General features: G+C 51.7%; 59 protein-coding genes (2 of these 59 only partly in view). 23 read left to right on the top strand and 36 right to left on the bottom strand.

The window, feature by feature from the left end:
• Both kbaY and M977_RS13490 read left to right on the top strand, forming a co-directional pair.
• A protein-coding gene (gene kbaY, locus M977_RS13495) for a tagatose-bisphosphate aldolase subunit KbaY (protein ID WP_064515885.1) crosses the window boundary here: on the top strand, positions 1-244 show its 3' portion. The gene continues 635 nt to the left of window position 1, outside the view; the window shows 244 of its 879 coding nt (coding positions 636-879); the start codon falls outside the window, past its left edge; the stop codon is at positions 242-244.
• Positions 245-320: 76 nt separating this feature from the next.
• On the top strand, positions 321-2,216 hold the full coding sequence (locus M977_RS13490; protein ID WP_064515883.1) for an alpha-galactosidase: 1,896 nt from the start codon (positions 321-323) through the stop codon (positions 2,214-2,216).
• 46 nt (positions 2,217-2,262) lie between these two features.
• Here the strand turns inward: M977_RS13490 and M977_RS13485 are convergent, their stop codons facing one another.
• Positions 2,263-2,910, bottom strand: coding sequence for an N-acetyltransferase (locus M977_RS13485; protein WP_064515881.1), 648 nt, complete (start codon positions 2,908-2,910; stop codon positions 2,263-2,265).
• A 112-nt stretch (positions 2,911-3,022) separates the two neighbouring features.
• The gene (gene rsmI, locus M977_RS13480; protein ID WP_064515879.1) at positions 3,023-3,889 is read right to left on the bottom strand and encodes a 16S rRNA (cytidine(1402)-2'-O)-methyltransferase; all 867 of its coding nucleotides are present in this window, start codon (positions 3,887-3,889) and stop codon (positions 3,023-3,025) included.
• 62 nt (positions 3,890-3,951) lie between these two features.
• On the opposite strand from rsmI, the gene M977_RS13475 reads away from it, so the two are divergent.
• From M977_RS13475 to dolP, 4 genes are read left to right on the top strand one after another with little or no spacing between them, the layout of a single operon-like run.
• Positions 3,952-6,027 carry a penicillin-binding protein activator gene (locus tag M977_RS13475; RefSeq protein WP_064515877.1) on the top strand — a complete coding sequence of 692 codons (2,076 nt, stop codon included), beginning with the start codon at positions 3,952-3,954 and terminating at the stop codon, positions 6,025-6,027.
• A complete protein-coding gene (locus tag M977_RS13470; protein WP_064515874.1) occupies positions 5,985-6,380 on the top strand; it encodes a YraN family protein in 396 nt (131 codons plus the stop codon). Before M977_RS13475 ends, M977_RS13470 begins: the two co-directional genes overlap by 43 nt.
• A gap of 19 nt (positions 6,381-6,399) precedes the next feature.
• Complete coding sequence (diaA, locus tag M977_RS13465) at positions 6,400-6,990, top strand: DnaA initiator-associating protein DiaA (protein WP_034461282.1); 591 nt, start codon at positions 6,400-6,402, stop codon at positions 6,988-6,990.
• Positions 6,991-6,999: 9 nt separating this feature from the next.
• Positions 7,000-7,575 carry a division/outer membrane stress-associated lipid-binding lipoprotein gene (gene dolP, locus M977_RS13460; protein ID WP_064515872.1) on the top strand — a complete coding sequence of 192 codons (576 nt, stop codon included), beginning with the start codon at positions 7,000-7,002 and terminating at the stop codon, positions 7,573-7,575.
• 36 nt (positions 7,576-7,611) lie between these two features.
• Here the strand turns inward: dolP and M977_RS13455 are convergent, their stop codons facing one another.
• The 10 genes from M977_RS13455 to M977_RS13410 form a co-directional block, all read right to left on the bottom strand.
• Entirely contained in the window at positions 7,612-9,522 is a 1,911-nt protein-coding gene (locus M977_RS13455) for a BglG family transcription antiterminator (RefSeq protein ID WP_064515871.1), read from the bottom strand.
• A 15-nt stretch (positions 9,523-9,537) separates the two neighbouring features.
• The gene (locus tag M977_RS13450; protein WP_064515869.1) at positions 9,538-10,644 is read right to left on the bottom strand and encodes a lactonase family protein; all 1,107 of its coding nucleotides are present in this window, start codon (positions 10,642-10,644) and stop codon (positions 9,538-9,540) included.
• A 25-nt stretch (positions 10,645-10,669) separates the two neighbouring features.
• Positions 10,670-11,410 carry a 2-dehydro-3-deoxy-phosphogluconate aldolase gene (dagF, locus tag M977_RS13445; RefSeq protein ID WP_064515868.1) on the bottom strand — a complete coding sequence of 247 codons (741 nt, stop codon included), beginning with the start codon at positions 11,408-11,410 and terminating at the stop codon, positions 10,670-10,672.
• Positions 11,407-12,525: a DgaE family pyridoxal phosphate-dependent ammonia lyase gene (locus tag M977_RS13440; RefSeq protein ID WP_064515867.1), complete on the bottom strand. Its 1,119-nt coding sequence runs from the start codon at positions 12,523-12,525 to the stop codon at positions 11,407-11,409. Before M977_RS13440 ends, dagF begins: the two co-directional genes overlap by 4 nt.
• Positions 12,509-13,642 carry an amidohydrolase/deacetylase family metallohydrolase gene (locus M977_RS13435; protein ID WP_064515865.1) on the bottom strand — a complete coding sequence of 378 codons (1,134 nt, stop codon included), beginning with the start codon at positions 13,640-13,642 and terminating at the stop codon, positions 12,509-12,511. Before M977_RS13435 ends, M977_RS13440 begins: the two co-directional genes overlap by 17 nt.
• A gap of 117 nt (positions 13,643-13,759) precedes the next feature.
• A complete protein-coding gene (locus tag M977_RS13430) occupies positions 13,760-14,401 on the bottom strand; it encodes a DUF4310 family protein (protein ID WP_064515863.1) in 642 nt (213 codons plus the stop codon).
• Positions 14,402-14,412: 11 nt separating this feature from the next.
• The gene (locus tag M977_RS13425; RefSeq protein WP_064515860.1) at positions 14,413-15,189 is read right to left on the bottom strand and encodes a DUF4311 domain-containing protein; all 777 of its coding nucleotides are present in this window, start codon (positions 15,187-15,189) and stop codon (positions 14,413-14,415) included.
• 23 nt (positions 15,190-15,212) lie between these two features.
• Entirely contained in the window at positions 15,213-15,509 is a 297-nt protein-coding gene (locus tag M977_RS13420) for a DUF4312 family protein (RefSeq protein ID WP_064515858.1), read from the bottom strand.
• Between the two features lie 2 nt (positions 15,510-15,511).
• On the bottom strand, positions 15,512-15,874 hold the full coding sequence (locus tag M977_RS13415; protein WP_064515856.1) for an SFCGS family glycine-rich protein: 363 nt from the start codon (positions 15,872-15,874) through the stop codon (positions 15,512-15,514).
• Between the two features lie 17 nt (positions 15,875-15,891).
• Entirely contained in the window at positions 15,892-16,227 is a 336-nt protein-coding gene (locus M977_RS13410) for a glycine dehydrogenase (RefSeq protein WP_064515854.1), read from the bottom strand.
• Between the two features lie 611 nt (positions 16,228-16,838).
• On the opposite strand from M977_RS13410, the gene M977_RS13405 reads away from it, so the two are divergent.
• From M977_RS13405 to nadS, 3 genes are read left to right on the top strand one after another with little or no spacing between them, the layout of a single operon-like run.
• Positions 16,839-17,333: a glutathione peroxidase gene (locus M977_RS13405; protein WP_064515852.1), complete on the top strand. Its 495-nt coding sequence runs from the start codon at positions 16,839-16,841 to the stop codon at positions 17,331-17,333.
• A 20-nt stretch (positions 17,334-17,353) separates the two neighbouring features.
• Positions 17,354-17,437 carry a helix-turn-helix domain-containing protein gene (locus M977_RS26130; RefSeq protein ID WP_074392031.1) on the top strand — a complete coding sequence of 28 codons (84 nt, stop codon included), beginning with the start codon at positions 17,354-17,356 and terminating at the stop codon, positions 17,435-17,437.
• Positions 17,438-17,464: 27 nt separating this feature from the next.
• Positions 17,465-17,749 (top strand): NadS family protein, encoded by a 285-nt coding sequence (gene nadS / locus M977_RS13400; protein ID WP_064515850.1) that lies wholly within the window; start codon positions 17,465-17,467, stop codon positions 17,747-17,749.
• A gap of 33 nt (positions 17,750-17,782) precedes the next feature.
• Here nadS and M977_RS13395 read toward each other — a convergent pair whose 3' ends face one another.
• From M977_RS13395 to M977_RS13385, 3 genes are read right to left on the bottom strand one after another with little or no spacing between them, the layout of a single operon-like run.
• Positions 17,783-19,090 carry a TRAP transporter large permease gene (locus M977_RS13395; protein ID WP_064515848.1) on the bottom strand — a complete coding sequence of 436 codons (1,308 nt, stop codon included), beginning with the start codon at positions 19,088-19,090 and terminating at the stop codon, positions 17,783-17,785.
• 12 nt (positions 19,091-19,102) lie between these two features.
• Positions 19,103-19,645: a TRAP transporter small permease gene (locus tag M977_RS13390; protein ID WP_064515845.1), complete on the bottom strand. Its 543-nt coding sequence runs from the start codon at positions 19,643-19,645 to the stop codon at positions 19,103-19,105.
• A 47-nt stretch (positions 19,646-19,692) separates the two neighbouring features.
• Complete coding sequence (locus tag M977_RS13385) at positions 19,693-20,706, bottom strand: TRAP transporter substrate-binding protein (RefSeq protein ID WP_064515842.1); 1,014 nt, start codon at positions 20,704-20,706, stop codon at positions 19,693-19,695.
• Between the two features lie 306 nt (positions 20,707-21,012).
• On the opposite strand from M977_RS13385, the gene M977_RS13380 reads away from it, so the two are divergent.
• On the top strand, positions 21,013-21,951 hold the full coding sequence (locus tag M977_RS13380; protein ID WP_064516006.1) for a LysR family transcriptional regulator: 939 nt from the start codon (positions 21,013-21,015) through the stop codon (positions 21,949-21,951).
• Here the strand turns inward: M977_RS13380 and mdcH are convergent.
• From mdcH to mdcA, 8 genes are all read right to left on the bottom strand, one after another.
• The gene (mdcH, locus tag M977_RS13375; protein WP_064515840.1) at positions 21,935-22,843 is read right to left on the bottom strand and encodes a malonate decarboxylase subunit epsilon; all 909 of its coding nucleotides are present in this window, start codon (positions 22,841-22,843) and stop codon (positions 21,935-21,937) included. The genes M977_RS13380 and mdcH overlap by 17 nt on opposite strands.
• Before the next feature lie 2 nt (positions 22,844-22,845).
• Positions 22,846-23,460 (bottom strand): malonate decarboxylase holo-ACP synthase, encoded by a 615-nt coding sequence (locus tag M977_RS13370; protein ID WP_064515837.1) that lies wholly within the window; start codon positions 23,458-23,460, stop codon positions 22,846-22,848.
• 3 nt (positions 23,461-23,463) lie between these two features.
• Entirely contained in the window at positions 23,464-24,423 is a 960-nt protein-coding gene (locus M977_RS13365; protein ID WP_064515834.1) for an AEC family transporter, read from the bottom strand.
• 138 nt (positions 24,424-24,561) lie between these two features.
• Complete coding sequence (gene mdcE, locus M977_RS13360; protein ID WP_064515831.1) at positions 24,562-25,362, bottom strand: biotin-independent malonate decarboxylase subunit gamma; 801 nt, start codon at positions 25,360-25,362, stop codon at positions 24,562-24,564.
• Positions 25,359-26,192: a biotin-independent malonate decarboxylase subunit beta gene (locus M977_RS13355; protein WP_064515827.1), complete on the bottom strand. Its 834-nt coding sequence runs from the start codon at positions 26,190-26,192 to the stop codon at positions 25,359-25,361. The genes mdcE and M977_RS13355 overlap by 4 nt, the downstream gene beginning before the upstream one ends.
• The gene (gene mdcC, locus M977_RS13350; protein ID WP_064515824.1) at positions 26,185-26,484 is read right to left on the bottom strand and encodes a malonate decarboxylase acyl carrier protein; all 300 of its coding nucleotides are present in this window, start codon (positions 26,482-26,484) and stop codon (positions 26,185-26,187) included. Before mdcC ends, M977_RS13355 begins: the two co-directional genes overlap by 8 nt.
• A gap of 9 nt (positions 26,485-26,493) precedes the next feature.
• Positions 26,494-27,378, bottom strand: a complete 885-nt coding sequence (locus M977_RS13345) for a triphosphoribosyl-dephospho-CoA synthase (protein WP_064515821.1) — start codon at positions 27,376-27,378, stop codon at positions 26,494-26,496.
• On the bottom strand, positions 27,378-29,033 hold the full coding sequence (gene mdcA, locus M977_RS13340) for a malonate decarboxylase subunit alpha (protein ID WP_064515818.1): 1,656 nt from the start codon (positions 29,031-29,033) through the stop codon (positions 27,378-27,380). The genes M977_RS13345 and mdcA overlap by 1 nt, the downstream gene beginning before the upstream one ends.
• A 356-nt stretch (positions 29,034-29,389) precedes the next feature.
• Between mdcA and M977_RS13335 the strand changes: the two genes are divergently transcribed.
• Together M977_RS13335 and M977_RS13330 are read left to right on the top strand one after the other, a co-directional pair.
• Positions 29,390-29,707, top strand: coding sequence for a type II toxin-antitoxin system RelB/DinJ family antitoxin (locus M977_RS13335; protein ID WP_064515814.1), 318 nt, complete (start codon positions 29,390-29,392; stop codon positions 29,705-29,707).
• Positions 29,625-29,954 carry a type II toxin-antitoxin system RelE/ParE family toxin gene (locus tag M977_RS13330; protein WP_342446875.1) on the top strand — a complete coding sequence of 110 codons (330 nt, stop codon included), beginning with the start codon at positions 29,625-29,627 and terminating at the stop codon, positions 29,952-29,954. Before M977_RS13335 ends, M977_RS13330 begins: the two co-directional genes overlap by 83 nt.
• Positions 29,955-30,018: 64 nt before the next feature.
• Here M977_RS13330 and M977_RS13325 read toward each other — a convergent pair whose 3' ends face one another.
• The 3 genes from M977_RS13325 to pmbA all read right to left on the bottom strand — a co-directional run bounded on the left by M977_RS13325 (position 30,019) and on the right by pmbA (position 32,464).
• Positions 30,019-30,603, bottom strand: coding sequence for a hypothetical protein (locus M977_RS13325; RefSeq protein ID WP_064515812.1), 585 nt, complete (start codon positions 30,601-30,603; stop codon positions 30,019-30,021).
• A gap of 68 nt (positions 30,604-30,671) precedes the next feature.
• A complete protein-coding gene (gene cybC, locus M977_RS13320) occupies positions 30,672-31,058 on the bottom strand; it encodes a cytochrome b562 (RefSeq protein WP_064515809.1) in 387 nt (128 codons plus the stop codon).
• A gap of 53 nt (positions 31,059-31,111) precedes the next feature.
• Positions 31,112-32,464, bottom strand: a complete 1,353-nt coding sequence (pmbA, locus tag M977_RS13315; RefSeq protein ID WP_064515806.1) for a metalloprotease PmbA — start codon at positions 32,462-32,464, stop codon at positions 31,112-31,114.
• Positions 32,465-32,562: 98 nt separating this feature from the next.
• Here pmbA and yjgA point away from each other — a divergent pair, with 98 nt between their 5' ends.
• Complete coding sequence (gene yjgA / locus M977_RS13310) at positions 32,563-33,114, top strand: ribosome biogenesis factor YjgA (protein WP_064515802.1); 552 nt, start codon at positions 32,563-32,565, stop codon at positions 33,112-33,114.
• Positions 33,115-33,160: 46 nt separating this feature from the next.
• Here the strand turns inward: yjgA and M977_RS13305 are convergent, their stop codons facing one another.
• Complete coding sequence (locus M977_RS13305; RefSeq protein WP_064516003.1) at positions 33,161-33,688, bottom strand: GNAT family N-acetyltransferase; 528 nt, start codon at positions 33,686-33,688, stop codon at positions 33,161-33,163.
• 58 nt (positions 33,689-33,746) lie between these two features.
• Positions 33,747-35,117 carry a UDP-N-acetylmuramate:L-alanyl-gamma-D-glutamyl-meso-diaminopimelate ligase gene (gene mpl, locus M977_RS13300; RefSeq protein WP_064515800.1) on the bottom strand — a complete coding sequence of 457 codons (1,371 nt, stop codon included), beginning with the start codon at positions 35,115-35,117 and terminating at the stop codon, positions 33,747-33,749.
• Positions 35,118-35,291: 174 nt separating this feature from the next.
• Between mpl and fbp the strand changes: the two genes are divergently transcribed.
• Positions 35,292-36,290, top strand: a complete 999-nt coding sequence (fbp, locus tag M977_RS13295) for a class 1 fructose-bisphosphatase (RefSeq protein WP_064515797.1) — start codon at positions 35,292-35,294, stop codon at positions 36,288-36,290.
• Between the two features lie 231 nt (positions 36,291-36,521).
• On the opposite strand, the gene M977_RS13290 is transcribed toward fbp, so the two are convergent.
• The 5 genes from M977_RS13290 to ytfQ form a co-directional block, all read right to left on the bottom strand.
• Positions 36,522-38,087 carry a methyl-accepting chemotaxis protein gene (locus M977_RS13290; RefSeq protein WP_064515794.1) on the bottom strand — a complete coding sequence of 522 codons (1,566 nt, stop codon included), beginning with the start codon at positions 38,085-38,087 and terminating at the stop codon, positions 36,522-36,524.
• A 231-nt stretch (positions 38,088-38,318) separates the two neighbouring features.
• Entirely contained in the window at positions 38,319-39,320 is a 1,002-nt protein-coding gene (gene yjfF, locus M977_RS13285) for a galactofuranose ABC transporter, permease protein YjfF (protein ID WP_064515791.1), read from the bottom strand.
• Positions 39,307-40,338, bottom strand: a complete 1,032-nt coding sequence (gene ytfT / locus M977_RS13280) for a galactofuranose ABC transporter, ATP-binding protein YtfT (RefSeq protein WP_134186290.1) — start codon at positions 40,336-40,338, stop codon at positions 39,307-39,309. Before ytfT ends, yjfF begins: the two co-directional genes overlap by 14 nt.
• 10 nt (positions 40,339-40,348) lie before the next feature.
• Positions 40,349-41,851 (bottom strand): galactofuranose ABC transporter, ATP-binding protein YtfR, encoded by a 1,503-nt coding sequence (gene ytfR, locus M977_RS13275; RefSeq protein ID WP_064515785.1) that lies wholly within the window; start codon positions 41,849-41,851, stop codon positions 40,349-40,351.
• Between the two features lie 141 nt (positions 41,852-41,992).
• Positions 41,993-42,949 carry a galactofuranose ABC transporter, galactofuranose-binding protein YtfQ gene (ytfQ, locus tag M977_RS13270; protein WP_064515782.1) on the bottom strand — a complete coding sequence of 319 codons (957 nt, stop codon included), beginning with the start codon at positions 42,947-42,949 and terminating at the stop codon, positions 41,993-41,995.
• A gap of 293 nt (positions 42,950-43,242) precedes the next feature.
• Between ytfQ and ppa the strand changes: the two genes are divergently transcribed.
• Entirely contained in the window at positions 43,243-43,770 is a 528-nt protein-coding gene (ppa, locus tag M977_RS13265) for an inorganic diphosphatase (RefSeq protein WP_064515779.1), read from the top strand.
• Between the two features lie 109 nt (positions 43,771-43,879).
• Here ppa and M977_RS13260 read toward each other — a convergent pair whose 3' ends face one another.
• From M977_RS13260 to tamA, 3 genes are read right to left on the bottom strand one after another with little or no spacing between them, the layout of a single operon-like run.
• Positions 43,880-44,224, bottom strand: a complete 345-nt coding sequence (locus M977_RS13260; protein ID WP_064515775.1) for a gamma-glutamylcyclotransferase family protein — start codon at positions 44,222-44,224, stop codon at positions 43,880-43,882.
• Between the two features lie 2 nt (positions 44,225-44,226).
• Positions 44,227-48,003, bottom strand: a complete 3,777-nt coding sequence (gene tamB, locus M977_RS13255) for an autotransporter assembly complex protein TamB (RefSeq protein ID WP_064515772.1) — start codon at positions 48,001-48,003, stop codon at positions 44,227-44,229.
• Complete coding sequence (tamA, locus tag M977_RS13250) at positions 48,000-49,733, bottom strand: autotransporter assembly complex protein TamA (RefSeq protein ID WP_064515769.1); 1,734 nt, start codon at positions 49,731-49,733, stop codon at positions 48,000-48,002. Before tamA ends, tamB begins: the two co-directional genes overlap by 4 nt.
• Before the next feature lie 213 nt (positions 49,734-49,946).
• On the opposite strand from tamA, the gene msrA reads away from it, so the two are divergent.
• The 8 genes from msrA to paeA all read left to right on the top strand — a co-directional run.
• Complete coding sequence (msrA, locus tag M977_RS13245; RefSeq protein ID WP_064515767.1) at positions 49,947-50,585, top strand: peptide-methionine (S)-S-oxide reductase MsrA; 639 nt, start codon at positions 49,947-49,949, stop codon at positions 50,583-50,585.
• 94 nt (positions 50,586-50,679) lie between these two features.
• The gene (gene hflK, locus M977_RS13240; protein ID WP_064515765.1) at positions 50,680-52,647 is read left to right on the top strand and encodes a protease modulator HflK; all 1,968 of its coding nucleotides are present in this window, start codon (positions 50,680-50,682) and stop codon (positions 52,645-52,647) included.
• Complete coding sequence (gene hflC, locus M977_RS13235) at positions 52,644-53,627, top strand: protease modulator HflC (RefSeq protein WP_064515762.1); 984 nt, start codon at positions 52,644-52,646, stop codon at positions 53,625-53,627. The genes hflK and hflC overlap by 4 nt, the downstream gene beginning before the upstream one ends.
• A complete protein-coding gene (locus M977_RS13230; protein ID WP_064515759.1) occupies positions 53,620-54,672 on the top strand; it encodes an SPFH domain-containing protein in 1,053 nt (350 codons plus the stop codon). The genes hflC and M977_RS13230 overlap by 8 nt, the downstream gene beginning before the upstream one ends.
• The gene (locus M977_RS13225) at positions 54,669-56,567 is read left to right on the top strand and encodes a heavy metal translocating P-type ATPase (RefSeq protein WP_064515757.1); all 1,899 of its coding nucleotides are present in this window, start codon (positions 54,669-54,671) and stop codon (positions 56,565-56,567) included. Before M977_RS13230 ends, M977_RS13225 begins: the two co-directional genes overlap by 4 nt.
• A gap of 64 nt (positions 56,568-56,631) precedes the next feature.
• Positions 56,632-56,898: a type II toxin-antitoxin system ParD family antitoxin gene (locus M977_RS13220; protein WP_064515754.1), complete on the top strand. Its 267-nt coding sequence runs from the start codon at positions 56,632-56,634 to the stop codon at positions 56,896-56,898.
• Entirely contained in the window at positions 56,885-57,181 is a 297-nt protein-coding gene (locus M977_RS13215) for a type II toxin-antitoxin system RelE/ParE family toxin (protein ID WP_064515751.1), read from the top strand. The genes M977_RS13220 and M977_RS13215 overlap by 14 nt, the downstream gene beginning before the upstream one ends.
• A 163-nt stretch (positions 57,182-57,344) precedes the next feature.
• A protein-coding gene (gene paeA, locus M977_RS13210; protein ID WP_064515749.1) for a polyamine export protein PaeA crosses the window boundary here: on the top strand, positions 57,345-57,433 show its start. Its footprint extends 1,249 nt past the window's final position; the window shows 89 of its 1,338 coding nt (coding positions 1-89); its start codon is at positions 57,345-57,347; its stop codon lies beyond the right edge, outside the window.

Here is a 57,433-nt window from a genome sequence, read left to right as displayed (position 1 = left end):
TGTGCCGGATGAATACGTCAGACGCGCCATCGAACTGGGCGTGTGCAAAGTGAATGTCGCGACCGAATTAAAAATCGCCTTTGCCGACGCCGTGAAAAAATGGTTTGCCGAGAATCCGGAAGGCAACGACCCGCGTTACTACATGCGCGTCGGAATGGACGCGATGAAAGAAGTGGTGAGAAGTAAAGTAACCGTTTGCGGCTCTGCCAATAAATTAATTCCTGAAACTGAAACAACGCTTTAAATCCTTTCCCTTCAGGGCATTGCCTGCAAATGCGGGTAATACCCTACGTTTGAAAACACCCTGACAGGAAACTCAGATGAATAGAATGATTAAAAGCTCGTTATTACTTTTACTGGTCAGCAATGGCGCATTTGCTTCCGAATATCTGCTCAATAATAACAATATCTCCATCTCATTTGACGACACCAATTCTGCGGTTTTAATTAAAGACAAACTTTCCCAGAGTAAACTCGCCCCCAAAGAGTTGTTCTTTCTAACACTACCGAATGAAGATGTTATTCACGCGGCGGATTTTAAAATTAAAAGCGTCAGCCAGAAAGATGACTCTATTCATATCGAATATGACCATAAAGCTTTCGCCGTCAGCGTGGCGTTGAATGTCCTTAAAGGAAAATACGCCAGTATCGACTACACGATCAAAGCGAAAGGCAAAGCGCAAGATGTCGCGAAAATAACCTTCTTCCCGACAAAAGGGCAATCACAAGCGCCTTATGTTGATGGCGCGATTAATAGCTCACCGATTATTGCTGACAGCTTCTTTATACTGCCGGAAAAACCTATCGTTAATACCTACGCGTATGAAACGACAACCAACCTGAATGTCGGCCTGAAAACGCCGATTAAAACCGATGCCCCCGTTACCTTTACTACCTATTTCGGAACCTTTGAGGCGACAAACCAACTACGTCGAAGCTTCAATGAATTTATCAATGCCATGCGCCCGCGCCCCTATAAGCCCTATCTGCATTACAACAGCTGGATGGATATTGGTTTCTTCACCACCTATACCGAAAAAGATGTGCTTAACAGGATGGATGCCTACGCTGACGAGTTGATTAAAAAGCGTGGCGTAAAACTCGATGGCTTCCTGCTGGATGACGGCTGGGACGATCGTACCGGCAAATGGCTATTTGGCCCGGCGTTCAGCAATGGTTTTGGTGTCGTAAAAGATAAGGCCGATAGCCTGCATACTTCCGTAGGTCTTTGGTTATCACCGTGGGGTGGCTATAACAAACCGCGCGACATTCGCGTTTCTCACGCCAAAGAAAATGGCTTTGAAACCGTCGGCGGGAAATTTGCGCTCTCTGGACCGAATTATTTCCGTAACTTTAACGAGCAGATTATTAAGTTAATCAAAAATGAACATATTACCTCGTTCAAACTTGATGGCATGGGCAACGCCAATAACTGGATTAAAGGCAGCCAGTTTGCCTCAGATTTTGATGCGTCGATTGAACTCATCAAAAATATGCGAGCGGCGAATAAAGACCTGTTTATTAACCTGACCACCGGCACCGATGCCAGTCCATCCTGGCTGTTCTACGCCGATTCAATCTGGCGCCAGGGCGATGATATTAACCTGTACGGCAAAGGCTCACCGGTTCAACAATGGATGACCTACCGCGATGCTGAAACCTACCGTTCCATTGTGCGTAAAGGTCCATTATTCCCGATAAACTCACTGATGTATCACGGGATTGTCAGCGCGGAGAATGCCTATTTCGGCCTGGAAAAAGTGCAAACCGACAGTGATTTCGCCGATCAGGTCTGGAGTTACTTTGCTACCGGAACCCAGTTACAAGAGCTGTATATCACGCCATCAATGTTGAACAGCGCCAAATGGGACACGCTCGCTAATGCGGCTAAATGGTCGCGGGAAAATAGCACAGTACTGGTCGATACCCACTGGATTGGTGGCGACCCAACGGCACTTGAAACTTATGGTTGGGCATCGTGGAGCAAAGAGAAAGCTATCCTCGGCTTACGCAACCCGTCAGACAAAGAGCAAAGCTATTATCTGGATTTGACGAAGAGCTTTGAAATCCCGGATGGCGAAGCGACAAGTTTCACGCTCAAACCGGTCTATGGTGCGAATGCCACACTTCCAAGTGATTACACCAAGCCTGTTATTGTGACGCTGAAACCGCTGGAAACACTGGTCATTGAAGCCACACCGGTTGCCGCGAAGTAGGGTTTGTTATTGTGCATAAAACAAAAAACCCGCGAAAGCGGGTTTATTAATTTGAGAATGTTAGGGTCTCGATTTTGCGCTTATCTTCAGCAATCAGCACGATACCAAAATGCTCAACATCTGGATGAACACTCCAGATTTTTTCTTCTGGGATGCTGATCCCATCATAAATAGCTTTCGTCCCGTCATAAGGGAAAAAGAGGCCTGCATCGGAGTCAAGAATGAATACGGACAGAGCATTCGAACTTTTCGCAACCTTCTGCCACAAAGCTTTCCCGCCTTCATACTGTGTATTATCACTCATTATAATGACACCGCATTTGAGAACCAAAGCTTCATATAATTGCGTAGCGAAGCCAAGTTCCTGATAGCGCCTATCAACACAAACGCCTTCCACTTGAAGTACGCTTGAATCTTCCCAAAACCGCTCTACTGAAATGACATTATCACCAATAGCTTTTTGGTTGTTCAATACCAACATAGCAACGGCAACATGCCGGGGCTCGCCACTCACATCTTCTAATTCAGCTTTCACAATAGAAGCGCGAGGTGTTTTTTTATCGAAGATAATAAGGTAACGCTTTTCAGCGATGGTTATTTCTTCAATCACTTCAAACGAACGCGCAATCGCTGAGGCACTATAAGAAAGAGGCATCACTATCATGTTTGAATCCCCACGAATCAACACCAGCATAATTTGCTCATCCTGAACAGACTAAAGTATGAGCAAACTACCATCGCTTATTTAAACCACACGAACAATAGTGATACCTGTAATGAAAGAGTGCGAGCCTGCTCGGAAAACGTTATTTCTCGCTGTTTTCTAAGGCATATTTATACAGCGCATTTTTCTTCACACCGTGAATTTCAGCCGCCAGAGCTGCAGCCTTTTTCAGAGGCAGTTCTGTTTGCAGCAGAGCCAGAGTGCGCAGTGCATCGGCTGGCAGTGCGTCATCGACAGGGGCTTTGAAGCCTTCGACAATCAAAACCATCTCACCTTTGCGGCGGTTTTCATCTTCTTTAACCCAGGCAGCCAGCTCACCAATTGGTGCGCCGTGAATCGATTCCCAGGTTTTCGTCAGCTCGCGCGCCAGCACCACATAGCGTGATTCACCGAGCACAGCGCATATATCGTCTAAACTATCGAGCAGGCGATGCGTAGACTCATAGAAGATGAGCGTACGTGGTTCTTGCTCAATCGCTTTGAGTGCATCGCGACGGCCTTTGGATTTTGCAGGAAGAAAACCTTCGTAGCAGAAGCGGTCAGAAGGTAAACCAGCTGCACTTAATGCAGCAATCGCGGCACATGGACCTGGCAGCGGCACCACGCGAATACCAGCTTCGCGACACGCACGCACCAGATGGTAACCAGGATCGTTAATTAATGGCGTTCCTGCATCAGACACGAGCGCGATGCTTTGCCCTTCTTGCAGCTTTGCCAGCAGGGTTTCTGCTTTTTGTTGCTCGTTATGATCGTGCAATGCGAACATTCGCGCATTAATCGCAAAATGTTGCAGCAGCAAACCGGTATGGCGAGTATCTTCGGCGGCAATCAGGTCAACGCTTTGCAACACGGCTAATGCCCGCTGTGTGATATCGCCGAGGTTACCGATGGGTGTCGGAACGATGTAGAGCGTGCTGGCAGAAATAGCCGCCGTTTCGAGTTGTTTCATTGTTTCATCCGTATTGCCGATTTAATATTGAACACTGAGATAAAAATTACACTGGATACAGAATGGTACCGTCTAAATTTATTCGTTCTAAAGCCGGGCGTTGTCTGCCTGTTATGTTGGCCGCGCTAATATTCGCCGGCTGTACAACTAAAGCACCAGACCAGTCTGCTGCCCATATTCAGGGCGAGGCGACTGCTGATTCAGCGTATTACCTGCAACAAATGCAGCAAAGTAGCGATGATAGCAAGACCACCTGGCAATTACTCGCCATTCATGCGCTGTTAAAAGAAGGCAAAACTCAGCAAGCCGTTGATCTCTACAATCAACTGCCAAAAGAGATGAATGAAGAGCAGGTGCGTGAGCAGAAGTTACTGGCAGTCGAGGTGAAAGTTGCCCAGAAGGATTTTGCTGACGCCAACGCGCGCCTGAGCAAAATCGAGCTTTCTACACTCAATAAAAACCAGCAAACTCGCTACTACCAGGCAGTTATCGACGCAAGCCAGAACCGCCCATCGCTTGACCTGCTGCGCGCGTATATTGCACAAGAGCCAATGCTGACTGGCCCTGCGCATCAGAAGAATATCGACGGTACATGGCAGGCACTGTCTCAGATGACCCCGGAGCAGATGAATTCGCTGGTCATTAATGCCGACGAAAACACGCTGCAAGGCTGGCTGGATCTGCAACGCGTCTGGAACGATAACCGTAACGATCCCGAAATGCTGAAAGCCGGTATTAAAGACTGGCAAACGCGTTACCCGCAAAACCCAGGTGCGAAAACGCTGCCAGCTCAGCTCAGTAATATGCAGAATTACAAACCTGCCTCTACTGAAAAAATCGCCCTGTTGCTGCCATTAAGTGGCCAGGCCGCTGTATTTGGTCGCACTATCCAGCAAGGTTTTGAAGCGGCGAAAAATATGGGCTCCGCACCAGTCGCACAGACTACGGCTCCGGCGCAGGTTGCTGATACCAACGGGCAACCGGTTGACACCACTCAGGCCGCATTGCCGAAACCTGCGGATCCAAATATGGTTGCAAGCCCGGCTGCGGCATCGGTTGATGATTTAACTCAACAGCCTGACGCAACGCCAACAGCTCCGGCCCCGCAAGCGGCTGCGCAAACACAGCCAGCTGCCGCTGCCGCAGCTCCAGCCAATCCGGCTGCGGAAATTAAAGTCTACGACACCACCACACAACCGCTGGCTCAGATACTCGCTCAGGCCCAGCAAGATGGCGCAACGATTGTTGTCGGTCCATTGCTTAAAAACAACGTCGATCAGTTAGCAACAACAACTTCCCCGTTGAATATCCTGGCGCTTAACCAACCAGAAAACGTGCAGAACCGTGCAAATATCTGCTATTTCGCCCTGTCGCCAGAAGATGAAGCGCGTGATGCAGCCGACCATATCTGGCAGCAAGGCCACCGTGCTCCGCTATTGTTGGTTCCGCGTAGCGCCCTCGGCGATCGCGTCACTAAAGCTTTTGCCGATGAATGGCTGAAACTCGGTGGTGGCACGGTACTACAGCAGAAGTTCGGTTCAACTGCTGAGCTAAAACAAGGGATTAACAGCGGTTCAGGTATCGCGCTGAGCGGCACTCCGGTTAACGCCGCAGCCGCTCAACCGGAAGCTGTGACCATTGGTGGGCTGACAATTCCGGCTCCACCAACAGATGCACAAATTACGGGTGGTACTTCCGGCGGCGTAGATGCAGCCTACATCGTTGCAACGTCAGATGAAGTCGCATTGATCAAACCAATGATCGCCATGCGTACCGGCAGCCGCAGCCCAGCGCAACTGTATGCCAGCTCGCGCAGCTCTCAGGGTGTAAGTGGCCCGGATTTCCGTCTGGAAATGGAAGGCTTGCAGTTCAGTGAAATCCCGATGCTTGCCGGCAACAACCCATCGCTGATGCAGCAAGCGCTGGGTAGCGTAAATAACGATTACTCACTGGCACGTCTTTACGCCATGGGCGTGGACGCGTGGTCACTGGCAAATCACTTCTCTCAAATCCGCCAGGTCCCTGGCTATCAGGTGAATGGCAATACCGGCACGCTTTCTGCAACCCAGGATTGTGTCATTAACAGGAAGTTAAATTGGCTGCAATTCAGTCAAGGTCAAATCGTTCCGGCATCCTGACCCGACAACAAGCTGGCGCGCGCTACGAATTAGAAGCGCGCCGCTTTCTTGAACGCAATGGACTGCGTTTCATCGCCGCAAACGTCCATTCTCGCGGCGGCGAAATCGACCTCATCATGAAACACGGCAGCGTTATCGTCTTCGTAGAAGTGCGATACCGCCGCTCAAACCACTTCGGTGATGCCGCCGCAAGCATCACTCGCCGTAAGCAACAAAAATTATTACACACTGCTTCGTATTGGTTAGCCCGCACATCAGGAAGTTTTGATACTGTGGATTGCCGTTTCGATGTGTTAGCCTTCACCGGCAATGAAATAGAGTGGTTAACCAACGCGTTCACCGCAGATGTTTAAAGTAACCAGGTAAACTAACGTGCTCGAAAGAATCAAAGTCTGCTTCACGGAAAGTATTCAAACCCAGATTGCCGCAGCGGAAGCTCTGCCAGATGCTATCTCCCGTGCAGCAATGACACTGGTTCAGTCTCTGCTTAACGGCAATAAAATCCTTTGCTGTGGCAACGGCACGTCTGCGGCCAACGCCCAACATTTTGCCGCCAGTATGATCAACCGCTTTGAAACTGAGCGACCGAGTTTACCTGCTATTGCACTTAATGCTGATAATGTGGTCTTAACCGCGATCGCAAATGATCGTTTACACGAAGAAGTGTATGCAAAACAAGTACGTGCCCTCGGTCAAACCGGTGATGTTTTACTCGCCATTTCGACCCGCGGAAACAGTCGTGATATCGTCAAAGCGGTAGAAGCCGCCGTCACGCGCGATATGACTATTGTTGCACTAACTGGTTACGATGGCGGGGAATTGGCCGGGCTATTAGGGCCACAGGATGTGGAAATTCGCATCCCTTCTCACCGCAGCGCGCGCATTCAGGAAATGCATATGCTGACGGTAAACTGCTTATGCGATCTGATTGATAATACGTTATTCCCTCACCAGGACGATTAAGGAGTACAGATGAAGGCATATAAGCCACTTGCAGTCCTTATTACCGCACTACTTCTACAAGGATGTGTTGCTGCCGCAGTCGTGGGTACCGCAGCAGTCGCCACTAAAACGGCGACAGATCCGCGCACAGTCGGTACTCAGGTTGATGATGGTACGCTGGAATTGCGCGTAAATAGCGCGCTCGGCAAAGACGAGCAAATCAAGAAAGAAACGCGTATCAACGTGAGTGCGTACCAAGGCAAAGTGCTGTTGGTTGGGCAGTCGCCTAACTCCGAACTCTCATCGCGTGCCAAACAGATTGCGTTAGGCGTTGATGGCACCACAGAAGTGTATAACGAAATCCGTAACATGGCGCCAATTGGCCTGGGAACGGCGTCTAACGATACCTGGATAACGACCAAAGTGCGCTCGCAACTGCTGGCAAGCGACCAGGTAAAATCGACGAATGTGAAAGTCACTACCGAGAACAGCGAAGTGTTCCTGTTAGGTTTAGTCACTGACAGAGAAGCCAAAGCTGCGGCAGATATTGCCAGCCGCGTCAGCGGTGTGAAGCATGTGACGACCGCGTTTACGATGCTGAAGTAATACTCACCCTCTCCCATACGGGAGAGGGTATTAGCCTTAAAATCTGCTCAAACAATCCATTGCTACTGCTTTAAACTCCTCAAAATTCTTACTATCGCGTAAACGCGGCATCGCCCTTTCGCGCAGGAAAGTCACGAATAAATCGTAAATCGCCATCGCCTCTTCATACTCACTTTTGCTGATTGCTAGCAGGAAGATGACGTGCGCCGTCTCATCTCCCCAGCGAATACCTTGTGGTGCAAGCACGGTGTACACCACGGTTTTGTTCGCCATCAGCCCCAATGAGTGAGGCAGTGCAATCCCCTCACCCAGCACGGTGCTGACAATAGCCTCGCGCTCGACCACAGACGGATAAAAATCAGCAGCAACATTGCCTTCTCGTTCAAGCTGCTGGCAAAGCGTGCTGAACAACTCCTGCTGAGTCATCGGCTCATCAACAACGCGGAAATGGCTGGCATCAAAGAATTTTTCCAGCATGTATGGGCGCGTGCGGTCCACCAGCACCAGTTTGCCCAACTGCTCAAGTTGGTACTCGGTCGGGAATGGCGCCACCACCACAGTGGGCTTTTGTTTATCGCTAATGCGCGCCGTGGAAATAACAAAATCCTCTTCCACGCCGTCGAGTTGTTCATAATCTCGCAGGGAAATGATCCGCGTGACCTCAATTTGGGGATATTTACGCAGCAGCATCGCCTGAATCATGCGTACCGTTGAGTTCCCGGTATCACAAACCAACAGCACGCGTGGATGGCGCTGATAACCAATGTTGTAGTGCCGCTCAAGCCCCACACCAATATGCAGCACCAGGAAACCAATTTCGTTTTCGCTAATCACATAAGGCGTGTATTTCCCCCAGCTCGACACCGCCGCAAGCGTCATGTCATAAGCCATCGGGTAGTGCTGTTTAATATTGCCTAGCAGGGGATTAGGAATATTTATCTGATAGCGCACACGGGTAATCATAGTTTTGATATGCGTGAGCAAATCAGCATGAAGCTGCTTATCGGTTAGTAGGTTGTAGTTATAGTTGTTGTTGATAAAGCTCAGAATGTAATTCACCAGCGCTTCATCGTCGTCAGCACTGATAGCGCTCGCAGCCACTGCTTGCACCTGGCGCGAGGCAATATGAACTTGCAGCCATTGTTCTTCCGCCTCGGAAAGCGCTTTACCGGCAAGCTTCTGTAACAGTACGGTGATTTGTTTTGCGGCTTCACGCACAGCTTCGTCTACATTGTCGGCGCTAAATTCCGGCAGCGGATAACCTTCACTGATACGGCGAACCGCAACGGCGCAATATAAACGGATAAACTGTTCACCTTCGTCAGTCAGGCGGATACGGCAGCGCGTAAAACAATTGTGCAGTTCTGCCGCCAGTTGTTCTGGCACGCCTGCATTGAGCACTTCTTCAGTCAGCAGTGGATTTTCGCAATCTTCCTGCGTGAGTTTCCAAAGCAGATCGGTCAGACAAGCACGCACCGACATTTCACTGCCAAACAGCTTCATTCCGTGGCGCGGGCGGGTTTCAATCGTCAGGTTGTAGCGCGCCAGCCAATCACGAACCTCAGCCATATCGCTTTGCAATGTCGCACGGCTAACAAACCACTCCTCGGCCAGATCCTCGAGTTTTAATGAGAAGGCAGACGTCAGAAAACGAACTACCAGATAGTGCACACGCTCCGGTGAGTTGCGCGGAATACGCAGCTGGCGTGAAGGCTGCTGCTGGAGTTCTTCATACAGCGCCGGATCTGCAATATTGAGCTGATACCCCGCTCCGCGATTGAGGACAAACTGCGCGCCATGCCCGACCATCAGCGCATTTAAAGCAGTGATATCCGCGCGCACGGTGCGGGTAGAAACTGATAATCGCCGCGCCAGTTCATCCTGGAGCAGCGTCTCGTTTTGCAGCATTTCAAACAGTTGGGCCAGACGTTGGTTTGGGAATCTCACTGCCGTTTCCTTTCGTTAATCGGGCGCAGCACCTGTCAAAACCATCTGTGACGGGCTGCCAACCGCAATGTAATCCTCAACAAAATTCAGTTTTCCAGTCGGCTGCGCCACGCAAAAACGCGCGATGTTATCGCTGCGCTGATTCATCACGTACAGATAATTTTCATTATGGCCGAGCGTTAGCGTGCGCGGGTAATCACCCCGCGTCCAGACGTGCTCCACAAGCTCCAGCCTGCCATTCGCGGCAACGCTGAAATGGCCGATGCTGTTGTGCAAACGGTTCGCCACATATAGCTGTTTCCCGTCTTTACTTAGCACCAGACCCGCAGCAAAGTTGGTTCCTTTGAACCCCTTAGGTAGTGAGGAAATGCTCTCGCCCTCGGTTAGGATTCCTTTGACTACATCAAGTTGGTAGTGGGTAAGCGTAGAAGCCTCTTCGTTAATCAGCCACAGGCCATCCCCTTGTGGGGTGAACACAAAGTGGCGCGGACCGGATCCTTTCGATGAAGACTCAATGAAGGGAGGATCGTTTGGCGTGAGTTTGCCGTGGGTTTCATCGAAACGATATTGATAGATCCGATCGAGTCCAAGATCGGTAGTAAAGACGAATTTACCACTGGGATCGGCGGCGATCATATGTGCATGCGGGCCACTGTGGCCGCTGGCCGCAAAACTGCCTTCCACGGCGGCTTCTGGTTTTTTGGCGCCAGTAGGCCCCGTATCCTGTTGAATATCCGTGGCCTGGCCCAAGTTGCCATCGCCCTTCACGGGCAATACGGCAACGGAACCGCTGCCGTAATTCGCCACCAGCAAATGCCGCTCGTTCGGCGTGAGCGTGAGATAGACCGCCCCCGCTCCGCCCGATGAAACCTGATTAAGTTCAGTAAGATTGCCATCATCCCCAACACGCAATGCTGCAATCACACCGTTTTCAGTTTCGCATGCCACATACAGCGTTTTACCCTCTTTCGAGGCGGTGAGCTGCGCGGCATTTGGCAGTTCACTGACCAGCGTTTTGCGGGTCAGCGCACCGGTTTCGGCATCGACATGAAAACGGTAAATTCCTTCACCATTTGGGTTGTAGGTACCTACCCAGGCGAATTGCGTTTGTGTTGCGGGCATTGATGATCCTCATTGTTATCAGGTTTTAGCCAACTAACTTCTTCGTCATGTCCAGCAAAGTACGCACATCTTCCGGACGCGTATTACCGCTCGCTTTATCAATAATTGAGCTGTAAATATGCGGAATGATCTTACTCACTCCCGCATCCAGCGCGATCTTCAGGATTTCTTCGTAGTTCTCAAGATCGATCCCACCAGTCGGCTCCAGCCAGAAATCGTGTTTTGCACAAGCCAGCGCTACCGCGCGGAACTCATCACGGTATTTCAGGCCATCCATCGGGAAATATTTGATTGAGCTGCCGCCCATATCTTTAAGCAACGCGATAGCGGTATCTACCGGCACAATCCCGTCAGAGGAGACTGAGCTTAGCGGACCGGTGGATATTTTCACCATCCCTACCATTCCCGTTGGAGAAACCAGGCCATTGACCACGCTTTCATTTTGCCCAAGCAACGCGCGGCTTGCACCCACCCCGGTAAACACCTGGTTTACATGCTGCGGCTGCACATGGCGGGAGATTTCACTCACCATTGCCGACTGGTTTGGGTCACCCGCGCCGAGGCCAACGGACAACGCATTGTCGATAAGCGCCGCATACTCGCGCATATCCGCCACGGCAGTTGCCACATCCGGGTAATTTTTAGAAAGCACGCCGACCAACACATGGCCTTCTGCGGCGTCATAAATCTCTTTCGCGTTCTCTTTCGAGCCCGCCAGCACGTTCAGGCATGCACGGTCGCGGTAAAAATTCGGGGTCAGTTTCATACCTGCTTCTCCTTGCTTACCAGTGCGTTAATGCAGTGATAAATGATCTCTAACTGCTGCGGGCTGACGCTACGCACATCGGCTTCGATAATCCCTTCGTTGGCTTTGTAGCCACGGAAGAAAATCGCATAATCGCCCTGTTTCAACGCGCTCACCAGCTCGCTGGTGCTGATGCCGATAACTGCTTCATCGAACTTAATCTCGGTACGTGCAATATCACGCCCTGCAGCATCCCACACTACACGTGCACTCACGCCATCAAGGGTGTTGAGGCTCTCGATAAACGGCGTCATTTTTTCGACCATCTGTGCGCCGCTTGCTTTGGCTGCCGTTAAATAGTGTTCGATGGCGCAGGTCAGGCCGAGAATGCCCTCTTTGCCGACTTTCATGGCACGGCCAATACCGCCGGTTTGGAGTTTTACCCATTCAACGTACTGCGTTTTGCCAATCACCAGACCGCTGGTTGGCCCTTCAATCGCTTTCGCGCCGCTGTAAATCACCAGATCCGCACCCGCACGGTAGTAGCACTGCAAATCTTCTTCTGCGGCAGCATCAACAATCAGCGGCAGGTTATGTTTGCGCGCCACGACCACGGCCTGCTCAACGCTAAGCATGCTTTTCTGTACCGAGTGGTGCGATTTGATATACAGAATCGCGGCGGTGCGCGGGGAAATTGCCGCTGCCAGTTGGTCGGCTGAACATTCGTTGGCGTAACCCGCTTCAACCACTTTGCCGCCACCGAGATTCACCATGGTGCCAACCGGTGCGCCGAAGTTCACGTTGTGGCCTTTCGGCAGCACGATCTCGTTGTTTTGAAGGGGTGCGGCGTGCAAGTTTTCAATCAGCCAGGCGTTGTCTTTTACCAGTACAGCCGCCACGGATTGCGCGATCCCCGCTGATGCACAAGAGACAACTGTCGCGCCTTCTACATCGAGCAATTTAGCAATGTATTCCCCGGTTTTGTTCACCAGGTCTTTCATTTCAAAGTAATGATTCATGCCAGTGGTCACAGCTTCGACCACTTCCGGGCGCGGGGTAGAAACACCGAGCGCCGTCATGCGGCCGGAGGCATTAATGACTTGTTTTAAATTGTATTTCTCATAAATCGAAGACATGTTCTTCCTTCCCTTGTTCGGTAACAAACCACTTCCCGGCGCGAACGGCGGCAAGTGCCACCAGCAGTTGTTCACCCTGGAGAGTCTGGCTTTCTGAGTCGGTAAAGACCGTCGGCTGGCGGCGTTGAGTAAAAATGGTCAGGTCGCCATCAAGGCCAACGGACAAGCGCCCTTTACTGCCCAGGCGTAAACCATCGGCGGCATGAGCGGTAACACAATCAATTACTTGTGGAAGTGACATACCAATGGAGAGGAATTTAGACATCACCACGCCAAGGCTATGCACCGGGCCGTTAATGCGGTTGCGGCAGTAAATATCGGAGCTAATGGTGTGTGGCAGAATCCCTTTGCTGATGGCGATTTTCGCCACTTCAAAGCTGAAACTGGCGGAGCCGTGTCCCACATCGAGACGTACGCCACGTTGTATAGCGTTGGAAATGGACGCTCGCAATTCACCGGCAGGCGTCAGAATGCGGTTCGGTTTGCCGTTGTAGCAGTGGGTAATGATGTCGCCAGTTGTCAGCAAATCGGCAATTTCGTCGAGGTCTGGCGGGTTATTACCAATGTGTACCATCAGCGGCAAATCACCGTTTTCGCGCTGGATTTCTTTCGCTCGCTCCAGTGGTTTAATGCCGTTGGCACCGACGACGCTGCTGCTCATGCGCGCTTTGATGCCGACGATAAAACCAGGATGGCGCTTTACCGCGTCACGCACGGCGACTTTGTCGATATTCGCCATATCCGACAGTTCGTTCTGCGCAATCAGCCCAACGCGGGAAATGTTCAGTAACGCGTAAACATCCGTCGTCGCTTTGCGAGTCAGCTCGTAAAACTCATCAATATCATCAGCACCAGTGCTCCCGGCATCAACAACCGTAGTGACGCCAGTATTTATACCGATGCTGTCAGGGTCGTCGTGATAAATCGGGGATTTTTGGTAGCAGTGGACGTGAGAATCAATCCAGCCTGCACTGACATAATATTCGCCATTGAGCTGGCGCACTTCTTTCGCCTCACCCGTAATTTCGCCAAGTGCGGCAATTTTTCCGTCCTTCAACGCGATGTCGATAACGGTGTCATCCACCAGACACGCGTTGCGCAGGATTAAGTCGAACATGGTTTTCTCCTTCAGAAAGATCCCGTAGCCGATTATTAGGGGAAGTTCAGGGAATTGGTTCCCGGAGGGATGCCAAGCCCTGAAATCGCCCCGGGTATCTCCAGCCCCCGCTTCGGCCTACAAAGCAATCGGGAAGAATGCCCCAAACAGCATTGCGCCAAGAATCGCACCGCCGGTAATCGGCTTGTTCCACAGATAAAACAGCAGAGAACCAATCAAGGATCCGATACCAATCGGAATAGAAGCGGTCATTGCGCTGAGGATAATCAACGGGCCAAGGAAGCGGCCGGATGCGTTACCCGCGCCCATCATGACGTCTGCCCCGTAGGTTGAGTTGCTCTGGTTGACGGTGAATTTACGCGCCAGAATAATCACATAACCAATCGCCAGGCCAATCACCAGCCCCGTCACCAGCGATGCCGCAAAGTTTGCGACCGGGAAGATAATGCCCGCGCCAAGTAACAGCGCCGGAACGCCAAGACCTACGCCGGTTTGAATCGCCCCGCCGATATCCAGAATCCCGACCAACGAACCTTCAATGATGCGGGCAAACAGGAAGCTGGCACCAAACGCGGCGACTGCGCCATACACACCGGTATCAATCCCGGCACGCAGCATGGAAACAAACGCCACTTCGTTGAATGCGCCAATGCCGTAGAGGTAATACATGTGTGTCCCGGCGAACACGCCGGAAGAAAGCAGGCCAACGAAAATCGGGAATGACCAGTCGGCGTACCAAAAACCTTTATTCGTTTCCATCACAGGCTCCCTTATTTTCCGCTCATCGAGTTATGGATCAGACTGAGCCAGTCCGGCACGGTCAGATGGAAGGATTCGATCATCTTCATATCGAAGCCACGGAAGAAGCCACTCAGCACAAACAGCGCGATAATCGCCACCATCATCACTTTGGTGACGTGGTTCCAGCCGCTCTCTTCCACGCCTTTACCAATCAGGATGCCCAGCACCAAGCCTGGTACGGCGTTGCCCATAATCAGTTGCGCACAGCCACCGAAAATAGTCGCCCAGAAGCCTGATTTTTTACCGGCATCAATCGCTGCCAGCCAGAAAATCACTGGCATGATGATGGTCACCAGCAAGTTCGCCGCAGGGACCAGCACTTTGACTGCGGTGACCTGTAATGCTGCGGGAACAGCAGACGCGGTAGTGTTAAGGAAGGCCACTACAATCATGCCGATGATGCCGCACGCGACAGCCATCTTGCGCGGATCGTGCAGGGTCTCAGCCACGTTGCGATTTTTCATCATCAGCGCAGCTGCACCCCAGTGTGGGATAATGCGGTGGTCAACGTCCTGAGTGAAAGCACCCGCCGCAACGGACGATGCCCAGGCGTTGAAGAAGAAGCCTAAACCAAATGAGAAGTGTGAAGCCGGGTCGCCTTCGCAGGAGTTCAGCTCGCCGAGGGTACGAAAAGCGCCCATACCTTGCGTGGTCGGCGCATGAAACATACGTGCAGCCCCGGCGCCCACTCCAACGCCAACCAGACCGCCGATGATTAGCGATTTTATTAATATAATTAAGAACATCTGTCTGTCCTTTCTGTGTGATTTTATTGGGGGATGAAGTCTACTTTGTCCATATTGATGGCCGTCACATTGACTGAAACATCCAACTCCACGCTGAACATCTGTTTTTCACGTTTCAGAAAGAAGAACAAAAAGGCCTCTTTCTTGACCTGTACTCGCGCCTGAACAACCTGCACATCCTGTGGCTCAATACGCAGTAAAATGTGGGGAGATGACTTCATAACCGAGCCCTGAACATGATTCAGGGCATCAGCAAAGGCCTTGGCTTTAGTGTCGCCACGACCTTTCACTCTCACCGTTTCGGAGAAGTGTTCTTTCATACTTAGTTACCGTACTTCTTAGCCCAGGCCAGAACTAAGCGCTCGCCCAGCTCTTCTTTATCCATAAAGCCGAAGCCCAGCACGTTGTTGCCTTCGTTGATGGCGGTGACGCCCTCTTCAACTGAACGCATGCCGTATTTGGCTTTGTAACCATGTTTGGTTTGCGCGGTAATGGCACCTGCGCCGCCGCTGCCACAAAAAGAGATGCCGAATGTGGCGTTCTCGGCTTTCATCACGTCGCCAAGTTTCATATCAGCGGCAACACCAGGAATAACCACGGCACGGCCGCCTGCTTTCTCAATCCCTGCTGCCACTTTCTGGCCTTTACCCAGGCGGTCGCCGATCACTACGGTAATTTGTTCCATTTGAATCTCCTGATTATTCAAAGATTGTCTTTCGCGACTTCGAAATGCACTGACAGCAACCACGCCTCTTCAACCGGCAAATTGCCAAACTGTTCCACGACTGCTTTTGCCATTTCCAGAGAGTCATCAGAAATTTCCTCGAATAGGCTTTCTTCAACTTCTGGCAACGGTTCGCCGGTCAGTGACCGGTGCGCCATGGCGCGAACGTGAGATGTCAGCATCTGTTCCTGAACTGCGTTTGGCGTGATGTTTCGGCCTTCCAGCAGCGTTCTGATAAACGCCAACACTTGCTCCGTAAGTTGTGTGGCGTCGGTACTTCCGGCGTCATTAACCTTTACCGCTCCGTTATTCACACTGCATACCTCGTTTACTGATATGGCTCTAAGGTATCGGCGAGGGTTAAAGGTTTGTAGCGAGTTGTTTTCCACTTTGAAGTGGAAATCCCGGAGGCAAGAGTGATATGCGCCACAAAAAGCGGCCGATTCATGATAATTCGCTGGCTTAATGTGATTACAGTCACGCATTAACGAGGGCGAATCTATTGGTGACAGTGATAGTTTTTGAGCGAAATTGTGATGCGAGGGACGTTTTGCAAGAAATATTGGAAAGACTTATGAGTGTGGGATTGGGAGTTGGTTTGGATAGTTTAGGACTGAGATATCCGGGGCGACCTCCGGGGTTGGCGTCCCTCCGGGAACCAAATCCCGGTGTTTCCTCTAATTCATTGACTTTAGTGAATAGCGTTATCTAGGGAATTGTAGGAGAAGGATTTATAGTTCTTTCGATGGATTTGGTAGTACGGGCATAATCAGGGAGTGACAGTCGCTTAAGTTCTTTGAGTTCAACGGGTCGATGCAACGCTATCCTTAAACAAGGGGCGTTGCCATGAAACGCAGAACGCGTATTTACTACACGCTACGTGGCAATGCTAACGTCAAACTGATTCTGCTCTGAGGATTCCGACATGACCACCTTTCATCAACTTACTGCCACCAGTCTGCGTGGCCAGCTCATCTCTATGGCTGACTACGCTGGCAAGCTGGTTCTGGTGGTTAATACCGCCAGCCATTGTGGCTTCACGCCACAATACGCAGGCCTTGAAGCGCTCTACAAGAAGTACGCCGCCCAGGGTCTGGTGGTGCTTGGTTTCCCCTGCAACCAGTTCGGTAAGCAGGAACCCGGCGGTGCCGACGAAATCGCGCAGACCTGTCATATCAACTACGGCGTGAGCTTCCCGATGTTCGAGAAAGTGGAGGTCAACGGCGCAGCAACGCACCCGTTGTTTCGTTACCTGAAGGATGAATTACCCGGTGTGCTGGGTGGGCGAATAAAGTGGAATTTCACTAAGTTTCTGATCGGACGCGACGGCAAACCGCTCAAGCGTTTTGCTCCTATCTCCACCCCGGAGAAAATGGAAGCCGCAATCCTTGCTGCACTTGAAATCAAAGTGTCACTGTAATTCGAACCATTCACTTTTAAATATCTTCCCACTGGCATAAAGCCGAAATTATTGCCTCGCTGAATAAGAAAGGCTTTTCGCTGGCTACTCTCTCAAGAAATTGACGAAAATACTGAAAAACGAGGTGTCATATGAGCTTTTTTGACGACCTGAAAGCGTCCCTTGAAGAAGCGGTCGATATTAAAAATGGCGTTCAATCTCCCGCCCATGTCACCCGTTATGAGATCGCTGATGTTAAGGCAATCAGGGAACAGCTGAATGTGTCGCAGAGTGAGATGGCCAAGGCACTTGGTACTAGCGTTGATACAATCAAAAGCTGGGAGTCCGGAAGGCGTAACCCAACCGGGCTTGCTGCAAAAGTGCTGGCAACTATCCAGGCTAACCCTGCATTCTTCCAGGAATTAGCTGCGCATTAGTGATTGGCGGGGAAAATCCCCGCCAACTTTAATCTATTTAACCAGACCCATGCTCTGTGGCAGTGCCATGGTGATAGCCGGTAAATAGGTTACCATCATCAGAACAATCGCAATCACCGCAAAGAATGGCAGCAACGGTTTAATCACGCGCTCAATCTTAATATCCCCCACCTTACAGCCGGTAAATAATATTGGCCCTACCGGCGGCGTAATTGTGCCAAGCGATAAGTTGAACACCATCATGATACCGAAATGTACCGGGTCCATTCCAAACTGCATGCAGATTGGCAGGAAAATTGGGGTGAAGATTAATACCGCAGGTGTTGGGTCCATAAAGGTGCCCACCAGCAGTAATACCAGGTTCATAATCAGCAGAATAACGATGAAGCTATCTGTTGCAGAAAGTAAACCGGAGGCAATCAGCGCAGGGATTTTGGTAAACGCCATGACCCACGACATAATCGACGATGCCGCCAGCATGAAAATAACAATCGCCGTCATTTTCGCGGTCGCGAGGAATATCTTCGGCAAATCATCCATTTTGATATTGCGGTAAATAACGCCGAGCACCAGCGAATAAACCACCGCAATTGCCGAGGCTTCTGTTGCGGTAAATACGCCCCCCAGAATGCCGCCGATAACCACAACAATCATCATCAGGCTTGGAATTGCATCAAACAGAATGCGTAACGTTTTGCCTTTATCCGCAGAACGGTCGGCTACATAACCCCGGCGTTTTGCAATAACCCCGGCGACAATCATCACCCCCAGGCCCCACAGAATGCCAGGCACATAACCCGCCATAAACAGAGCGGAAATAGACACGCTGCCTGCAACCGTTGCATAAACAATCAAAGAGTTACTAGGTGGGATCAGCATACCCGTTGGTGCAGAAGCGATATTCACAGCGGCACTAAACGCCGGGTCATACTGCTCTTTTTTCTGAATTGGCGACATGATGCCACCGACCGCTGCCGCAGATGCCACGCCTGAACCACTGATGGAGCCAAACAGCATGTTGGCGACGACGTTGGTTTGCGCCAGAGGCCCCGGCAGGAAATTACTGATCAATTTTGCACAGTTAATTAAACGAATGGCTATCCCGCCATTGTTCATTAAATTCCCGGCCAGAATAAAGAAGGGAATGGCTAATAAGGCAAAGGAGTCGAGGCCGACAAAGACGCGCTGGGCAGAGGTTAATATCGCGCCATCGAACGGTAAAATAAGACACATCGCGGCGAAGGATGAGATCCCAATACTAATACTAATTGGCGTTCCCGCTAGCAGCAGAATAAATACGCCGCTAAACATCACCAGAGCAACAATAATTGCAATATCCATATCGACACCCAATCAATCTTGTTTCGAAGAGAACTTTCTGAACAACCCATATTGGTTATACAGACAATAGAACAGCGTCAATGCACCGCTCAGCGGAATCGCAATGTAGATAATGCCGATAGGGATTTGTAATGCGGAGTCGAGCTGCGCCATCTGGCGGCTCATACCGATATAACCACCGATAGTCAGCACCAGTAATGCAAATACTGAAGTGGCTAACTCGCCAACAATTTCCAGAGAAAGGCGCAATTTACGCGGCATTTTATCGCGCATAAACGTAATAGCCATGTGCTCGCGCAGGCCAAAAACATATGCCCCGCCAATCAGCACCAGCCAGATAAACAAATAACGCGCCAGCACTTCACTGACCGCACTCGGGCTATTAAACAAATAGCGCGACGCAACCTGCCAGGTCACCAACAAAGTCATTAAACCAACAATCAGAATACACAGATAAGACGCAGCTTTATCCACGGCCTGTTTTACTCGTGTGACAAGCGAATAAAAATCAGATTTGGATACAGCGGTAGAGGGGGCGGATTGAGCAACTTTCATTTTTATCTCCACGGGGGACCCGAAGATCCCCCAAACTTCAAACCTTATTACTCGGCCATCTCACGAATTTTTTCGTACAGCGCTTTTTGTTCCGGGGTGGTCAACATGGCTGATTGCAGCGGTTTGCAACGTTCCTGGAATGGTTTGATGTCCACTTCGGTAAAGACTGCGCCGTTGTCTTTCGCGGTTTGGCGTGCGCCATCAAGGGCTTTGTCCCACAGCTCAAACTGAGTCTGGGTACTCTCTTTAGCCAGTTTGCGGAACAGCTCGCGGTCGCTTTCATCCATCTTGGCGATGAAGTTTTCATTAGCGACTAGCAAATCAGCCACCATGACATGACGCGTTGCTGAGAAATACGGAGCAACTTCGTACTGCTTCAGGTCGGCATAAGTGATCTCGTTGTTTTCAGCACCATCCAGCACGCCTTGCTGAATCGCTGAATAGACTTCACCTTGCCCCATCGGCACACCGGTTCCGCCCATGCAAGACAACATTTTGATCATGGTGTCAGACTGCATTACACGGATCTTTTTACCCTGCATATCGGCCGGGCTGGTGACTGCGGCGCCTTTGGTGTAAATACTTCGCGCGCCTGCTGTGTACGCGGTAATAACTTCAAAACCGGTGCCTTTGGTGGAAGCAAACAGGTTATCGAGCACGCCAGAGGTAAACACTTTGCGCTGATGTTCCGGGTTGTCGTAAACGTACGGCATCGCCAGAACAGAGAAGTTTTTATTGAAGTTTTCGACCAGTGGGTTGGCGACGACCGCCATCTGAATCGCGCCAGACTGAACCAGTTCCAGCGAAGCACGCTGGTCACCTAACAGTTCGTTAGGGTGAATTTCAAGTTTGTAGCGGCCATTAGTCGCCGCTTCCAGTTTATCGCTGAAAGAGACTAATGCTTTGTATTGTGGGTTGTTTTCAGACTGGTTAAACGCTGTTTTCAGGACTACAGGGCCTGTTGGCGCTGCGTCATCTCCACATCCGCTCAGTAAAATTGTCGCCGCAACGGCGGTAGCAACCAGCGAAATTTTTGGCAAAACATGTTTGAAATGCTGCATCCTTCAGACTCCCTTATCCATGATTTCGGTTCGGTATTATTCCGTTTGGAAATCATTTACACACCAAACCCACGAAGAATGAAACGTTATTTTATTTAAAAAGAACTTTTGATTCATTTTGCTGATGAGATCTCAAAATTGCAGAATTTTACGCTCAAAAATCGTACGATTAATGAACTATTTTCGGAAGGATAAATGGCGGCTGCCAGAAACAAGGCGAGCACAGACAAGATCTGAGTCAGTGAAGCAGCAACGGTTTTAGGGTACTTTATGGCAATCTCGCTGGGTGAAACATTCGGAAACTTAATGAAAATAGATGCAGAAATCACCTTCCGTAAACTCGAGATTTTTATGGCGTTTATGGAAAAGGGGAATATCGCCCGTACCGCTGAAACACTCGGTATTAGTGGTGTAAGCGTCCATCGCGCGTTGCATACGCTTGAAGAAGGCGTGCGCTGCCCGCTGTTTATCCATAAAGGCCGCAACCTTGTGCCACTGCCGTCGGCTTACACTCTGCTAGAACACAGCCAGGAAGCGGTGGCATTGATGGCACGGGGTATTGCAGAAACGCGCCAGGCAGCGGGGGTTGGGCAAGGACGATTGCGCATCGGTACGCTCTATTCGTTGACGCTCGAAACCGTTCCGCGCCTGATTATGGGGATGAAACTGCGTCGCCCTGAGCTGGAGATGGACCTGACCATGGGCTCCAACCAAATGCTACTCAACATGCTCGAAGACGGCGTACTCGACGCAATTCTGATTTCTATTTCGGAAAGCGAAATAGACCGTAACCGCCTTGAAGTACTCCCACTTTTTCATGACGATATTTTCCTCGCGGCGACCTCTTCTTTCCCGCTCGATACCAGCAAGCTGGCAGATTTACGTGATTATCGTGATGAGAAGTTTGTTTCGCTCGCAGAAGGTTTTGCCACCTACAACGGTTTCCAGGAAGCGTTTCACATTGCCGGTTTTGAGCCAGAAATTGTTACGCGAGTGAACGATATTTTCTCGATGATAAGCCTGGTGCAGGCGGGTGTGGGGCTGGCGTTAATGCCGGGACGTATGAAGAAAGTGTATGAAAATTCGGTGCAGTTGCTCAAACTTGCCGAGCCGTATCAAATGCAGCAGTCCATCGCGATTGTCTTTGCCCGAAACCGCGAACTCGATCCAAACTTGCTGGCGCTCGCCGCCGAAGGGCGCATGTACGCCCGTTCGTTTATAGATACGCCTAACGCGCCGCTTTAACGCGCTCGGCAAGACGTTGAATCAAGGCTACATTGCTTTGCTCACGGCACAACATATCCCCTTCGCGGAATGCCTGGCGGGTCAAACCTGTCAGCACACTTCCCGGCGGCATTTCGATTGCCAGACGAACATCGCGTTCGTTAGCGGCGATCATCGCATCGCGCCAGCGCACGGTGCGCGACATATTTAGCGCCAGATCATCTGCGATCTGTTCCGGTTGCCATAGCACGCGCGCGGTGCTGCCGCTAAGGTAAGTACAACGGGCGCGCGAAAGTGTCACATCGGCAAAAGCCTGTTGCAGTTTGAGTGCCGGCTCACGCAGTAATTCGCAGTGCGACGGTACGCTAACCGCCAGCTGTTTCGCTTTTTGCGCACCCGATGCCAGCGCTTTATGCGCCACGGCAGCCATTTCGTCATCGCGCCCGGCAATCACGATTTGCTGCTCGGCGTTAATATTAGCGATAAACGTTCCGCTACCTTCCACCAGCCGCTCGACCTGGCTCAATTGCAGGCCGGTGATTGCAGTCAGGCCATAACCTTGCGGGTACGCCTGCTCCATTAAATCACCACGCAATGCCACTAAACGCAGCGCATCTTCAAAACCTAACGCCCCTGCGACAACCGCCGCCGGAAAAGCACCAATGGATAGCCCGCAGACCATATCTGGCGGCACGCCGTTATTCTCAAGTTCTTGTGCCCACGCAACGCCTGCAATCAGCAAGCAGAGTTGGACTGCACGGGTATGCTTCAGGGATTCAGGGGTATCAAGCGAGTCGGTTTCATCGCCTAAAACTGTGCGAACTCGCGCTAAAATGTCGCCATCTTGCGGTAATGCCTGCAACATGCCAGCACGTTGTGTTCCCTGCCCGGGAAAGGTGAAGAGAATTTTCATGCTTATCCCTTTTGCATCCATGGGTCACTAACTAACTGCGGCCCGCTGCTTGCTTTCAACAACACACGTCCGTCACGCAGCCATTCTGCCAGCGCAAACGCACCCTGCGGCGTTTCGATTTGCGTATCGGCGCGGCACAATAATTGGCCGATAACCTGCTGCCATTCGAGCAGCAATTTGTGCTCGACAGGCTCAGGGCAACGAATGATTAAATCGAGATCGCTATCCGCATGCAGCACCGGAACTTCCGTTGCCAGCGCATAACCAACACTGCCGGTAATGCCCCAAACCCAAGGCCACTCTCGCAGTGCCAATTGAATAGCCCCCTGAACAGGCGGCATTGAAACAAACGGGGATTTGACTAAGAGTTCGCGTGCAGCCAGTGATTCTGGGGAAACGACGCGTTTAATCTTTGCGGCATTCACCCAACCGGCTGCACGCTGGTCGCGGCGCATTCCACGAACACCTACCGGAATGCGCCCTTCATGATTCACATCACGCCGCACCACCACTGGCAGAGCTGGCCGCCACTGGCTTGCAACCCACTCTTCACTCACGCCTTCAAGCGCGTTGCTTTCGCTAAGCCAGAGCAAGTCGTGTGGGCGTGGTGTGTTCATGTTTTACATTCCTGAAGTCAGAGAGATAAACAGCGGTAAAGACAGGATAGAGAGCACGGAGCTAAGCAGCAATACTGCCTCTGCATCCGGGGACTGCACACCGAAACGGTTGCCGAACACCACGCCGAAGAAACCCGCAGACAGTGCAATCATCAGGATCGCGGTGATAGCAATCGGGCCGCTCAGACCCAACGCCATCACGATACCCCAGGCGATGAATGGCTGAATCAGCAGTTTGGTGATAGTCGCGGTGCAAACCACGGTGTTGATTTTCAGCTTACGGGCAGAAAGGATCACACCGGTCAGGAACAGTGCCGCAGCCGTTGCTGACATGCCTAATGGTTTGATAGACGACAGCAGCAAGTCAGGCATACGAATGCCGATTGCTGACAGAATCACACCCAGCAGCGGGCCCCAGACGATTGGCTTTTTCAGTGAACGCCACATCAGAACAGGCAGCATCGCCAGTGTTGAACCAGCAGCTTCGCCAGCAGCACGCGCTTTTTCACGCTCCAGAATCATCAGGCAGAACGGTGTCATCAGTACGGAACCGCAGGCGATAGAGACCGCAACAGACAGCGACGTTGATGGGCCTTCACCCAGCACGCTACCCAGAATTGGCAGGCCAAGTGCAGCATAGTTTGGCAGTGCTACGGTCAGCGTCAGTACCGCCGCATCTTGTGGCGATTTTTTGAATACTTTGGTCGCCATGAAATAGATGGCAGCGTAGGTGATCCACATCGCCAGAACCAGCACCACACTCATTGGTGACTGTTTAACGATACCTTCCCAAGGGGTCTGAACCGTTGCGCTAAACAGCGCAGCAGGCAGGGCGAAATCCATGACAAAGATATTGAGCAGGGAAACATTTTTGTTATCGACCATCTTTGCTTTGCCGGCGAAAAAGCCGAGCAGCATGATGACAAAAATAGGAGCAAGAGCATGAACGATCACGTAAGTCATAACTTCACCTGTAGTTAAAAAAGAATTCAAGCACGTTCGCGATAGTTATTATTTTTCAGACGGTTATTTTTTAGTTGGGCACATCAAGTGTGCCCATTATTGACTGTCTGGCAGGTCTGTCTGTAATACATTGGTGATTTACCAGGCCGCGCGCATACGCTCACGAACCAGTGCCGAACTGTGGCGATTTTTCGCATTCAGTCGGTTTTTCAGCGTGTTATCCGTGCGAGCTTCGCGGACTGCGGTAGCCAGCGCTTCATTCACTTTGCCCATATCGCCTGCTTCTGGCGCTTCAGGGTTCGCGATATCAAGTAACGCGGATAACAACCCGAGGGTTTCGTAGTTGCTGATGTCGTACGCCATCGGAGGGATGGTCGCCGCCAGTTTTTCCAGCGCCTCAACGGTACGCAAGGTGATGCGTGCCGCAGACTCTTTGCCCATTGCGTGGATCATCACGCCGGAATCGTTGAACGCAATCAGGCGGTTAGCCTGGTAGCCGTGTGCCAGGAATGCACCGGACATCGCTTTGCCAACAATCAGGCCAACAACCGGGTGACCTGCCAGACGTGCATTGGCGTAGGCCGCTGCGGCCCCCGCTAATGCCTGGTGGATACCAAACGCTTCTTCGCGACGGCCATAAGCCTGGCTCGGTACGTCGATAACCGCCACAATGGCGCGTTTCTCTGACTTTTCAGCATCTTCAGCGATGGTTTCGCTTACGACTTTCGCCAGCGTCCAGCCTTCGAGCAGACCGACTTCACCGCCTTTCGCGCGCGGGTAGTGGTTGCTTTCATCTGGCACGACTGCGATAAAACGTGCAGCCTGGCCATCAACAGCGCCATCAACCACTTGCACAGACGGGCAAAGGCCAGCCATACGCGGTGCGTTTGAAGTCAATTTGTCCAACCAAATGGCGGCGCGATTCAGTTTCTGGCTCATGCGCGTTTCTCCCCAAAAAGCTGCTTAATCTGTTCGGAATCAGCCTGTTTAGTGGTGTCGAAATTGTTCAGGCGATCGAGATACCAGTCATAGTTATCGGTACGATGCTTAGCCGGAACACCTTTGGCGAGAGCTTCGTTCACCGCTTGTTTAACCGCGTTAACGCCATCACCTACCAGCGCTTCCACCAGACCGCTCTCAAAGCGAACTTCACCACCGGTCATGCTCCAGATAAACGGACGGTTACGTGAATCGTATTCGTCGATACCCGCTTCTTGTTCGATAACCTGTGGGCCGTTCAGGCCAAGGCGCGCTTCACGCGTCACAATCAGGTAGCTGCAAAGTGCGGCAGCGATAGACATCCCGCCGAAGCAACCTACGGTTCCTGCCACCACGCCGATAACTGGCGTATAACGGCGCAGGTCTACAATGGCTGCGTGAATATCGGCAATCGCTGCGAGGCCAAGGTTTGCTTCCTGTAAGCGCACACCACCGGTTTCGAGGCACAAAACGGCCTGAGTCGGAATGCCGTTACGGTTATCTTCCGCTGCCAGTTCAAGGGCCGCGGCCATTTTCGCACCGGATACTTCGCCCATGCTGCCGCCCTGGAAAGCGCCTTCGATAGCAATCACTACCGCCGGGCCGCCATTAATGGTGCCTTTGGCAACAACCATGCCGTCGTCTGACTGCACAACGATGCCCTGAGCTTCTAACCACGGGGACACAATGCCTTCGAACGGATCGAGCAATTCGCGGAAACTGCCGTCATCAAGCAGCAAACGCGCACGTTCACGCGCTTTGAGTTCGATAAAGCTGCTGTCGTTACGCATGAGTCACCTCTTCAAAAACTTGTTCTATGCGGATACGAGCCACACCTGGCGTCGCGCCAAAGTCGTGGATCTGCATCTGACCGGCAGGCAGGCTGGACAATGCGCCAAGGCGTTCGAACAGCGCCTGCCAGCGTTGCTCGCTGTTATCAATAGACGTGGTGATGTCGATAGTCAGCGTCTCGCTTTGAGCCGCAGTAAACAGGACTTCCATATCACCGGAGCCAACTACACCCGCCAGCGCTTTGCCGCTAACGGTACGAGTTGCCGGAAATGACAATGTAATGTGTTCCATAACACCCTCTTAAAAGTGTGAATGTTGCGGTAATGGGGTAAGCGTCGCGTCGTCGCAGGCGATACGGTCAATCAGCAGCGTGGCGGCCAGCAAATCTGCGGCTCCACCTGGTGAGGCATTGAGTGCCAGCATCTGCTCATCAAGCCAGGCAAGTGCTGCACGGCCTTCAACCTGAGCTGTGCCACCTGCTACCAGCACGCTACGCGCACCGCTTTGCATGGTTTCCAGCCCTTCAAGCCCGGCACGTGAAAGCACGCAGGTATCGCTAAGAGTCGTCATGATGGCCATCAGCGCATCAAGGCGAGCCTGCTGTTCCGTGGCACCCTGCAAACGGCTGCGGCGCAGTTGCGGCAACGCCAGTTGCATGATGTGCGGGAAGCCAAGTTGCGCTTCTTCGCGAGCACCGGGAACGCTATAACGCCGTGTCGCGAGCAACCCCTTACTGAAAACTTTTGGTGCTGAACTGTCTGGTAGACTGGCGAGTTTTGCGGCAGTTGCCGCAATCTCTTCACTGCGGCCTTCAAGACCGTGCATCGCAGCAGCGCTGACCAACAAACCGAGTGCCCAGATGGCGCCCCGGTGAGTATTCACTCCGCCTGTAGCTGCCATCATCTGCGCCTCACCTTCACGACCTAAACGGCCGACGAGTTGGCGCAGAGCGATGTCTGCCGGGCGCTGCCAGCTTTGCAATGCCAGAGCATGAAACGTCGGGGAAAGGCTGTGCGCAGAGCGCTCCATCAATTCCAGCGTCAGGTCATGATGTGCACCACTTCCCCGACTGTCCACAAGACCAGGTTTCGGGCTTAAGCGTGCTTCTGTGATCAAGCTTTGGGTGGCAACCCTTGCAAGCCATGCAGCGCTGCCTTCACTCCCAATCTGTGGCTGTAGTTTCATTACCAGCTCCGGAATTTCGCAGGTGGGTTATATAGACCGTCAGACCATTCCACTAAGTCCGCCACGCTGCCGGCAGCCAACAGAGAACGGGTTGCGTCGGTGCGACGAATGCCCATGTCTTCCGGGAAGACCACTTTGCCGCTTTGGCGCAATGCAGCAACGCGTTTAGCATCCACGCCCAGACCGATATCAGTGATACCTGCAACGGATGCCACCATAGCGCGGCGCTCTTCCATGCTTTCAGCACGATACAGATACGCGATACCTTCTTCGGTCAGCACGTGAGTCACGTCGTCGCCGTAAATCATCACCGGAGCCAGCGGCATACCGGAGGATTTAGCCACTTCAACTGCGTCGAGTTTTTCCACGAACGTTGGTTTAACACCAGCCTGGAAGGTTTCGACCATCTGAACAACGAGCTTACGGCCGCGCTGCATCAGATCTGGTTGGGCCTGCATCGCAAGCCATGCAGCCGTTGCATGGCGACGACCGTGTGGGTCATGGCCCATGTTTGGCGCACCGCCGAAACCGGAAAGACGACCGCGCGTCACGGTTGAGGAGTTGGCATAGCCATCAACCTGCAATGTGGAGCCGATGAACATGTCCACTGCGTATTGGCCTGCTAACTGGCAGAACGCACGGTTGGAGCGCATCGAGCCATCAGCACCGGTAAAGAACACATCCGGGCGAGCGCGCACGTACTCTTCCATACCCAGCTCGCCACCGAAGCAGTGCACGGTTTCAACCCAGCCACTTTCGATAGCAGGGATAAGCGTTGGGTGCGGGTTCAGCGTCCAGTGTTTACAGATTTTGCCTTTCAGACCGAGCTGTTCGCCGTAGGTTGGCAGCAGCAGTTCGATGGCGGCGGTGTTAAAGCCGATACCGTGGTTGAGCGATTGCACCTGGTGTTCAGCGTAGATGCCTTTAATCGCCATCATCGCCATCAGGATGTGTTCTTGCTTGATAAGACGCGGGTCGCGGGTAAACAGCGGTTCGATAAAGAACGGCTTGTCAGCCACCACCACGTAATCAATCCACGAGCCTGGAATATCGACACGCGGTAAATCACATTCGTCATCAACCAGTTCGTTAACCTGAGCGATAACAATACCGTCGTGGAATGCCGCCGCTTCAACCAGTGCTGGCGTGTCTTCGGTGCTGGCGCCGGTATACAAGTTACCTTTGCGGTCAGCTTTAAAACCGGCAATCAGTGCCACGTTTGGCGCGAGATCCACATACAAACGGGAATAGAGTTCGATGTAGGTATGAATGGCACCAATCTCTAACTGACCGTCTTCAAGCAGCTGCGAAATACGCAGGCTCTGGGTACCAGAGAAGGAGAAATCTAGCTTGCGGGCGATACCTTTTTCAAAAATATCAAGGTGTTCGCTACGCCCGACGCTCGGCATAATCATATGCAGGTCGTGAACTTTGGATGGGCTAACTTCAGCCAACATGCGGGAAAGGAAATCCGCCTGTTTTTGGTTATTGCCTTCAAGCACCACGCGATCGCCGGGAGCGATCAGTTTTTCCAGCATATCGACAAGATCTTCGGTTGGAAGCACCTTGCCCTGCACGTTGATGGAAGCCATACGACGCAGTTTCTCAGTGCGGCGTGTGTTCCACTGGCGTGCTGGCTTTTGGAAAGCCGTCATTTTAACCTCCTGATTCAGCCAATCATTCTGATTTGCTTTAGCTTGGTTAAATTGTGCGCCTCACTGGTTAGACCATCAATTAAGCTCGGGGAACAATCATTAGCCTTAGAGTAATAATGAACTTTTGGTTTTGTGATCGGGGTGGAAGGCGAGACCAGGAATTCTGCACTACTGGCAATATAAAAACTTTTCCTGCGAGGAGTGCCGCATGCTGGTGATCAGGCGGTTGGTGGCAAGCTGGGAATTTATAGAATATGACTGCCTGCTTGAATTAGCAGCCAGAGATACCTGTTTTGTGGCAATTGAATATATTCATTTTGTAGCTACAATGAAACCACAAAGCAAAGGAGGAAATAATGGATTCTGTAATTCGCACTCGCATTGATAGCCAGACCAAACAAAAGGCCACAGAAATTCTTGAAAACTGTGGGCTAACAATGAGCACAGCCTTGCGCCTCTTCGTTGAACAAGTGGTAATAAACGAAGGCTTACCATTTGATATTAATCGCAATCCCAGCCCTCGCTTGCTTCAGGCCATGCGTGAAACGCAAGAAATTCTTCATAACGGCAAAAACGGATTTTCAGATGTAAATGAGCAGATGGATGCACTCAATGATGGTCAACAACAAACGAGCGAAGCAGCCGTATCAGACAAAACACACAAAATCCTTTAGCAAGGCATGGGAACGTTACAACAAATCTGGTCGCTATGACATGAACGCTGTTTCTGCAGCTATGTGGCTAGTTGCCTCCCGTAATCCTTTGCCAGCTTATTACCTCGACCACAGTCTGAGTGGTGAATATGACAAGTATCGGGAACTTCATATCGGTGGCGATTATTTGCTGGTGTATTACGTTGACGAAGCCAGCCGGACCATTGTCTTTTCAGATTTAGGTACACATGCCGAGCTGTTTGAATGAACGGTTATTTGGCAGTATTGAATCCCTCTCCCCACAAACGGAAAGAGGGTTTATGCATCAGCTATTATGATTTAACCGGGTGGGCAGTGATTTTGATTGAGTCGGTGTAAGTCACACGCACGCTTTGGTTCACTTTCAAGTCTTTCAATTTCGCCTGAACTTTAGGGTCTTCAACGGTTACCGTTTTTTCCTGACCTTTTGGCCCTACGAAGGTGATTTCATTCTTTTTCAGATCGATGTGTTTAATTTTGAGCTGAACGTTAACCTGGCGGAAGGCTTCATGCTCAGGTGAACCACTGGTCGCTTTTTCCATCCCTTTGGTGGTTGAAGCCGTAGGTGCGGCTTTATCAACGTTGGTATCAAAAGCAATGGCAACGGAACGCGTAACAGTAGTATCAACGGTATCGCCCGCTTTGATATTCGCCAGCGTACCGGCTTCTTCTGGAACGTTGAGAGAGACTTTATTTCCTGCTTCCCCTTCCAACACCACGACATGATTTTTTTGATCAACTGAAACCACTTTCGCGGAAAAATGATCGGCCTGGAAATCACCTGCTACAGGCAAGACGGTGGCATTGGCGGACATAATGCTGAATGCCAGTAGGGAAACAGTAGCAGCACCTTTGATGAAGGTTTGAATCGGTTTCATAAATCAGATGTCCTTATAAGATAAACAGATATGTTCCGGCCCCTTAGGGGTTAGGGGCCAGTATGAGCTTAGCGGTATTTTTTATGGTAGGCATTGCGAGTGGTTTTAAATTCTTCTGCTGCTGCCTGCGCTTCTTTCACTTTGCCTTCGTTGGCAAGCTTCAACGCACCGTCAATCTGTCCAACCAGTAAATCCAAACCGTGGCGATAATCTTTCATCTCGGCACTATCTGCCGCTTTGTTCTCGAGCTTTGGTGGTGTGCCCTTTTGCGCATCCAGCGCTGCGATACGCATATTATTGAGCGAGGTTTTTAACTCTGCCGCATTATCGGTCTTCAACACGGTTTTGTAATTTTCAGCGATGGTATCCATATCATCGCCAACATCTTTCGCCATTACAGCGCCAGTAAATAACACGGACGATACTGCCAACATTGCAATCAGTTGCTTACGCATTAACTCACCTTTTTTATTAGAAAGGCGCGGCAGGACGCGCCTGTTACGGTTAACTACTGCCCAGCAATTTTCATTTCTGGGAGTAACACTGAACCACATTGAATATTACTGCGCTTCTCAATATCACTACCAATTGTGACCATTTCACGCCACATATCTTTCAAGTTTCCAGCGATAGTGATTTCGCTCACCGGATATTGAATTTCGCCGTTCTCAACCCAGAAACCGGACGCGCCGCGAGAGTAATCGCCAGTGATGCCGCTTACGCCCTGCCCCATCAACTCGGTCACCACCAGGCCGGTGCCCATCTCTTTAAGCATACCCGCGAAATCCAGGCCTCGCCCTTCGATACGCCAGTTGTGGATACCACCCGCATGACCGGTGCTTTTCAGACCCAGTTTGCGCGCGGAATAGTTAGTCAGCAGCCACTGCTGCAAGACACCGTCTTTGATAATGTCGCGGCGTTCTGTACGTACACCTTCGCTATCGAACGGCGTTGAAGCCAGGCCTTTGAGCAGATGCGGGTGCTCTTCAATGGTCAGCCATTCCGGCAGAATTTGTTTGCCAAGAGAATCGAGCAGGAACGTGGATTTACGGTAAACCGAACCACCCGCAATCGCGCCAACCAGGTGACCGAACAGGCCGGTCGCCGCTTCAGCGGCAAAAATAACCGGCGCTTTCATGGTAGACAGCTTGCGTGGCGACAGGCGCGCAAGGGTGCGGCGAGCACATTCGATGCCCACTGATTCAGGGCTGTCGAGATCTTCCATCGCGCGGCCAATGGTATAGGCGTAATCACGCTCCATTTCACCGTTAACTTCGGCGATAACGCAGCTGGAAAGCGAATGGCGCGTTGAACAGTAGCTTTGCAGCATACCGTTGCTGTTACCGAAAACTTTAATGCCGTAGTGGCTGTTAAAACTGCCGCCTTCGGTATTGTTGATGCGCTTATCGACGTTCAATGATGCATTTTCAGCGCGTGCTGCCAGTTCAATCGCGCGGTCAGCGTCCATTTCCGTTGGGTGGAAAAGGTCCAGGTCCGGCGCGTCATAAGCCAGCAATTCTTTATCTGCCACACCCGCAAACGGGTCTGGTGAGGTGTAACGGGCGATATCCAGCGCCGCCTGCACGGTACGCGCTACGGCATCCGGGCTAAGGTCTGTTGTGGATGCGCTGCCTTTACGGTTTTGATGATAAACGGTGATGCCTAACGCACCATCGCTGTTAAATTCGACGTTTTCCACCTCACCGTATCGGGTACTTACGCTGATACCAGTGGTTTTACTGACGGCAACTTCTGCGCCATCGGACTGAGCGGAAGCCAGTTCCAGCGCCTGAGATACCGCTTGTTCCAGAACCTGACGTTGTTGTGCTACTTGCGTGTTTACTTTCATCGCTACTGCCATAATGTAAGGTGAGTGAATTAAGTCTAACAGGAACAGAACAATTTCGCAGTGAACAGGCTTTACTGGTAGAATTAGCCACTTTTTTTAAGGAGCCTAATATGACTAAGCAGCCCGATGACTGGCTCGACGACGTACCAGATAACGAAAATGAAGACGAAGATGATGAGATTATCTGGGTCAGTAAAAGCGAAATTAAGCGTGATGCCGAGGAGTTAAAACGCCTGGGTATGGAACTGATGGAGTTGGGCAAAAATGCGCTCGACAAAATCCCTCTTGATGAAGATTTGCGTGCCGCTATTGATTTGGCTCAGAAAATCAAAAAAGAAGGCCGTCGCCGTCAGGTTCAGTTAATTGGCAAAATGATGCGTTCGCGCGACATGGATCCTATCCGCGTAGCGCTCGATAAACTGAAAAACCGTCACAACCAACAAGTCGCACTGTTCCATAAACTGGAAGCACTGCGCGATCGTTTGGTTGAGGAAGGCGATGATGCAATGAGTGAAGTGTTAAGACTTTACCCAGAAGCTGACCGCCAGCAATTACGTGTACTGATTCGTAACGCACAAAAAGAAAAGGCAGCAAATAAGCCGCCAAAATCTTATCGCCAGATTTTCTCATATCTGCGCGAACTGGCTGAAACCCAGGCGTAAAAAAATGCCCGCAAATTTGCGGGCATTTTTCTTAGTGCCTGGCGCGTTATTCCCGCTCCATTACCACACTGCGTAAATCCGCATTAAATCGCTGATATTGCTCGCTGCTAATCGTATGCGGGTAGCTCAAAACAATCAACTCGTGATCTGATGTATCAATGTGATAAGTCGGATGATAATGATTAAATCCATTCTCATGGAATCCGAGGCTTTGATAAAAGCGCAGGCGTTTCTGGGCAATATCAGTCGTTAACGGATCGATTTCCAGAATAGTCAGCGGCTGCATTTGCAGAAACTGGCTCAACATTTTTTTGCCATATCCTTGTGCCCGCAATTCCCCGTTTACCGCCAGATGCTCGATGTAGGTGTAATCACCAAAACTCCATGACGCAATCATGCCAATAAACTGCTCACCATCAAACCAGGCTTGCAAAGCGTAGTTTGGGCTACTGAGCGCACTCACCTTAGCTTCGGGTTCACGTTTCTCATGCCATGGAAAAGCGCTTTCATATAACGCATCCACGGGCGAAAACCACGGAGCATCAGGGGAAGTAATACGTTTAATTGTGAGCATATTGATAGGCCAGGAAATGCCAGCCCGATGACCGAGCTGGCATGGTAGGAAGGTACGATTACTGGTTTTCTGATTTTTTAGCCAGCGCATCCAGCAGCTTCTGGTGAATACCACCGAAACCACCGTTGCTCATCACCAGAATATGGTCGCCAGGTTGAGCCGTTTTCACCACCATATCCGCCAAAGTGTCGACATCTGCACTCCAGTAAGCAGGCTGAATACAGGCTTCAGCCACTTCAACCACTTGCCATGGAATATGCGGAGGCTGGAGCAAGAAGACTTCGTCTGCACGACCTAAAGAAGGTGCCAGATCATCTTTGCTCAGGCCCATTTTCATGGTGTTAGAGCGTGGCTCAAGCACTGCGAGAATACGTGCGGTGCCGCCAACTTTGCTACGCAATGCCGAAAGCGTTGCCAGAATCGCCGTTGGATGGTGAGCAAAATCGTCATATACCGTCACGCCGTGCGCTTCGCCACGTAATTCAAGGCGACGACGTGCATTGATGAAGCTATCCAGGGCTTTCGCGGCATCTGCTGGTGTAACACCCACATGGCGTGCTGCGGCAATCGCCATCAGCCCGTTATGCATGTTGTGTTCGCCAACTAGCTGCCAGTGGACTTCACCGACACGCTCGCCATCCAGGTAAACTTCCCAATTAGATGCATCAGGATTAAGCTTCTTCGCCTGCCAGTGGCCTTGCTCACCCACCAGCTCTTGCTCGCTCCAGCAGCCCATTGCCAGCGTCTGCTTAATGTTGGTGTCGTTCTCAGGCCAGATGATTTTCCCCTGCCCCGGAACAATACGCACCAGATGGTGGAACTGTTTCTGAATCGCTTTCAGATCGTCAAAGATGTCCGCGTGATCAAACTCAAGGTTATTGAGGATCAATGTACGCGGGCAGTAATGCACGAATTTGGAACGCTTATCGAAGAACGCGCAGTCGTATTCGTCAGCTTCAATCACGAAGAATGGGCTGTCGCCCAGGCGTGCAGAAACATCGAAATTACCCGGTACGCCACCGATCACAAAGCCAGGCTTGTAGCCACAGGCTTCCAGAATCCACGTTGCCATACCTGCAGTGGTGGTTTTACCGTGTGTACCCGCCACAGCCAGCACCCAACGGTCGCGCAGCACAAAATCGTGCAGCCACTGTGGGCCAGACATGTAAGGAATACTTTTCTCAAGCACCGCTTCAACGCACGGGTTTCCACGCGTCATTGCGTTGCCGATGATCACCAAATCCGGCTGTGGATCGAGTTGGCTTGGGTCGTAACCTTGAATTAATTCAATACCCTGCTCTTCAAGCAGAGTGCTCATTGGAGGGTACACATTGGCATCCGAGCCCGTAACCTGATGGCCGAGTGAACGAGCCAGCATAGCAAGGCCGCCCATGAACGTGCCGCAAATACCCAAAATATGAATACGCATAAAACTATCCTTTTATTATTTGGCGCACATTCTAACCGTATGTTGGATGCTGGCAAATCGCATTTCAGGATATTCCGCATTTTGCTGGCGCGATTCACCTGTACGCTACTATTTGAAAGTTTGTTAGGATTGTTGCAGTCGTTTCATTTAATTAACAGAAGCAGGGAAAGTGTTATGAAAACGTTAGGTGAATTTATTGTCGAAAAGCAGCATGAGTTCTCGCACGCAACCGGTGAACTGACTGCCTTGTTGTCGGCAATAAAGCTCGGCGCAAAAATCATCCACCGTGATATCAACAAAGCAGGTCTGGTTGATATTTTGGGTGCCAGCGGAGCTGAAAACATTCAGGGCGAAGTGCAGCAAAAACTTGACCTGTTCGCAAACGAAAAACTGAAAGCAGCACTGAAAGCCCGAGGGATTGTGGCCGGTGTTGCTTCCGAAGAAGAAGATGACATCGTTGTTTTCGAAGGCGCGGAACATGCCAAATATGTGGTGCTGATGGACCCACTTGATGGTTCATCAAACATCGACGTGAATGTATCAGTTGGTACCATTTTCTCTATCTATCGCCGTATTACGCCGGTAGGCACTCCTGTCACCGAAGCCGATTTCCTTCAGCCAGGCAACCGTCAGGTCGCGGCAGGTTATGTGGTTTATGGCTCTTCAACCATGCTGGTTTATACCACCGGCTGTGGCGTTCATGCCTTCACCTACGATCCTTCTCTTGGCGTGTTCTGCCTGTGCCAGGAGCGTATGCGCTTCCCGGAAATTGGCAGCACCTATTCTATCAACGAAGGGAACTACATCCGTTTCCCGCAGGGTGTGAAAAAGTACATTAAGTTCTGCCAGGAAGAAGATTCAAACACCCAGCGCCCGTATACCTCGCGTTATATCGGTTCTCTGGTTGCCGACTTCCACCGCAACCTGCTGAAAGGTGGGATTTATCTTTACCCAAGCACCGCAAGCCACCCGCAAGGGAAGCTGCGTTTGCTGTATGAAGGCAACCCGATGGCGTTCCTTGCGGAACAAGCTGGCGGTAAAGCGAGTGATGGCAAAGAGCGTATTCTGGATATCATCCCGGAAACCCTGCACCAGCGACGTCCGTTCTTCGTGGGTAACGAACATATGGTCGATGATGTAGAACGCTTTATCCGTGAGTACCCGGACGCATAAGTTCTTGCCCTCCCTCGATCCTCTCCCACGGGAGAGGATAAATAGCGCTCCATACCCTAAATAATTGAAACTGCATCAAGGCGGCAGTGAGCAAATCCCGATGAGCTTACTAGAGTAAGTGATTATTTGGCCCATTCATGGGCCTACCCCTTCGGGCCGCTGCTAGCAGCGTTCAAATCTGCTTTCAGCAGATTTGTCGGGTGCGTGAACGCAGCCAACGCGGATGCGGCTTCAAGTATGACGGGTACACCTGAACGTTGCCATCGCAGCCACCAAGTGCTGTGACTGCTCCTCAAGCGAACGCGTAGCCGCTGTTGATTCCTGAACCAATGCCGCATTCTGCTGCGCTGCCTCATCCATCTGGCTCACCGCAATATTCACCTGCTCGATACCATAGCTTTGCTCGTTTGACGCATTAGCGATTTCACTCACCAGACGGGTCATGCGCATCACTTCTTCGGCGATTTCATCCATCGTTTCCCCGGCTTGCTGCGCAAGTTCACGACCTTCGCCAACGTGATTTTGCGAGTCCGAAATCAGCGTACGGATCTCTTTTGCGGCGTCAGCGCTGCGGCTTGCCAGGATACGAACTTCGCCCGCTACCACCGCAAATCCACGCCCTTGTTCACCTGCACGTGCTGCTTCTACCGAGGCGTTCAGCGCCAGAATATTGGTCTGGAATGCGATGCCGTCGATAACACTGAGGATGTCGGCAATACGGTCGGAACTACTGGAGATATCACGCATTTTTTCAATCACATAGCACACCATTTCGCTGCCACGATCGGCGGTATCAGAAACGTCTTTTGCTAATTTATGTGCTTGCTCGGCGTTGTCGGCGTTCTGTTTCACGGTCGCGGTGATCTGCTCCATGCTGGCAGCCGTTTGCTCAAGAGAAGTGGCGGTTGATTCAGTGCGTTGGGCAAGGTTCTGGTTGCCTGCGGCCAGTTCGCGGCTGCCGGTATCAATTTGCGAGCTGGCATCGCGCACGCGGCTTACCGATTCCATCAAGGAATCTCGCATGATGGTAATTGCCGTCGCCAGGCGGCCAAATTCGTTGTTACCAGCAGGTGGCAACGTCTGAGTTAAATCGCCCCTGGCGACAAACTCCAGCTGCTCAATCGACTGATTCAACGGCTTGAGCAGTAAATGGCGGAGTGCCAGCCACACCAGCACGATAATTCCGGCGGTGAGCAATGCGGCGATAATAATTAGCGTAAGGACGATTTTCTTATGCAATTGCACCGCTTCAACTTCGCTGTTGCCGCGCGCCTCGCCCCACTGCTTGAAAATCTCCACATCGGTATCAAACTTTTGCGACAGCGGAATCAGCGTCTTTTCCAGCAGATCGTAGTAATCATCGGGGCTTTGTTTGGTGAGCGCTGCGAGCATCGGATTGATGCCTTTTGCGAGGTATTCCGCATAGCTTTGCGCTAAGTTTTGAATCAGTCGATTGCCTTCTTCATCGCTCACGCCGCTGTCGATAAACTCTTTTAGCTGCTGTTGAGCCGCCGCCACATCACTGGCAACGTAATCGGTAGATTTGGTGGCATCTTCCAGCAGGCCAATTTCCATCTGGCGAACCGCCTGCCCTGCACCGTTACGCGCGCGTAGCAACGAAACATAGCCATCAGACAAGCGCACCATCTGCTCGCCCTGTAGGCGATTAATATTCTGGAGTGAGGTTGAGCTTTGTTGCAGAGCAAAAATGCCCATGCCGCTGACAAATAACAACAGGAAGGTCATGACTGCCAGCAATGTCAGCAGCCCCGTGCGAATAGACAAATTTCTCAACATGCTCTTTTCCCGGTGACAGAACGATAGAAACGATTGAAGTGTTATCGACCATCACCGGAGAAAGTTTAATACCCTGGATCTTTAGAGCCGCAGGTGCGTTAGCTGCTCTCGCGCCCCCGAAGGGGTAGGCCCATGAATGGGCCAAATAATCACTTACTTAAGTAAGCTCATCGGGATTTGCTCGTTTGCTGCCTTCCTGCAACTCGAAATATTTTGGGTATGTTTAAAGATTCAGCTTTGACCAGGGCGCACGCTAATACGCTTCACTGGCGAGCTTTGGCGGTTTTCCCACAACACCGTCAGGCCGCGCTGTAGGGCGATGAAAATAAATAGCAAAATGCCGATGGCGATTTTCGTCCACCACGAACTGAGCGTACCATCGAAGTTGATATAGGTCTGAATCAGCCCCTGTATCGCCACGCCAAACAGCGTGCCCAGCACCGTCCCAACGCCACCACTTAACAGCGTGCCGCCGATAACCACTGAGGCAATCGCATCCAGCTCAACACCCATTCCTGCCAGCGCGTAACCTGCTGAGGTATAGAGCGAAAAGACAATACCGGCGAGTGTGGCAAGCCCGGTTGAAAGCATATAAATGCGCACTGTAGTGCTGCGGGTGGAAATCCCCATCAGGTTTGCCGACGTTGCGTTGCCGCCAATCGCATAAACCTGGTTACCAAAACGGGTGCGGTGCGCAAGGAAAATACCAATCACCACCACGGCCAGCATCAGCAAGCCCATGGCACTCAAACGCCCACCGCCGGGAATGCGCCAGGCAAGGTTTGAAAGCGTGTCGTAAATCGGGTGGTTAATGGGAATGGACTCTTCCGAAACCAGGTAGCTGACCCCACGCAGGAAGAACATCCCAGCAAGGGTGATAATAAAGGCTGGGATTTTTAGCGCGTCGATAAGCAAGCCCATAAACGCGCCAAACGCGCAGCCCATCAGCAGCACCAGCGGGAAAGCCACCAGCGGCGACAAGCCCCAGAAGCCAATCGCTTTAGCGAGGAACACCCCGGTAAAGGCGATCACTGAACCGACAGAAAGATCGATGCCGCCGGAGAGGATCACAAAGGTCATGCCAACGGCAATAATCCCCAGGAACGCGTTATCAGTCAGGATGTTGCAAATTACCCGCGTTGAGGCAAAACCGGGGAATTGCGTCAGGCAGTACAGATACCCCAGCACAAACACCGCCAGGGTAATCATCAACGGCAAGTTACGTTTGATCATGGCGACGTAGTCCTTTGAGCAAAGCAATAAAACGTGGCGACTGAACAATCAGCACGCACATCACCACCACCGCTTTCACCACCTGGTTAAGCTCAGGCGGAAAACCGGAAAGCAGGATGCCGGTGTTCATCCCCTGAATAATCAGCGCACCAATTACCGAAAGCGCGATGTTAAAGCGCCCGCCCATCAACGAACCGCCACCGATTACTACCGCCAGAATGGCGTCCAGTTCCAGCCACAATCCGGCGTTGTTGGCATCAGCACCACGAATATCGGCGGTAACGATAATCCCGGCGATGGCCGCGCACAGGCCGCTCAAAACGTAAGTCAGCATCACCACAATGCGCGTATTGACCCCGGCGTTTTTCGCCGCGCGAATGTTAATCCCGACCGATTCGATAAACAGGCCCAACGCCGTTTTGCGGGTAAACAGCCAGAAGACCAGCAGCGTTGCCAGCACAATAATCACGGGCGTCGGGAAGAAGAACAGCGAACCGCTGCCCAGATACGAGAGGTTTGGTGAATCAAAAGTAACGATTTGCCCGGCGGTGATAAGTTGCGCCACACCACGCCCGGCTACCATCAGGATTAGCGTGGCAACGAACGGCTGAATCTTCAGGATGGCCACCAGAATGCCGTTCCACAGCCCCGCCAGAACCCCCACGCCGAGTGACGCCAGAATAACTACCGTCAGACTGTGCCCGTCGACAGTTAACGTCGCCGCCGTAGCGCCAGCAATCGCCATCACCGCGCCAACGGAAAGGTCAATGCCACCAGTGGCGATCACCAGTGTCATGCCGATTGCCAGTAATGCGACCGGTGCCGCACGGTTGAGAATATCTATCGGGCTGCCGAACAGCCGCCCGTTTTGCACCACAATATCAAAGAAGTGATTGGCGACCAGGCTATCGACTAACAGCACCAGCACCAACGCGACCAACTGCGGAATACCCGGCGGCCAGCGGAAATTTCGCTTTGGCTTTTCGGCATCCGTTTGCGGCAATGAACGAGGCATCACGTGTTACTCCTTATGCCGCAATGGCATTCATAATTGCCGACACGGAAAGCTCCGCGAGCGGGATCTCAGCCACTTGCTGCCTGTCACGCATGATGATCACACGATCCGCATAGCCCACCAGTTCCTCCAGTTCAGAGGAGATAACTAACAGCGCCAGGCCATCGGCACACAGCGTTTCGATCAAACGGATAATTTCGGCGTGTGCGCCAACGTCGATCCCGCGCGTCGGTTCGTCGAGGATCAGAAACTGCGGTTTGGTCAACAGCCAGCGCGAGAGCAGAACTTTTTGCTGATTACCGCCGGAGAGAAACTCGATCGGTTGATCGGGGCCAGGCGTACGGATCCCCAACTGGCGAATAAACCGTTCGGCTATCTGATACTGCTCACGCTTAGGGATGGGGCGCAGCCAGCCGCGTTGGGCCTGTAACGCCAGAATGATATTTTCACGTACTGAAGCGGCGGAAATAATGCCGTCAGTTTTGCGATCTTCCGGGCAAAAACCAATACCCAGCGACGAAGCTTTATGCGGTGATCGAAGTGATTGCGGCTTGCCTTTGATCCACGCGTTGCCCTGGTCCGCGGGCTTGATCCCAAATATCACTTCGGCGGTTTCGGTGCGCCCGGATCCTAATAAACCCGCCAGACCAACGATCTCACCCGGACGGACTTCAAGATTGAACGGGTTGATCACCCCTTTCTTACCAAAATCTTTAAACGCGGCGACCGGTTTATCGCTCAGTAAAGTGCGGCCCGCACGGTTAAGTGCATTAGTTTCCAGCTCGCGCCCCAGCATCATTTTCACCAGATCTATCTGCGGCAGATCTTTTGTATTTCTCGTGCCAACAAACGATCCGTTGCGCAGAACGGTTATCCTGTCGGTGACTTCATAAACTTGATCGAGGAAGTGGGTAACGAAGATCAGGCTTACGCCCTGATCGCGCAACTGGCGCATCAGGGTGAACAGCATTTCAACTTCTTTGGTGTCGAGGCTGGCGGTAGGTTCATCGAGAATCAGCACTTTGGCCGAAAGATCGATGGCCCGGCAAATCGCAACGATTTGCTGCATCGCGACGGAATAACGGTTGAGCGGTTCGGCGACATCCAGCGAGAACCCGTAGGATTCCATCAGGAGGGCGGCGCGTTTTTCCATCTCTTTGCGTTGTATAAACCCAAAGCGACGCGGCTCGCGGCCGATAAACAAGTTATCCGCCACCGACATATTGGGCAGTAGATTGACTTCCTGATACACCGTACCGATGCCGAGTTGTTGGGCATGGGCGGTATTCTTCGGGGAAATCTGTTCCCCATCGAGATAAATATTGCCGCTATCGCGCTGATAAACACCGGTTAAGGCTTTGATAAGCGTTGATTTCCCTGCTCCATTTTCACCCAGTAATGCCATGATTTCACCCCGATTGAGGCTGAAATCCACTTTGTCGAGCGCCTTAACCCCTGGGAAATGTTTCGATAAGCCTTCCGTGCGCAGAATTTCCTGATTGTTATTTGTGTTCATGAACGCACTCCTGCCAACACACAACTGTAGGGTGAGATAAGCGCAGCGCCCTCGATCTGGCCCGTGCCTTAATGGCGGATGACGCTACGCTTATCCGCCCTACATAAAACAGCCCTTCCTTTTCGGGAGGGGCATAACTCATCAGTAGCCCATCGATTTCTTCTTCTCGAGCTCTTCTTTCGCGGTATCCGGGAGGTATAGCGTTGATTTGGTGATGGTCACTTTTTCAGGCATGGTGCCATCTTTCTTGAACTTCTCGAGTGCATCGAACGCAGGTCCTGCCATGTTTGGCGTCAGCTCAACACTTGCGTTGGCTTCGCCATCGATCATCGCTTTGTAGATATCCGGCACGCCATCAATTGAACCGGTCAGAATGTCTTTGCCCGGTTTCAGACCCGCTTCTTTGATTGCCTGAATCGCACCGATCACCATGTCATCGTTGTGCGCGTAAACCATGCAGATGTTTTTGCCGTTGTTCTCAGCTTTGATGAAGCTCTCCATCACTTCTTTACCTTTACTGCGGGTAAAGTCGCCAGACTGAGAACGAATGATTTTCACGTTGGATGCTTTAGAAATGGCGTCCGCAAAACCTTTCTTACGGTCAATTGCCACGCTCGCGCCCACGGTGCCTTGCAGTTCAACCACGTTACATTGCTTACCATTCAACTCTTTAAGCAGCCATTCACCAATTAACTGGCCTTCCAGCACGTTGTTGGCGGTGACGACGGTCATGTACAGCGATTTATCTTTAACATCGATATTACGGTCGAGCAGGAATACTGGGATTTTGGCCTCTTTTGCTTCTTGTAATACTGGCTCCCAACCCGTGGCGACGATTGGCGCAATGAAGATTGCGTCTACGCCCTGGGCGATAAATGAACGTACGGCTTTAATCTGGTTTTCTTGTTTTTGTTGGCCGTCTGCGATTTTCAGCGTGATGCCGCGTTTCTCGGCTTCACTCTTCGCAACCGATGTTTCCGCTGCTCGCCAGCCGGATTCAGAACCTACCTGCGAAAATCCGACCGTTAACGGAGCAGCTATTGCCATAGACGACATGGCTGCGGAGACTGCAGAGACCAAAAGTAAGCGCTTCCACATAGGGACATCCTCGTAGGGTTATTGTTGGTTAAAATCTGGGCGTCGAAAAAACTATAGACGACGTGTGGTGTAACAGAATGAGTTACATCACAATTCCAACAAGTCGCGCATAACCTTGTAACCGCTTACATAAGTTTATAAAGAATACGGCTATGTTTATGGATTTTCCCGTTGTCGGAAGGTTCTGGAAAGGGATGTGGGAGAGAAATGAAGGCAAAAAGAGGCGAAGACATTTAAATCGAGTTAGCTATAATACGCGGCACTTGAATGACACCAGTTTAAAGGAAAAAGACATGAGCTTACTCAACGTCCCTGCGGGTATTGATCTGCCAGAAGACATCTACGTTGTTATCGAAATCCCAGCAAACGCTGATCCTATCAAATATGAAGTTGATAAAGACACCGGCGCGCTGTTCGTTGACCGTTTCATGTCTACCGCAATGTTCTATCCGTGCAACTACGGTTACATCAACCACACCCTGTCTTTAGACGGTGACCCGGTTGACGTTCTGGTCCCAACTCCATACCCACTGCAACCAGGTTCTGTTATTCGTTGCCGTCCAGTTGGCGTATTGAAAATGACTGACGAAGCTGGCGAAGATGCCAAGCTGGTTGCGGTTCCGCACACCAAACTGAGCAAAGAATACGATCACATTAAAGATGTGAACGACCTGCCAGAACTGCTGAAAGCGCAGATCTCCCACTTCTTCGAGCAGTACAAAGCTCTCGAGAAAGGCAAATGGGTTAAAGTTGAAGGCTGGGACAATGCAGCAGCAGCTAAAGCTGAAATCGTTGCTTCCTTCGAGCGTGCTAAGAAGTAATTCTTACCCTGCTTAAAGCTTATGAAAACACCGCCATCTGGCGGTGTTTTTTTTATGCGTCTGCAAAAGTGAAACGGCCACTCGAGTGAGTGGCCGTTTTGGGAATCAACTAGAACTGATCTTTATCCAACCAGTCTCCGCTTTCTATGCGGGTTAATCCATCCACCGATCGTTGGTACACGTACATCCATGCACTGCCGTAAGGTGTCTGAATTAGCTGACGTTTATACTCGCCACCTTTAGTGCGCAAAGCGTCAAGCTCAGAGAGTGTAGAAGCATCAATACGATACACTTCACCCACCACAGAACCTTCACCCGGCACTACCCCCGGATAATGGCCAAGGCTGTATAAAGCGTAATTTTCAACATGATGATCCCCAAGCCACTGGGCGTTGGTCATCCAGTGACTGTTACCTTGCTTGCGTCGTAAACTGCCGTAAACAAAAATTCGCATAGCTAAAACTCAAACTGATAAAGCAGATCAAGTGCCTGATCGATACCAGACACCGCTTCCAGATACAGCTTAGGCATCAGGCGATAACGCAGTGTTAGTGTCGCCAATGAGTCAAAAATACCCACTCCATATTTAACCTGGAGACCTGGCAGTACATAGCCACTGACCACCACTTGAGAGGAATCCCCCACCCCTGCGGTATCAAGCGCCAGATTGCTTACGCCAAACGTCTCGCCGATTTTACCCACAACCTGACCACTTTGTGCAACCCCCAAGCCAACAAGCATTGATGTCATGGCGTTACCATCGTCGCCAGAATTGTCCAAACCCTGCCCGCGAAGCAGGTAGGACAAGGCTTCTTGCTGTGACATGGCCGGATCAGAAAATATCTCAGCTTTCGGCTCATCTGCTGTTCCCGTGACACGAACACCGGCTATTACGTCGTTTTCTGTCGCTTCTGGGTTACGAATCGCTTCGATATTTAATAATGGCTGGTCTGGTGGACCTGAGAATAACAGCTCGCCTTTACGCACGATCAGATCCTGTCCGTACGCATGGAAACGCCCTTCAGGAATATTGATCTGCCCGTTCAGGCCGAGACCCTGACGGTCCTGCACCATTTTTAAATCACCATTCAGACGCGCTTTCAAACCAAACGCATCCAGGCGCACGTTGTTACCAACGTGAATAACCAAGTTACTGTTGATAGGAATGCTTGCCGTTTGCGGTTTAATCGGCTTCAAATTTTTATCCAGCATCACTTCATCACTGGACACGCCCACTGAGCTTTCCGGAACTTCGTGCACCACGATACGTGCCCACGGGATGTCTACACTACCATCAAGCGTGAACAAGCTCGGAGTCGCAACAAACTCAACGTCAGGCGAAACATCAAGGCGCACCATCGGTGGCACAGTAATGCGCACCTTATTGCCTTTCGCCGCCACACGCGCGCGCCAGTTGTCGATTTGCGTCCAGTCAGCATCGCCACTCAGAGCAATATCACCCTGCTTCGTACGCACTGTACCGGCAAGCGTCGAGTTCATACCGTTAAAGTTCATTGCCAACTGACTTGGCTGCATATCAAACGGCATAAAGTTGCCGTCGATATCCACGCCGTTAACTTGCAACTGGCCGAAGACTTGCGGGCGCTCCAAATTCCCCGCCAGACGTAAGTTAGCGTTAATCTTGCCAGCGGCTTTTTCTCCGCGTGAGAACACCGAATTGGCGATAGCCAAATCAAAGTTGCGCATATTCACATTCCCCGCCAGGTTGCGGCGGTTTTGTGGATCGCTAATTTGAACCTGACCATCGAACTGGCCATTTTGAGCAATGCGAATCAACCAGCCTAGTTTGGCCTGGTTGTTTTTAAGCTCGGCATTGAGATTAAGCGTGTCGAACGCCACCAGCAGCGGGCTGTCGTTCACCATTTGCGTGACTTTCACGCCGTTACCCGTGAGCGTAACTGAACCTTGTGGCAAGCCTTCAGATTCCGCATCCCAGCTCACATCCGCACGGCCACTAAATGTTCCCACCGCTTGTGTATCAGCTGGCATAAACGGTTTTAGCATCGCCAGATCAAAGCGGTTCAGATTGACCAGCGCACGGCCTTTCACTCCTGCATCAATCGGCTGCGGTACACAAAGTTCGGCATTCGGGTTAGTCCAGCAATGCACACCGATATTGATTTTCTGCTCTTTATTGCGGTAATCGAGCGCCAATGAACGGTTAAGTGACCATGGGCCAACTGGCGTTTCAAATCGCGTATTGCTAAGACTGCCACGCCAGCGCTCCTCCGCACGGTCGAAGCTGCCGCTCAAATCAAGCTGCCCGGAAACGGGTTCGCCCTGAATGCGCAGTTTTAGCTGGTGCTGTTTTTCGGAGCCTTTTGCGTCAAGCGTTACCAGGCTGAGATCGACACCTGGCTGGGAAATACGCTCAACGCGCAGATCCAGATTCCCGGCAATTTGATCGGTGGATTTCACATCCCCTTTCAGCAAGACTCGCGCAATCGACAGCTCCTGCCAGCGGAGGTTATTCGCGGTAAGGTCTGCCAGCAGCTGCGGCGCTTTCACATCGCCACGCACTTTAATCGTGCCTTTCGCTGTGCCGCCAAGTCCCGGTAAAGCATTGTCGAGATTCGGTGCATCGATGGTGGCATCAAGCTCCAGATCTTTCGGCCCTAACTCCCCTTTAACATCAGCACTGTTGCGCCCCAGTTCTATATGCAGCCCAGGAGTTTTCCACTGCATGTAACTGTTGCCGTTGAGCTTGCCGGTTACGTTTAGTTTGTTATTTTTGACATTCCCGGCAAGTTTCAGCTCGGAGACATCCACCTGCCAGCTGCCGCCATACAAACTGCCGCTGGTTTTCACCAGACCGTCGAGTTTCGCAGGCCAGTCCGGGAATTGCTTCGCCGTATTGATATCGTCGAGTTTCAGCTCGCCACGCCAGCTAATGGCTTTGCTCCAGTCGAGCACCGCTTTCAAGTCAGTGTTGCCCTGCAACGCAGCGACACGCAGCTTGTCGAGATTAAGCTGTTGCTCGTTGCCTGCCGCATCCAGAGTGATGGTGGCTGGCGGAATTTGCTCGCCTTTCACATCGCTACGGAACGACAATTTATAGTCGGTCATTTTGCCGCTGAATTTCAGTTTCAGGTTGTTGGCCTGGTACTCTTTCTTCCCGGTAAATGGCCAGTAAAGTTGCTTACTGACCACTTCAAGATTGAGCGGCAAGCCTGCTTCAGCAAGCTGAGTTTGCGCAGTGAGTTCAAGATCAACCGGGCCTGAGAGATTCATGCCCACTTTCAGCACATCCCGCAGCTCCCCACCAATCTTCATCTTCACCTTTTCACCTTTGATTGGGTCGATATTCAGCGTGGTGTTTAAGGTTAAGTCGACCGGCCATTTATCGCGTAATTCCGCGCTACCAGTAGCGTTGACCAGCCCTTGCGAGGAATCCACATCCAGTGCATCAAGCTTAAGAGAGCCATCAATACTGCTGACTTTTAGCAACAGGCTGCTGACCAGTAAATCGGTGTCGCCAGTCAGGCGTAAGTTCGCCCCACGGAATTCCTGAATATTCAGGTTCAGCGGCAAATGCACATCGGTCATTTCAGGCAAAACTGGCTTTTCAAACAATTGTTTGAGCGTTTCGCCCAGCGGCAACTCTTCTGGCTGCGGGTTCTGGATCTTCGGCTCAACCACCTGTTCCTGAGCAACTTTGGCCACTTTCGGCAATGCAATCAGCAAACCTTCGAGATTGGTTGGCGTAACGGTCACGTTGCGTTCTTGCCAGTTCAGGCCGGAAGTAAACTCCATCACCGAAACAGTGGTGTTATCAATCTTGATATTGACGTTATTAAGCGCCACGCGACTTAGGGTAATCGGATACGGCGTGGTGAGATTGAGCGGGCCGGTGTCTTCTTCCTGAACCGGTGCTGCCGGAGGCATTTTTTTGCTGTCGATAACGACATCAATGTCTTTAAGCGAGAGATTATTCACGCACAGGCTGCTATCACGCAGGCAGCCTAGTTTCACAGCCAGATTAATTTCGCCGGCATTCACATCAACGCCAGGTTGTTGGTAGCGCAAACCTTTGATGGTCAAATTGCGCCAGCCGCCCGTGACGCTTGCGATATCCAGCCCCGGCACCCAACGGTTTGCGGCGTTAAATAAGACGTGCAGCCCGGTGGTAGTCCCCACCAGGAAACCCACAGCACCAATCAACAGCACCACAAAAACCAACACCGCGAGGCTTATTTTCTTCCAACGACTCATAGTTCAGGCCCCAAACCGATGTAAAACTGTAAACCATGCTCATCTTTATCAGCCACCGGGACCGCTAAATCGAGTTTGATGGGCCCAACCGGCGACTGCCAGCGTACGCCAAAGCCTGCACCCGTTTTATAGTTACTCTGTTTGATATCGTTGACTGCTTCGCCAGAATCGACGAACACCGCCCCCCACCATTTCCCGGTAACGTTGTATTGATACTCCAGCGATCCGGTAATCATTTTTGACGCACCGGTCAGTTCGCCTTTGTCGTTTTCAGGGGAGATGGATTTGTAGGAATAGCCGCGAATACTGCGGTCACCACCGGCAAAGAAGCGTAAGTCTGGCGGCACTTTGTCGAAGTTATTGGTTTCAATCCAACCCACATTGCCACGCACCACAAAACGGTGTTTTTCCTGCAACGTTCGAATCCAGACTTGCTGCGCCTGGAATACCCCGAAATCGACGTCCGAGCCCCATGAGGTGTCGGAAATATCAATCGAATAGCGTTGGGAATCGCCCCAGGTTGGCATCAAACCACCACGCGAACGGGTACGGTTAAGGCTCAAACCCGGATAAAGCAGCATCGTGGTGTTGGTTACGTCTGCCTGGGTAAAGTGATCGAGACTCCAGCGCAGGTTAATGGCGTGCTGCCAACCGCTGGATAAATCCCAGTATCGTGAGACCGCGAGGGTGCTGGAGTCGGACTTAGTATCGTTCAGATCGGTCGCTTTAAAGCCGCCCTGCACCAGATAATATTGTTCCAGCGGGTTTTTAAGCAGCGGCATTTTGTAGCTGAAATCAACGATCTGTTCTGGTGCGGAAAGGCTGATGCTGCTGGTCAGGCTGTGGCCGTAAGAGTTCATCCACGGTTTTTTCCACGTCGCTTTTACGCGCGGCCCAACATCGGTGGAATAACCCACACCGGTTTCGATGGTGTTCTCAGTACGTGGTGAAACAACACCATGCAACGGTAATACTTTGGTTTCGCGAGACTTGTCGAATTCCGGCGCAACCACCACCGAATTAAACCAACCTGTCGCTGATAAACGGCGGTTTAACTCCGCCAAATCTTTCGACTGGTAGTAATCACCCTGTTTAAAAGGCACAAGATTTTGCAGGTACTCTTCGCGAATTTGTGAGCCTTCAAAAGTCACGGCACCAAAACGATAACGCTCGCCGCTGTTGTAATCGATGTCCCAGAACGCCTGGCGGCGCTCAAGCGAAACACCTAGCTGGCTTTTAAGGAATTCACTGTCGAAATAGCCCTTTCGCACCGCAATGTTGGAAAGGTCTTTTTTGAAGCTGTCGTAATCGTGATGATTGAGGATAGTGCCAATCTTCGGGCGCTCACCGAGCAGCGCGATGTAGTCTTTATCGTCACGTGCTCCGCCGCGCAGAATCACATCGGTGCCGCCAATCAGCACTGGCGGGCCGGGATCGACTTTGGCAATCAAAACCTGGCGTCCTTTGGCTGGTGGTGGCCGCAGGTCGAAATCAATGGTTGGCTCATAATAGCCGAGCGCTTTCAATCCATTACGGATAGCGTCATCCACACGCGCACGGAAACGCCTGTCTGGCGTAACTTCATCACTCTGGATAGTTGAAAGCTGAGCGCGAACGTTTTTTTGCAGTTCACCGCTTAGCCCTTCCACCTGTAAACGCACGTTGGCAGCGCTGGCCCACGTGCTTACCAGGCATAGGCAAGCCGAGCAAATAGTACGGAATCGTGGCACGTTTTCTCCTGAATATCCTTGTTCCCACCCCTGGAAGGAAACGTCTTTGTTACAAAACCCCAACAATTGGGGTTGAAAACTGCACAATAACCCAAATAATTCTTATATGTACTGTAGTCTCATCCAGAGGAGTTATTGTCTGCAATAACACGCCTCGTTACAACCGCATGGCGGTTGTTGTTAAATTTAGCCAACATCGGGAGAGCATGACTGATGAAATTATTTGAGAAAACCCATCCCGTAACGCAGTCAGAAGCGTTGCCTGGTCGCAATACCCCGATGCCAATCGCCTCTTTACATGCGGTAAACGAGCATTCCATGACAAATGTACCAGATGGGATGGAGATCGCTTATTTCGCAATGGGTTGTTTCTGGGGTGTCGAGAGAATGTTCTGGAGAATTCCGGGGGTTTACAGCACCGCCGCAGGTTACGCCGGGGGCTTTACGCCTAACCCAACCTATCGCGAAGTGTGTAGCGGAATGACCGGGCACACAGAAGCGGTGCGTGTGGTTTACGACCCGCAAGAGGTAAGTTACGAACAGTTATTGCAAGTGTTCTGGGAAAACCACGATCCAGCACAGGGAATGCGCCAGGGTGGTGACGTTGGTACACAATATCGCTCCGCAATTTACCCATTAACGCCAGAACAGGATGCCGCTGCCCGCGCAAGCTTCGCACGCTTCCAGGAGGCGATGACTCTCTCCGGAGACGAGCGCCACATTACGACTGAAATTGCCAACGCCGGTCCGTTCTATTATGCCGAGGACGACCACCAGCAGTATCTGCACAAAAATCCATACGGCTACTGCGGCATTGGTGGAATTGGTGTGTGTTTGCCGCCACAGAGTTAAAGCATTTGTACAATCGGTTACCCTCGTTTCGTTTACGGGTAAATGAGGGCTGTGATATGTTATATGGTAACATTTAAACGCCAATAATGACTCCATGCAGCCCTCCCAATTTTCTGAACCAACGGACTCTTCACCGTTAACTTCTCAGGCTCGTGACTCTTTAGCGTCATCGCAGGCGAAGCTGACTGCAAGATTAGTCTTCGGATTAAGCGCGCTAATTTTTTTGATGATTGTGGTGGCGCTGATTGTCAGCATTATCGAGTCATCTTCACGCTGGACGGCCTTATTAAGCAGCCAGGCCGCCGTGCTCACCTTGCTAGCTACCGCTATCTACAATGCACAGCGAATTTGCCAATGGCGGGCAGAAAAGTTCTCACCAGTGCTTCAATCCGAAACGGCTCCTACTGAAACAGAACCTCCACCGACAATTTATCAACGGCTTGGCGCACTCATTCCCATCAACTTTGAACGCATCAATGCGTTACTTAAGAGTGATGGTGTCTGGCTGGCCTCGATGGCGGCACTCGTGTTATTCGTCACACAGGCAGGCTGGGGAACCAATTATGTCTCGCTGGATGAAGACAACCTGCGCTGGGTGGCGGTCGGTACTATTGCATTGGCGATGTTTGTCACACTGGTTGCGGAGCGCCATCTGGCAGCTACATCAAACGAAGCCTGGCCGGAAGCTAAATTCATTGCGCCGATATTACGCCTGACTCTCGCGGTGCAATTGCTCTCTTTGCCCGCACTGATATTCCCAACAACAAATCTCTCATTGTTGGTCAATCTGCCTGCGATCCTTGTGTTGTTGGTAGCAATTGAGTTTCTGCTGCGCGGCCTATTCTCACTATTCACACCACCAGGTGAAGAAGGCTGCGAACCCAAGTTCCTTGCTCAAAGCCAATTGGCAGCACAACTCGTCTGGCCGCCACGCCCGCTACTTTTCTTACAACGCGAGTTGCACCACCACTTTGGGATTGATTTACGCCAGCTTTGGGCATTCACGGTATTGCGGCGGGCATTTTTACCGGTGCTGGCAGTCATGCTGTTTTGCGGCTGGCTGTTGACCGGGATGCAGCAAGTTTCCCCAACCCAACGCGGTATTTATGAACGCTTTGGCAAACCGGTTGCCGTGGTGCCATCGGGCCTGCATTACGGGCTGCCATGGCCTTTTGGCCAGGTGATACTGGCGGAAAATGGCCAGGTGCATGAGTTAGCGGCCGGAGAAGAAGCCGATACACCTGCGGAGCCGCTGGCGAATGCCGAAGGGAATGCTCCGCAAAGCGCCGATCGCCTGTGGGATGCGATTCATAGCTTTGATAAAGCGCAGATTATTGCCAGCCAGAGCGGTAACCAGCAAGGTCTGCAAATTATTAATAGCGATGTCCGTTTTATGTGGCGCGTTGGCTTAACCGATAACGCAGCACTGGCGGCAACCTATAACAGCGTGAATTTGCCAGAATTGATTCGTAGCACTGCAAACCAGGTAATGGTGCATCAGTTTTCCTCGCTGACTCTTGAGCAAGTTTTAGGGGAACAGCGCATCGAGTTAGCAAGCCAGATTAAGCAGGCAGTGCAGCAAAAACTCGATGGCCTGGATAGTGGTGTAGAACTGCTCTCGACCGTCGTCGAAGCTATCCACCCTCCAGCAGGGGCTGCTGATGCCTTCCACGGCGTACAAGCCGCGCAAATTTCAGCTCAAGCGCTGGTTTCACGCGAACGTGGGCATGCGGCAGAGCTGGCCGCCAGCGCACAAACTACGGCTACCGCGCGCCAGAACCAGGCACAGATGAACGCTACCGATGTGACCAGTAAAGCGCAGTCAACGGCTGTGCGTTTTGCCGCACAGAAACAAGCAGTGGCGAAATCCGGCCAGGTGTTTGTCGATGAATTATGGTTTAGCCAGTTGCACCAGACTTTAGGCAAAAGTCCGTTGTTAATTATCGACCACCGTATTGGCGCAACCTCGCAGCCCACTATCGACCTGCGCGAGTTTCCCTCGTTAAGCCAGGCAGCACGCAACGATGCACCTTCCAAACCGACACAGGAGTCTTCCCGTTGAGCCATTCACATCATCATGGTTGCAGTAACGGTTGCCACCACAGCCACCATTCTGACGCTCCTGTAACTAAAGCCTGGAAGCGCATTGCTGGCGCAAGTGCGCTGGTGCTCATTCTTGCCGCCGCCGCAAGCCTTGTGCAGGTTCGCTCTGGTGAATCGCTGATTATTACTCGGTTCGGTAATCCGGTACGCGTACTGCTCAATCCAGGTCTTGCGTGGCGCCTGCCCGCACCTTTTGAAATGTCGACCGCCGTAGATCTACGCCTGCGAACGACTTCGAGCGGATTGCAGGATGTGGGTACGCGGGACGGGTTGCGCATCATTGTGCAGTCATATGCGGTCTGGCAGGTTGATAATACCCCTGAGCATGTGCAGCGCTTTATGCGCGCGGTACAAAACCAGCCCGATGAAGCAGCACGACAAATTCGTGCTTATCTCGGCTCGGCACTCGAAACTACCGCAAGTGGCTTTACGCTCTCTCAACTGGTCAATACCGACAGCAAACAAGTGCAGTTAGACCAGTTTGAATCGCATCTGCAGGCGCAAATCAGCCAGCCATTATTGGAAAGCTACGGTATCCGGTTGGTGCAGGTTGGAACCGAACGCCTGACCCTGCCCGCGGTAACGCTTAACGCCACAGTCGATCGAATGCGTGCCGAGCGCGAAACCATTGCGACTGAACGCACCGCTGAAGGCAAACGCGCCGCGGCTGAAATTCGCTCGGCGGCAGAGCGTGATGCCCGCATTGTGGAGGCGACAGCCCAGGTTCAGGCTGCCGATATCGAAGCGCAATCTCAGGCGCAAGCCGCCGAAATTTATGGCAAGGCGTACGCCAGTTCACCTCAGCTATACAGCCTGTTACGCCAGCTTGATGCGCTCAGCGGCGTAGTTAATTCCAGCACCCGCCTGGTGTTACGCACTGATGCCGCACCGTTCCGCCTGCTGGTAGAAGGGCCAAAGCTGGATACAACTCATGAGTGAGCATCAAAAAAATAAACCTGCGGGCCCGTGGACACAGTCGATACGCCTCGCATTTTACGCACTGTATGCACTGACACTGCTGGCAGCAGCGTCGTGGTTGTTTTCAAATATTCGCCAGATACCCGCAGACAGCCGTGCCGTGGTGCTTCACTTCGGCGCGCAGCAGCGAATTGCCGAACCGGGTTTATTGCTCACCTGGCCGAAGCCGATTAACGATGTGGTGATGGTTCCGGCACCTGACCGCGTGATTGAACACCACGTTACGGCGCTATTACGCTCGAATGATGCGCTGCATGCAGATGCTCGTGGCGATAACAGCAGCGATGCACTGGCGGGTTCCGGGTATCTGCTTACTGGTGACTCAGGCGTGGTGCAGCTGGATATCAGCGTGTTTTACCGTGTCGTCACGCCAATGGCGTATGTATTGCAGGGCGAACATGTGATTCCGGCTCTCGACCGGCTGGTTGAGCGTGCTGCCGTGGCGGTATGCGCCGCGCGCGATCTGGATACTATTCTTGTCGCCCGCCCGGAAATGGTCAGCGGCGATTTAAATGTCGCCCAGCAACGCGAACGCCTGCGTGCTGATGTTCAGCGCAACGTCGAGCAAAATTTGCAGCGCCTGGCACAATCAGGCAGTGACCTGGGGATTACGCTTGAGCGGGTTACTGTGCAATCCACCTTGCCGGAAACCACAGTCACCGCATTCAATGCGGTATTAACTGCCAGCCAGCAAGCGTCACAGGCAATAGCCACCGCCAATACCGACGCATCTTTAATTCGCCAGAAATCCACTCAGCTTGCCGACCAGACGCGCCAGACCGCTCAGGCGCAGGCTCGCGAACGAGTGGCGAAAGCTCAGTCCGACACGGCAATGGTGAATCGCCTGGCTAACAGCCCGCACGACCCTGACTTGTTAGCGCGAGTTTACCGCGAACGCATTGCGGCAATTCTGGCACAAGCTGAATCCGTCATTACCGTCTCTCCAAAAGATGATGCGAATTTGATCCTGCAAGCGGCCGGGCAAAAGGAACCTTCTAAACCATGAGTACCCACACTGTTAACCCCGGCGGCGCACTGAGCCATCAGGAACAACGGCAGATTACCCGGCAGTTGATCCTAGCGCTGGTTGCCAGCGGCACGTTAATTCTTGGTTTGCTGTGGCGCTGGCTGGCACCCGAACAAGTCGCGGTGGCCGATATCTTACTGGGTGCTGCATCGCTGATGGTCGGCATTCCGGTATTGCGCCACGCCTTTTACAGCCTGCGTTACCCGAGCTTGCATGGTATTACCGACCAACTGGTTGCGCTGGCGCTAATTGGCTCGTGGGCAATTGGGGATTTGCTCACTGCCGCATTGCTGCCGCTGATTATGATCGTCGGCCATATCCTTGAAGAGCGCAGTATGATTGGTTCGCAAGAAGCGATTGAAGCGCTCAGTAAATTGACCCACAGCCGGGCGCGACGCTTTGATGCAGACGGTAATCTCCATGAAATTGACAACCATGAACTGGTGGCTGGTGACATCGTCGAAGTGCGCGCAGGCGACCGGTTACCTGCTGACGGGCGCGTGCTGGAAGGAACGGCAAGCCTGGATACCGCACCGATCACGGGTGAATCCGTACCGCTGGAAGTGAAACCGGGCATGAACGTTTACGGTGGCGCAATCAATCTTGATGGGCGGTTGCGAATTGAAGTGACGCACATCGGCGAAACCTCAACACTCGGTCGCGTAGTGGCATTAATGCAAAGTGCCGAGCAAGCCAGCCCACCGATTACTCGCCTGCTTGAACGTCACGCGGCGCGTTATCTTCTGCTGGTTTTATTGATTGCCGCGAGCACCTGGTTTTTGACGCAAAACGACCAGGCCATGTTGGCGGTATTAGTAGCGGCCTGCCCATGTGCGTTGGTGCTTTCCGCGCCTGCAACATCTATTGCCGGGCTAACCGTTGCTGCTCGCCACGGTATTTTGATTCGCGGTGCGGCCTTCCTCGAAGAATTAGCCGAACTGAATGCGGTGATTATTGATAAAACCGGCACGCTCACACACGGCAAGCTGCAACTTCATGAGCTGATTCCTGAAGCGGGAGAATCGCCGGAAGTTCTGTCTGCACTGGCGGCGAGTCTTGGGGCCACCAGTAACCACCCGGTCAGCCGTGCGCTGGTCAATATCGCCCCGCAAAGTGTGTGGCCTGCACTTGAAAATGTGCATGAACACCAGGGGTTGGGTATTTCTGCCACTACAGCGGCGGGCGAGGCTTATCTCGGCCGACATGAGCTGTTAAAAACTCAGGTTGCTGATTTACCGGAAGAACCGCCACACGACGGGCCGATTGTCGGCCTGGTGCTGGCAGGGCGTTTCCGTGGCTGGATTTTACTGGCCGATAGCTTACGCGACGAAGCGGCCAGTGCAATGGCGGAGCTGCGTGATCTTGGGCTAAACCATCAACTATTATTGACCGGCGACCGCGAAGCCGTGGCACAACGCATCGCGAAGAACGTGGGGATTAACGACGTTATAGCTGGGGCATTACCTGCTGACAAACTCCACCAGGTCAGTGTGCAAATCGACAATGGCTTCAGGCCAATGGTAGTCGGCGATGGGATTAACGATTCCCTGGCAATTAAAGCGGGTGTGGTTGGCGTTGCGATGGGTGCAGGTGGCTCTGATATCGCCATGGCATCAGCCGATATCGTGTTGATTGGCGGTGACTTGCGCCGCCTCGGCACCTGCGTGCGTTTAAGCCGCCTGTGCCGTCGCACTTTACAGATGAACGTGCTGATTGGGCTGGGTTGGACGCTAGTGATTGTCGTCGCCGCCGCTTTCGGTTGGCTGGGTGCATCAGGTGCGGTGATCGCTGCGATACTGCATAACCTAAGCACGCTGCTGGTACTGGGAAATGCGGGAAGGATATTAAGGTTTGAAGAAAAGTTGAGCGGGTGATGGAAATAAGGCCCAGCAAAATTTATACTATTTGTAAGAACAAGTCTTACATAGAGAAATTTTGATGGCTCGAACAGTAACGGTCGATCTCGGTGACGAACTGCGTGACTTTATTGATTCATTAGTCGATTCAGGAGATTACCGAACACAAAGTGAAGTGTTGCGAGATGCTTTACGGCTGCTGAGGGAAAAACAGGCAGAATCCAAATTACAGCAGTTACGCGACCTGCTGGCTGAAGGCATCAGCAGCGGAGTCCCACAAATCTGGGAACAAGATACTTTTCTAAAACGGATGAAAGAAAAGGCGAAATCAAAGGATGAGAACAGTTGAACTGACACCGAAAGCGCAAGAGGATCTTGAATCTATCTGGTTATATAGCTTTGAACGCTATGGAGAAGCAAAAGCTGATTATTACATCACGCGGTTTTCAGATATTTTCAGTGTTCTTTCAGCGCACAACCTGGGCACATTACGACCCGAATTAGGTGACGGTATCTGTTCGCTGCCAGTTGAGCAGCACGTCATTTTCTTTCTCTACGCCCGGACCAGTATTACGGTCATTCGTATACTCAGCCATGCGCAGGATGCGACCCGGCATCTTTCCTGGTATTAGTGATTAGCAGCCCAAATTATGCCCTCTGGCAGCCTCACACACCCTTACGCTATACTACCCGTTGAAATTGCTGGCCCAACCTCCACGGACTGGCAGTCAAAACGTTTTAACCCTTAGATTTTCAACTACCCTTCCGAGGCTCTGGCTCAAAGCCGGATAAACTATGTTAAACAGTATTTTATTAATACTTCTTCTTATTTCCGTCAGTGCATTCTTCTCGATTTCGGAGATCTCACTGGCTGCTTCCCGCAA

It is taken from the genome of Buttiauxella gaviniae ATCC 51604 (assembly GCF_001654835.1).
GTDB lineage: Bacteria > Pseudomonadota > Gammaproteobacteria > Enterobacterales > Enterobacteriaceae > Buttiauxella > Buttiauxella gaviniae.
Note: the sequence above shows the minus strand (reverse complement) of the source record. Positions and strands in the feature narration are given on the sequence as shown.

Bases quoted from the DNA above. Each gene is read 5' to 3' on its own strand.
- mdcE (WP_064515831.1), bottom strand. From the start codon at position 25,362: ATGAGCCAGAAACTGAATCGCGCCGCCATTTGGTTGGACAAATTGACT.
- M977_RS13260 (WP_064515775.1), bottom strand. From the start codon at position 44,224: ATGCGAATTTTTGTTTACGGCAGTTTACGACGCAAGCAAGGTAACAGT.
- M977_RS13420 (WP_064515858.1), bottom strand. From the start codon at position 15,509: ATGAAAGAACACTTCTCCGAAACGGTGAGAGTGAAAGGTCGTGGCGAC.
- yjgA (WP_064515802.1), top strand. From the start codon at position 32,563: ATGACTAAGCAGCCCGATGACTGGCTCGACGACGTACCAGATAACGAA.
- yjfF (WP_064515791.1), bottom strand. From the start codon at position 39,320: ATGATCAAACGTAACTTGCCGTTGATGATTACCCTGGCGGTGTTTGTG.
- rsmI (WP_064515879.1), bottom strand. From the start codon at position 3,889: ATGAAACAACTCGAAACGGCGGCTATTTCTGCCAGCACGCTCTACATC.
- mdcC (WP_064515824.1), bottom strand. From the start codon at position 26,484: ATGGAACACATTACATTGTCATTTCCGGCAACTCGTACCGTTAGCGGC.
- mdcH (WP_064515840.1), bottom strand. From the start codon at position 22,843: ATGAAAATTCTCTTCACCTTTCCCGGGCAGGGAACACAACGTGCTGGC.
- M977_RS13405 (WP_064515852.1), top strand. From the start codon at position 16,839: ATGACCACCTTTCATCAACTTACTGCCACCAGTCTGCGTGGCCAGCTC.
- M977_RS13290 (WP_064515794.1), bottom strand. From the start codon at position 38,087: ATGTTGAGAAATTTGTCTATTCGCACGGGGCTGCTGACATTGCTGGCA.
- nadS (WP_064515850.1), top strand. From the start codon at position 17,465: ATGAGCTTTTTTGACGACCTGAAAGCGTCCCTTGAAGAAGCGGTCGAT.
- pmbA (WP_064515806.1), bottom strand. From the start codon at position 32,464: ATGGCAGTAGCGATGAAAGTAAACACGCAAGTAGCACAACAACGTCAG.
- dagF (WP_064515868.1), bottom strand. From the start codon at position 11,410: ATGAAACTGACCCCGAATTTTTACCGCGACCGTGCATGCCTGAACGTG.
- M977_RS13215 (WP_064515751.1), top strand. From the start codon at position 56,885: ATGAGAACAGTTGAACTGACACCGAAAGCGCAAGAGGATCTTGAATCT.
- M977_RS13365 (WP_064515834.1), bottom strand. From the start codon at position 24,423: ATGACTTACGTGATCGTTCATGCTCTTGCTCCTATTTTTGTCATCATG.
- M977_RS13440 (WP_064515867.1), bottom strand. From the start codon at position 12,525: ATGTCTTCGATTTATGAGAAATACAATTTAAAACAAGTCATTAATGCC.
- M977_RS13345 (WP_064515821.1), bottom strand. From the start codon at position 27,378: ATGAAACTACAGCCACAGATTGGGAGTGAAGGCAGCGCTGCATGGCTT.
- M977_RS13430 (WP_064515863.1), bottom strand. From the start codon at position 14,401: ATGGAAACGAATAAAGGTTTTTGGTACGCCGACTGGTCATTCCCGATT.
- M977_RS13330 (WP_342446875.1), top strand. From the start codon at position 29,625: ATGAGCAGATGGATGCACTCAATGATGGTCAACAACAAACGAGCGAAG.
- ytfQ (WP_064515782.1), bottom strand. From the start codon at position 42,949: ATGTGGAAGCGCTTACTTTTGGTCTCTGCAGTCTCCGCAGCCATGTCG.
- M977_RS13385 (WP_064515842.1), bottom strand. From the start codon at position 20,706: ATGCAGCATTTCAAACATGTTTTGCCAAAAATTTCGCTGGTTGCTACC.
- cybC (WP_064515809.1), bottom strand. From the start codon at position 31,058: ATGCGTAAGCAACTGATTGCAATGTTGGCAGTATCGTCCGTGTTATTT.
- M977_RS13415 (WP_064515856.1), bottom strand. From the start codon at position 15,874: ATGGAACAAATTACCGTAGTGATCGGCGACCGCCTGGGTAAAGGCCAG.
- M977_RS13380 (WP_064516006.1), top strand. From the start codon at position 21,013: ATGAAAATAGATGCAGAAATCACCTTCCGTAAACTCGAGATTTTTATG.
- fbp (WP_064515797.1), top strand. From the start codon at position 35,292: ATGAAAACGTTAGGTGAATTTATTGTCGAAAAGCAGCATGAGTTCTCG.
- M977_RS13390 (WP_064515845.1), bottom strand. From the start codon at position 19,645: ATGAAAGTTGCTCAATCCGCCCCCTCTACCGCTGTATCCAAATCTGAT.
- M977_RS13220 (WP_064515754.1), top strand. From the start codon at position 56,632: ATGGCTCGAACAGTAACGGTCGATCTCGGTGACGAACTGCGTGACTTT.
- mpl (WP_064515800.1), bottom strand. From the start codon at position 35,117: ATGCGTATTCATATTTTGGGTATTTGCGGCACGTTCATGGGCGGCCTT.
- M977_RS13355 (WP_064515827.1), bottom strand. From the start codon at position 26,192: ATGCGTAACGACAGCAGCTTTATCGAACTCAAAGCGCGTGAACGTGCG.
- M977_RS13225 (WP_064515757.1), top strand. From the start codon at position 54,669: ATGAGTACCCACACTGTTAACCCCGGCGGCGCACTGAGCCATCAGGAA.
- M977_RS13305 (WP_064516003.1), bottom strand. From the start codon at position 33,688: ATGCTCACAATTAAACGTATTACTTCCCCTGATGCTCCGTGGTTTTCG.
- hflK (WP_064515765.1), top strand. From the start codon at position 50,680: ATGCAGCCCTCCCAATTTTCTGAACCAACGGACTCTTCACCGTTAACT.
- M977_RS13230 (WP_064515759.1), top strand. From the start codon at position 53,620: ATGAGTGAGCATCAAAAAAATAAACCTGCGGGCCCGTGGACACAGTCG.
- msrA (WP_064515767.1), top strand. From the start codon at position 49,947: ATGAAATTATTTGAGAAAACCCATCCCGTAACGCAGTCAGAAGCGTTG.
- dolP (WP_064515872.1), top strand. From the start codon at position 7,000: ATGAAGGCATATAAGCCACTTGCAGTCCTTATTACCGCACTACTTCTA.
- M977_RS13490 (WP_064515883.1), top strand. From the start codon at position 321: ATGAATAGAATGATTAAAAGCTCGTTATTACTTTTACTGGTCAGCAAT.
- ytfR (WP_064515785.1), bottom strand. From the start codon at position 41,851: ATGAACACAAATAACAATCAGGAAATTCTGCGCACGGAAGGCTTATCG.
- M977_RS13370 (WP_064515837.1), bottom strand. From the start codon at position 23,460: ATGAACACACCACGCCCACACGACTTGCTCTGGCTTAGCGAAAGCAAC.
- M977_RS13450 (WP_064515869.1), bottom strand. From the start codon at position 10,644: ATGCCCGCAACACAAACGCAATTCGCCTGGGTAGGTACCTACAACCCA.
- M977_RS13395 (WP_064515848.1), bottom strand. From the start codon at position 19,090: ATGGATATTGCAATTATTGTTGCTCTGGTGATGTTTAGCGGCGTATTT.
- M977_RS13325 (WP_064515812.1), bottom strand. From the start codon at position 30,603: ATGAAACCGATTCAAACCTTCATCAAAGGTGCTGCTACTGTTTCCCTA.
- M977_RS13425 (WP_064515860.1), bottom strand. From the start codon at position 15,189: ATGTTCTTAATTATATTAATAAAATCGCTAATCATCGGCGGTCTGGTT.
- M977_RS13435 (WP_064515865.1), bottom strand. From the start codon at position 13,642: ATGTTCGACTTAATCCTGCGCAACGCGTGTCTGGTGGATGACACCGTT.
- M977_RS13485 (WP_064515881.1), bottom strand. From the start codon at position 2,910: ATGCTGGTGTTGATTCGTGGGGATTCAAACATGATAGTGATGCCTCTT.
- ppa (WP_064515779.1), top strand. From the start codon at position 43,243: ATGAGCTTACTCAACGTCCCTGCGGGTATTGATCTGCCAGAAGACATC.
- M977_RS13335 (WP_064515814.1), top strand. From the start codon at position 29,390: ATGGATTCTGTAATTCGCACTCGCATTGATAGCCAGACCAAACAAAAG.
- mdcA (WP_064515818.1), bottom strand. From the start codon at position 29,033: ATGACGGCTTTCCAAAAGCCAGCACGCCAGTGGAACACACGCCGCACT.
- M977_RS13475 (WP_064515877.1), top strand. From the start codon at position 3,952: ATGGTACCGTCTAAATTTATTCGTTCTAAAGCCGGGCGTTGTCTGCCT.
- tamB (WP_064515772.1), bottom strand. From the start codon at position 48,003: ATGAGTCGTTGGAAGAAAATAAGCCTCGCGGTGTTGGTTTTTGTGGTG.